The sequence below is a fragment of the Streptomyces sp. A1277 genome (assembly GCF_004795015.1).
Lineage (GTDB): Bacteria > Actinomycetota > Actinomycetes > Streptomycetales > Streptomycetaceae > Streptomyces.
Window position 1 is genome coordinate 57,672 of sequence record NZ_SSBI01000011.1, and the last position, 55,632, is coordinate 113,303.

Consider the following 55,632-nt stretch of genomic DNA (forward strand, 5'->3'; position numbering starts at 1 on the left):
ACGAGGGCGCGGCCCGCTCGGACACCGCGATGGTCGTCCACGTCAACAAGGGCCACAAGTCCGCGAGTGTGGTCTCCATCCCGCGCGACACCCTCGTCACCCGCCCCGACTGCACCGGCGACGAGAGCGGCAGGCCCGTCGCCGGACAGCAGCGGGCGATGTTCAACACGGCGTACGAGGTCGGCGGCCCGGCCTGCGCGGTCAAGACCGTCGAGTCGATGTCCGGGATCCGCATGGACCACTACACCGAGGTGGACTTCACCGGCTTCAAGAAGCTGGTCGACAAGCTCGGCGGCGTCGAGATCACCACCAAGCAGGCGATCAACGACCCCAAGAGCCATCTGAACCTCGAACCGGGCACCCACACCCTGGACGGCGAGCAGTCCCTCGGCCTGGTCCGCACCCGCAAGAGCGTCGGCGACGGCAGCGACCTCGGCCGCATCCAGCTCCAGCAGGCATTCATCAAGGCGCTGATGCAGCAGGTCAAGAGCGTGGGCGTATTCAACGGCACCAAGCTCTACGGCATCGCCGACACCGCCACCAAGGCCATCACCACCGACTCCGACCTCGGCTCGGTCACCGAGCTCGCGAGCTTCGCCAAGGGCCTCAAGGGGCTCGGCGCGAACGACGTCCACATGGTGACCCTGCCCGTCCAGTACGACCCCGCGGACCCCAACCGCGTCGTCCCGCTGGAGAAGGCCGGCCAGCAGGTGTGGGACGCGCTGCGCCGGGACCGGCCGATCCCCGCCTCCGCCACCGAGCAGTCGGCCGGCGACAAGGGCGACGCGGGGAAGATCGTGCGGTGATCAGATCCGCCCGGGAATACCCGGCCGTCCACCCCGGTTTTGGGAGATACGGCCGGTCCTGGCAGACTGGTACGTCGGCCCCGGTTCACGGACGCGCAATCCGCGCGTACGACCCGGTGCCCTCCCGAACCTAGGAGAAACCCTTGAAGCGCGACATCCACCCCCAGTACGTCGAGACGCAGGTCAGCTGCACCTGTGGCGCGTCGTTCACCACCCGGTCCACGCTGGACAGCGGCACCATCCGTGCCGAGGTCTGCTCCGAGTGCCACCCGTTCTACACGGGCAAGCAGAAGATCCTCGACACCGGTGGCCGCGTGGCCCGCTTCGAGGCCCGCTTCGGCAAGGCCGCCACTGCCAGCAAGTAGCGAGCCGTCCGCGCCGGTCCGCGGCGCCCTCTTCCCGGGGGCGCCGTGGCCGGCGTTTTTTCCGGCCGGGGCACGGAACCCTCCGCACCCCGCCCGGCAGGCAACCGCCGGCCGGCAGGCACGACCAGCGAAGGAACCAGGAGCCCGAAGATGTTCGAGGCGGTCGAGGAACTGATCGGCGAGCACGCCGATCTCGAGAAGCAGCTCGCGGACCCCGCGGTCCACGCGGACCAGGCAAACGCGCGCAAGCTCAACAAGCGCTACGCCGAGCTGACCCCGATCGTCGCCACGTACCGCTCCTGGAAGCAGTCCGGTGACGACATCGAGACCGCCCGCGAGCTGGCCGCCGACGACCCGGACTTCGCCGCCGAGGTCAAGGAGCTGGAGAAGGAGCGCGAGGACCTCACCGAGAAGCTCCGCCTCCTGCTCGTACCCCGGGACCCCAGCGACGACAAGGACGTGCTCCTGGAGATCAAGGCCGGGGCGGGCGGCGACGAGTCCGCGCTGTTCGCCGGCGATCTGCTGCGCATGTACCTGCGCTACGCCGAGCGCGTCGGCTGGAAGACCGAGATCATCGACTCCACCGAGTCCGAGCTCGGCGGCTACAAGGACGTCCAGGTCGCCGTGAAGACCAAGGGCGGCAACGGGGCCACCGAACCCGGCCAGGGCGTATGGGCCCGGATGAAGTACGAGGGCGGCGTGCACCGCGTGCAGCGCGTGCCCTCCACCGAGTCCCAGGGCCGCATCCACACCTCCGCCGCCGGCGTCCTCGTGACGCCCGAGGCCGAGGAGGTCGACGTCGAGATCCACGCCAACGACCTGCGCATCGACGTCTACCGCTCCTCGGGCCCCGGCGGCCAGTCCGTCAACACGACCGACTCCGCCGTCCGCATCACGCACCTGCCCACCGGCGTCGTCGCCTCCTGCCAGAACGAGAAGAGCCAGCTCCAGAACAAGGAGCAGGCCATGCGCATCCTGCGCTCCCGGCTGCTGGCCGCCGCCCAGGAGGCCGCCGAGCAGGAAGCCTCGGACGTACGTCGCAGCCAGGTGCGCACGGTCGACCGATCCGAGAAGATCCGTACCTACAACTTCCCGGAAAACCGCATCTCGGACCACCGCGTCGGCTTCAAGGCGTACAACTTGGACCAGGTGCTCGACGGAGACCTGGACGCGGTGATCCAGGCATGCGTCGACGCCGACTCCGCGGCCAAGCTCGCCGCCGCCTGACCCCACCGCCCCGCTCGTGACCCCGTACGGAGAACCGCGATGAACCTGCTGCTCGCCGAGGTGGCCCAGGCCACCCAGCGGCTGGCCGACGCCGGTGTTCCCTCACCGAGATTCGATGCCGAGGAACTCGCCGCGTTCGTGCACGGCGTCAAGCGGGGCGAGCTGCACAACGTGCCGGACGCCGACTTCGACGCCCGCTACTGGGAGACGATCGCCCGCCGCGAGGCCCGCGAACCCCTCCAGCACATCACCGGGCGCGCCTTCTTCCGCTACCTGGAGCTCCAGGTCGGACCCGGCGTCTTCGTGCCCCGGCCGGAGACCGAAGCGGTCGTCGGCTGGGCCATAGACGCGGTGCGCGCGATGGACGTCGTCGAGCCGCTGATCGTCGACCTGTGCACCGGTTCGGGCGCCATCGCCCTCGCCATGGCCCAGGAGGTGCCGCGTTCCCGCGTGCACGCCGTGGAGCTGTCCGAGGACGCCCTGAAGTGGACCCGGAAGAACGCCGAGAACTCCAGGGTCACCGTGCACCGCGGCGACGCGCTCACCGCCCTGCCCGAACTCGACGGCCAGGTCGACCTGGTCATCTCCAACCCGCCGTACATCCCGCTCACCGAGTGGGAGTACGTGGCGCCCGAGGCCCGCGACCACGACCCCGAGATGGCGCTCTTCTCCGGCGAGGACGGCCTCGACACCATCCGCGGCATCGAGCGCACCGCCCACCGCCTGCTCCGCCCCGGCGGCCTCGTCGTCATCGAGCACGCCGACACCCAGGGCGGCCAGGTGCCCTGGATCTTCACCGAGGAGCGGGGCTGGGCGGACGCGGCCGACCACCCCGACCTCAACCGGCGCCCCCGGTTCGCCACGGCCCGCAAGGCGATGCCGTGACCGGGGCCCGTCACCCGTACGACCCGTACCAGCCCTACCCGTACATGCTTGAGGAGGCCGGCTGATGGCACGGCGATACGACTGCAACGACGCGACCGACCGTACGACGGGTCTGCGCGAGGCCGCGTCAGCCGTCCGCCGCGGCGAACTCGTCGTGCTGCCCACCGACACCGTGTACGGGATCGGCGCGGACGCCTTCAGTTCACAGAGCGTCGGCGACCTGCTGGAGGCCAAGGGGCGCGGCCGCAACATGCCCTCGCCGGTCCTCATCGGCTCGCCCAACACCCTGCACGGCCTGGTCACCGACTTCTCCGAGCAGGCGTGGGAGTTGGTCGACGCGTTCTGGCCCGGCGCCCTGACCCTCGTCGCCAAGCACCAGCCCTCGCTCCAGTGGGACCTCGGCGACACCCGGGGCACCGTCGCCGTCCGGATGCCGCTGCACCCGGTCGCCATCGAACTGCTCACGGAGGTCGGCCCGATGGCCGTCTCCAGCGCCAACCTCACCGGCCACCCCTCGCCGGAGACCTGCGACGCCGCCCAGGAGATGCTCGGCGACTCCGTCTCCGTCTACCTCGACGGCGGGCCGACCCCGGGCATCGTGCCGTCCTCCATCGTGGACGTCACCGGCAAGGTGCCCGTCCTGCTGCGTGCCGGCGCGCTCTCGGCGGAGGACCTGCGCAAGGTGGTACCCGACCTCGAGGTGGCCAATTGACCGCCCCCGAGGGGCGTGGCATAGCGGGGCGGGCCGGCACTTTCCGCATCCTCCACGTCAGCACCGGCAACGTCTGCCGCTCGCCGATCACCGAGCGGCTGACCCGCCATGCCCTGGTGGACCGCCTCGGCGACCCCCTCCAGGGCGGGCTGATCGTGGAGAGCGCGGGCACCTGGGGCCACGAGGGCGCCCCGATGGAGGCCAACGCCGAGGTGGTGCTCGCCGACTTCGGGGCCGACGCCACCGGCTTCACCGGCCGTGAACTGCTCGACGAGCACGTGATCCGCGCCGACCTGGTCCTCACCGCCACCCGCGACCACCGGGCCCAGGTCATCTCCATGGGCCACTCGGCCGGGCTGCGCACCTTCACGCTCAAGGAGTTCACCCGGCTCGTCCGGGCCATAGACCCGGCGACCCTGCCCGACGCCCGCGAGGAGGGCGTCGTGGAGCGCGCCCGCGCCCTGGTGAGGGCCGCCGCCGCGCTGCGCGGCTGGCTGCTGGCGCCGACCGCGGAGGCCGACGAGGTGTACGACCCGTACGGCGCCCCGATCACGTTCTTCCGGTCCATCGGCGACGAGATCAGCCAGGCGCTGGACCCGGTCGTCACCGCGCTGACCGGCGTCTCCGCACCCCGCTGACCCCGCGGCGCTCCACCCGCCCCGCCCCGGGTGGCATCGCCCCCTTGTCCGTGATGACGGCGGTCCGTGCAACCATCACGGGGACATCTGTGTCCCTCACCATGGGACCGACGTAGTTAAGGTGTGGGCTGAGATGGCCGGCGACATTTGTGGGGCAGCCCGTGCGTGACTATTTGCTGACACTCTGTGTCACGGCCGCTGTGACCTACCTGCTCACCGGTCCGGTGCGCAAGTTCGCCATCGCGGTCGGGGCGATGCCCGCGATCCGCGCGCGCGACGTCCACCGCGAACCGACCCCGCGTCTCGGCGGCATCGCCATGTTCGGCGGGCTGTGCGCGGGGCTGATCGTCGCCAACCACCTCGCCAACCTCGACGGCGTCTTCGAGCTGTCCAGCGAACCGCGGGCGCTGCTCTCCGGGGCGGCGCTGATCTGGCTGATCGGCGTGCTGGACGACAAGTTCGAGATCGACGCCCTGATCAAGCTCGGCGGGCAGATGCTCGCCGCGGCCGTCATGGTCCTCCAGGGCCTGACGATCCTGTGGCTGCCGATCCCGGGCATCGGCACCGTGGCCCTCACCCCGTGGCAGGGCACGCTGCTCACCGTGGCGCTGGTCGTGATCACGATCAACGCCGTCAACTTCGTGGACGGCCTGGACGGGCTCGCGGCGGGCATGGTCCTCATCGCCGCCACCGCGTTCTTCCTGTACACCTACCGGCTCTGGTACGGGCACACCATCGAGGCCGCCGCCCCGGCGACGCTCTTCGCCGCGATCCTGATGGGCATGTGCCTCGGCTTCCTGCCGCACAACATGCACCCGGCCCGGATCTTCATGGGCGACTCGGGATCGATGCTGATCGGCCTCGTCCTGGCGGCCGGCGCGATCTCGGTGACGGGGCAGGTCGACCCGGACAACATGATGATCTTCGAGGGCAGTGAGCGCCAGGCGACCCACGCGATGCTCCCGGTCTTCATCCCGTTGCTGCTGCCGCTGACCATCATCGCGATCCCGGCGGCCGACCTGGTCCTCGCGATCGTGCGGCGCACCTGGAACGGCCAGTCGCCCTTCGCGGCGGACCGCGGCCACCTGCACCACCGGCTGCTGAACATCGGCCACTCGCACAGCCGGTCGGTCCTGATCATGTACTTCTGGTCGGCCCTGATCGCCTTCGGCGCGGTGGGTTACTCGGTGCACTCGGCGTCCATGTGGGTCGTCCTGGTGGTCGTGGGCCTGAGCGCGCTCGGCCTGATCCTGCTCCTGATGCCGCGCTTCACCCCGCGCGCCCCGCGCTGGGCGGAAAGCTTCGTACCGCCGCGCTACCGGCGCAGACGGCGCCGCCTGCAGGAGACCCCCGGGGCGGAGCCGTCCGGGGCCGTGGAGGGCCAACAGGGGCCCGTGGACGGCCAGATGGACCGGGAAGGGGCGGACGGGGCGCAGGAGGGCCCGCAGGGCGGCGCGGAGGACCGCGAGGCCGCCGGGTCGGCCCCGGTCGCCGCAGGCGTCTCGGGCGTCAACGGAGCGACCGCCATCGGCCACCGATCGCGTTTCGCGGACCGCCGCGAGGCCGGTTCCACCCGTCGGTGAATCGGTCAGCGCCTCCCATTAGCAGACAAATCGAAAGCGTGCATCGCTCACACGTGCTCGTTAGCCCTCACGTGTGACAGCAAGCACACTTTCTTGGTAAAGACCTCATCAAATAGTTTGTGATACCGTTCACGAAGCCCGGTGACGGGGCCGAAGGACCTGATGTAGCACGGTCCATCGGCCCGAGGCATCGACTCTGACCGGGCCTACGCTCGTCCATGACGACACACTGCCCACCCCCTGCAAGCGGAGCTGCCGCCATGCCGTCCAACGACGTCCGGACTCTCCTCCAGACCGCCGTGCCCACCGCTGTCGCCGGCGCCGTAGCCGCCGCGATCAGCGCTGGTGTCGCCGGCGGCAAGGGAGCCCTGGGCGCGGTCGTTGCGACGATCGTGGTCATCCTCTTCATGGGGATCGGACTGGTGGTCCTGCAACGGACGGCCAAGTCCCTGCCTCACCTGTTCCAGGCGATGGGGCTGATGCTGTACACGGCCCAGCTGCTCCTGCTGTTCATCTTTGTCGCCGCATTCAAGAACACGACGATGTTCAACCCGAAGGCATTCGCGATCACCCTGGTCGCGACGACCCTCGTGTGGATCGGCGCACAGGCGCGTGCGCACATGAAGGCCAAGATCCTTTACGTGGAACCCGAGTCCGACAAGGGCGAGAAGCCCGGGAAGCCGGGGTCCGGAGCGTGAAGGGTAGGGGCGGAATAAGTGCGGGGTCAGGACCCTGCTATCGTCCGGTTCCAACTGCGGCACTGCGGGCGCGTGCATGTGAGCTGACGCCTGCTCGATCGCGAGGCTCACATGCCTGACTGCCGCTCACACATCCGAAACACCAGTCCAGTGCCGAACCGCGGCTGTGCGCCGCGCCGACACAACGAGGTTGCCGTACCTATGCGCCACGCTGAAGGAGCCCGCGGTGAGTGCTGACCCGACACAGGTGCTCGCCTTCGAGACCGATTGCCACATCTTCGACGGTTGTGGTTTCCCGGCACCCGGCCTGCACTCGTTCCTGTTCGAGCCCCTGTGGGGCGACGGGGACAGCAACTTGTACTTCAACAAGCCGATGCTGCTGGCCCTGCTCGGCTCGATCATCATCGTCGGCTTCTTCTGGGCCGCCTTCCGCAAGCCGAAGTTGGTGCCCGGCAAGCTTCAGATGACGGCCGAGGCCGGATACGACTTCATCCGCCGTGGCATCGTCTACGAGACGATCGGCAAGCGCGAGGGTGAGAAGTACGTCCCGCTCGTCGTCTCGCTGTTCTTCTTCGTCTGGATGATGAACCTCTGGTCGATCATCCCGGTCGCCCAGTTCCCCGTGACGTCGATCATCGCGTACCCCGCGGTGCTCGCGGCCATCGTCTACATCCTGTGGGTCAGCCTGACCTTCAAGCGCCACGGTTTCGTCGGGGCGTGGAAGAACATCACCGGTTACGACAAGTCGCTCGGCCCGGTCCTGCCGCTGGCGATGCTGATCGAGTTCTTCTCGAACCTGCTGGTGCGGCCCTTCACCCACGCGGTGCGACTGTTCGCGAACATGTTCGCCGGCCACACGCTGCTGCTGCTGTTCACGATCGCCAGCTGGTACCTGCTCAACGGCATCGGGTTCGCCTATGCCGGCGTGTCCTTCGTGATGACCATCGTGATGACCGCCTTCGAGCTCTTCATCCAGGCGCTGCAGGCGTACGTATTCGTGCTCCTGACCTGCACCTACATCCAGGGCGCGCTCGCCAAGCACCACTGAGCATCCCGCGCTCCGACCCTGAAGTCGTCCGGTGGCCAACCCCCACCGGTCCGTGAAAGAGAAGGAAGAACTGGCATGTCCCAGACCCTTGCTGCCGTCACCGGCTCCCTCGGCTCCATCGGTTACGGCCTCGCCGCCATCGGCCCCGGCGTCGGCGTCGGCATCATCTTCGGTAACGGCACCCAGGCGCTCGCCCGTCAGCCCGAAGCTGCCGGCCTGATCCGCGCCAACCAGATCCTCGGCTTCGCCTTCTGTGAGGCGCTCGCCCTCATCGGTCTGGTCATGCCGTTCGTCTACGGCCCGTGATCTTCGGATCCACGACCAGCCACCTAGACGAAAGGCACTGATGTGAGCCAGTTGCTTACGGTCGCAGCGGAGGAGATGGAAAACCCTCTCATCCCGCCGATCCCCGAGCTCGTCATCGGCCTCATCGCCTTCCTCATCGTCTTCGGCTTCCTCGCCAAGAAGCTCCTCCCGAACATCAACAAGGTTCTGGAAGAGCGCCGCGAGGCCATCGAAGGCGGTATCGAGAAGGCCGATGCGGCCCAGACCGAGGCCCAGAGCGTTCTTGAGCAGTACAAGGCTCAGCTCGCCGAGGCCCGCCACGAAGCCGCTCGTATGCGCCAGGAGGCGCAGGAGCAGGGCGCCGTGATCCTGCAGGAAATGCGCGAGGAGGGCCAGCGCCAGCGCGACGAGATCGTCGCCGCCGGCCACGCCCAGATCGAGGCCGACCGCAAGGCCGCCGCCGCAGCGCTGCGCCAGGACGTGGGCAAGCTCGCCACCGACCTGGCCGGCAAGCTCGTCGGCGAGTCCCTGGAGGACCACGCCCGGCAGAGCGGCACCGTCGACCGTTTCCTCGACGAGCTCGAGGCGAAGGCCGAGGCCGTCCGATGAACGGCGCGAGCCGCGAGGCACTGGCTGCCGCACGCGAGCGGCTCGACGCGCTGACCGACAGCACGTCGGTCGACGCGGCGAAGCTCGCCGAGGACCTGGCCGGCGTCACGGCGCTGCTGCACCGCGAGGTGTCGCTGCGCCGGGTCCTGACCGACCCGGCGCAGCCCGGCGAGGCCAGGGCCGAGCTGGCAGCCCGGCTGCTCGGCGGCCAGGTGGGCGGCGAAGCCGTCGATCTGGTCTCCGGCATGGTCCGCTCGCGCTGGTCGCAGTCGCGTGACCTGGTCGACTCGGTCGAGGAGCTGGCGAACACCGCCGACCTCACCGCCGCCCAGCGAGGCGGCGACCTGGACGACGTGGAGGACGAGCTCTTCCGGTTCGGCCGCATCGTCGCCTCGGACACCGGTCTGCGCGCCGCGCTCACCAGCCGGACCGCGACCTCCGCAGCCAAGGGCGAGCTGCTGCGCAGCCTGCTCGGCGGAAAGGCGCGGCCCACCACCGAGCGCGTCATCGTGCGGCTTGTCACCCAGCCGCGTGGACGTAGCCTGGAAGCGGGACTCGAGTCCCTCTCCAAGCTCGCCGCGGAGCGCCGGGAGCGCATGGTCGCGATCGTCACCTCGGCGGTGCCGCTCAGCGACCGGCAGAAGCAGCGCCTCGGCGCGGCCCTGGCGAAGATCTACGGCCGGCAGATGCACCTGAACCTCGACGTGGACCCCGCGGTCCTCGGCGGGATCACGGTGCGGGTCGGTGACGAGGTCATCAACGGCACCGTCGCGGAGCGCCTCGACGAGGCGACCCGCCGCATGGCCGGCTGACACAAGCGCAGCGCAACAGAACAGAGCAAGACCAGCGGCCCGGTTGGGCCGTGCAGAAATTGCAGAAGATTCCTGGGGGTCGGCCCCCAGACCCCCTTAAGAAACTTCGGGCCCAACAAGGAGAGCAGGGAACCCAGATGGCGGAGCTCACGATCCGGCCGGAGGAGATCCGGGACGCACTGGAGAACTTTGTCCAGTCGTACCAGCCGGACGCGGCCTCGCGCGAGGAGGTCGGTACGGTCAGCGTTGCCGGCGACGGCATCGCGAAGGTGGAGGGCCTGCCCTCCGCCATGGCGAACGAGCTGCTGAAGTTCGAGGACGGCACCCTCGGTCTCGCCCTCAACCTCGAGGAGCGCGAGATCGGTGCGATCGTCCTCGGCGAGTTCAGCGGAATCGAGGAGGGCCAGCCGGTGCGGCGCACCGGTGAGGTGCTCTCCGTCGGCGTCGGCGAGGGCTACCTCGGCCGCGTCGTCGACCCGCTCGGCACCCCGATCGACGGTCTCGGCGAGATCGCGACCGACGGCCGCCGCGCCCTCGAGCTGCAGGCCCCTGGCGTCATGGTCCGCAAGTCGGTGCACGAGCCGATGCAGACCGGCTACAAGGCCGTCGACGCGATGGTGCCGATCGGCCGCGGCCAGCGTCAGCTGATCATCGGCGACCGTCAGACGGGTAAGACCGCTCTGGCCGTCGACACGATCATCAACCAGCGCGACAACTGGCGCTCGGGCGACGTGAACAAGCAGGTGCGCTGCATCTACGTCGCCATCGGTCAGAAGGGCTCCACCATCGCCTCCGTGCGCGGTGCCCTCGAAGAGGCCGGCGCGCTCGAGTACACGACCATCGTCGCCGCCCCGGCGTCCGACCCGGCCGGCTTCAAGTACCTGGCGCCGTACACCGGCTCGGCCATCGGCCAGCACTGGATGTACCAGGGCAAGCACGTCCTGATCATCTTCGACGACCTCTCGAAGCAGGCCGACGCCTACCGCGCCGTGTCGCTGCTGCTGCGCCGTCCGCCGGGCCGCGAGGCATACCCGGGCGACGTCTTCTACCTCCACTCGCGTCTGCTGGAGCGCTGCGCCAAGCTCTCCGACGACATGGGTGCCGGTTCGATGACGGGCCTCCCGATCGTCGAGACCAAGGCGAACGACGTGTCGGCGTTCATTCCGACCAACGTCATCTCCATCACCGACGGCCAGTGCTTCCTGGAGTCCGACCTGTTCAACGCCGGCCAGCGCCCGGCCCTGAACGTCGGTATCTCGGTCTCCCGCGTCGGTGGCTCCGCCCAGCACAAGGCCATGCGCCAGGTGTCCGGCCGGCTCCGCGTGGACCTCGCCCAGTACCGCGAGCTGGAGGCGTTCGCCGCCTTCGGTTCCGACCTGGACGCGGCCTCGAAGGCTTCGCTGGAGCGCGGTAAGCGCATGGTCGAGCTGCTGAAGCAGCCGCAGTACGCCCCGTTCCCGGTCGAGGAGCAGGTCGTCTCCGTCTGGGCCGGCACCAACGGCAAGATGGACGACGTCCCGGTCGAGGACATCCGCCGCTTCGAGTCGGAGCTGCTGGAGTACCTGCGCCGCGAGCGCAAGGACCTCCTGACCAGCATCCGCGAGGGCGCCAAGATGTCCGACGACACGCTGCAGGCGATCGCCGACGCCGTCGCCGCCTTCAAGCAGCAGTTCGAGACCTCGGACGGCAAGCTCCTGGGCGAGGGCTGATCGATGGGCGCTCAGCTTCGCGTTTACAAGCGCCGCATCCGCTCCGTCACCGCCACGAAGAAGATCACCAAGGCGATGGAGATGATCGCCGCCTCGCGCATCGTCAAGGCGCAGCGCCAGGTGGCGGCGTCGACGCCGTACGCGACCGAGCTCACCCGTGCGGTGACCGCGGTGGCGACCGGCTCCACCACCAAGCACCCGCTGACCACCGAGGCCGAGGCTCCGGCCCGGGCCGCGATCCTGCTCGTCACGAGCGACCGCGGTCTGGCCGGCGGTTACTCCTCCAACGCCATCAAGGCCGCGGAGAAGCTGACCGAGCGGCTGCGCGGTGAGGGCAAGGAGGTCGACACGTATGTGATCGGCCGCAAGGGTGTCGCCTACTACGGCTTCCGCGAGCGCAAGATCGCGGACTCGTGGACCGGCTTCACCGACAGCCCGACGTACGCGGATGCCAAGCGGGCGGCTGCTCCGCTGATCGAGGCGGTCACCCAGGAGACCGCCGAGGGCGGCGTCGACGAGCTGCACATCGTCTTCACGGAGTTCGTGTCGATGATGACGCAGAACCCGGTCGACGACCGGATGCTGCCGCTCAGTCTCGGTGCCACGGAGCAGGAGGACGGCAAGGGCGAGATCCTGCCGCTCTTCGACTTCGAGCCGTCGGCGGAGGACGTCCTCGACGCCCTGCTTCCGCGGTACGTCGAGAGCCGCATCTACAACGCGCTGCTGCAGGCCGCTGCTTCCGAGCACGCCGCCCGCCGCCGCGCGATGAAGTCGGCCACCGACAACGCCGGTGAGCTCATCAAGACGCTCTCCCGGCTTGCCAACGCGGCCCGCCAGGCCGAAATCACCCAGGAAATCAGCGAGATCGTCGGTGGTGCCAGTGCGCTGGCCGACGCGACCGCGGGGAGTGACAAGTAATGACGACCACAGTTGAGACGGCCGTTGCCACGGGCCGCGTCGCCCGGGTCATCGGCCCGGTCGTCGACGTGGAGTTCCCCGTCGACGCGATGCCGGAGATCTACAACGCGCTGACCGTTCAGGTGGCCGACCCGGCCGAGGACGGCAAGCTCAAGAAGCTGACGCTCGAGGTCGCCCAGCACCTCGGTGACGGCGTGATCCGCGCGATCTCGATGCAGCCCACCGACGGCCTGGTCCGCCAGGCCCCGGTGACCGACACGGGCACGGGCATCACGGTGCCCGTCGGCGATGTCACCAAGGGCAAGGTGTTCAACACCCTCGGCGAGATCCTGAACAAGCCGGAGGCCGAGTCCGAGGTCACCGAGCGCTGGCCGATCCACCGCAAGGCGCCCAACTTCGACCAGCTCGAGTCCAAGACCGAGATGTTCGAGACCGGCGTCAAGGTCATCGACCTCCTCACCCCGTACGTCAAGGGCGGAAAGATCGGTCTGTTCGGTGGTGCCGGTGTCGGCAAGACCGTGCTGATCCAGGAGATGATCTACCGCGTCGCCAACAACCACGACGGTGTGTCGGTGTTCGCGGGCGTCGGTGAGCGCACCCGTGAGGGCAACGACCTCATCGAGGAGATGGCCGAGTCCGGCGTCATCGACAAGACGGCGCTCGTCTTCGGCCAGATGGACGAGCCGCCGGGGACCCGTCTCCGCGTCGCCCTGGCCGGTCTGACCATGGCGGAGTACTTCCGCGATGTGCAGAAGCAGGACGTGCTCTTCTTCATCGACAACATCTTCCGGTACACCCAGGCCGGTTCCGAGGTGTCCACCCTGCTCGGCCGTATGCCGTCCGCGGTGGGTTACCAGCCGAACCTGGCCGACGAGATGGGTCTGCTCCAGGAGCGCATCACGTCGACCCGCGGTCACTCGATCACCTCGATGCAGGCGATCTACGTCCCCGCGGACGACCTGACCGACCCGGCGCCGGCCACCACCTTCGCCCACCTCGACGCGACGACGGTTCTCTCCCGTCCGATCTCGGAGAAGGGCATCTACCCGGCCGTGGACCCGCTGGACTCCACGTCCCGCATCCTCGACCCGCGGTACATCGCGGCGGACCACTACGCGGCCGCCATGCGTGTCAAGGGGATCCTGCAGAAGTACAAGGACCTCCAGGACATCATCGCGATCCTCGGCATCGACGAGCTGGGCGAGGAGGACAAGCTCGTTGTCCACCGTGCCCGTCGCGTCGAGCGCTTCCTGTCGCAGAACACCCACGTCGCCAAGCAGTTCACCGGCGTGGACGGTTCGGACGTTCCGCTCGACGAGTCGATCGCCGCGTTCAACTCGATCTGCGACGGTGAGTACGACCACTTCCCCGAGCAGGCGTTCTTCATGTGCGGTGGCATCGAGGACCTGAAGGCCAACGCCAAGGAGCTCGGCGTCTCCTGAGCCCCCGGCTCACCGAGGGGGGCGGGTGCGTCCCGTCCCCCTCACCACGCCCCGTAGAATTGACCCAACACCCGGCACGACCGCCGGGTGGTGACCCGAGGAGCCACCCTTGGCTGCTGAGCTGCACGTCGAGCTGGTCGCCGCGGACCGCAGTGTCTGGTCCGGCGAGGCCACCCTGGTCGTCGCGCGCACCACGTCCGGCGACATCGGCGTCATGCCCGGTCACCAGCCGCTTCTGGGTGTGCTGGAATCGGGCCCGGTGACGATCCGTACGAGCGACGGCGCGACCGTCGTCGCCGCGGTGCACGGCGGTTTCATCTCCTTCGCGGACGACAAGCTCTCGCTTCTCGCCGAGATCGCGGAGCTGGCCGACGAGATCGACGTCCAGCGCGCGGAGCGTGCGCTGGAGCGTGCGAAGTCGGACACGGACGCCGCTTCCGAGCGGCGCGCCGAAGTACGACTGCGTGCGGTGGCGGCACACTAGCCACCTCATGACATGGCGTTACCCTCAGCCGCGGCCCGTTCTGGAGACCTCCAGACCGTGTCGCGGCTGAGGCGATGCAGATGCAGGTGAAGTTCCGGGCGGTATCCGTTTACTCGACGACGCGAGGAGGTCGGTGGAGATGTTCCTCGCGCTGTGGGTGGGCGGGCTGGTCGTCGCGCTGGTCGCGGTGGGGCTCTTCGTCTTCGGTCTGCGCCGGCGGCTGATTCAGCGCTCCGGCGGGACCTTCGACTGCAGCCTGAGATGGGATGTGCCCGTCGAGCCCGATCTCTCGGGCAAGGGCTGGGTGTACGGCGTCGCCCGGTACAGCGGCGACAAGGTGAACTGGTTCCGGGTCTTCAGCTACTCGCCGCGTCCGCGCCGGGTGCTTGAGCGGTCCGCGATCGAGGTCGTGGCCCGCCGCCTGCCGGAGGGCGAGGAGGAGATGGCTCTCCTGTCCGACGCCATCGTGCTCGGCTGTCTCCACCGGGAGACCCGCCTGGAGCTGGCGATGAGCGAGGACGCGCTGACCGGCTTCCTGGCCTGGCTGGAGGCGGCACCGCCCGGCCAGCGGGTGAACGTGGCCTAGGCGGCGTCGGTGTCTCCGTGGTGGCGGGAGCGGCCGGCCGGCTGGAGTCGCCGGCCTCGGCAGACGAGCACAGCCGCGAGCGGGGCCGGCTGCCGGGCGAGCTCCTCGACCGGCACGCCGACCGCTTCCCCGCCCTGACCAGGGCCATGGCGGACTTGGCGTTCGAGACCGGCGGCACCGACGCGCTCGACTTCGGCCCGGACCGCATCCTGGGCGGCGTACAGGCGCTCATCGACCGGGCGGCGGACCGGGGCTGACGGCGCCGGGAACGCGAGGGCGCCGGGAACGCGAGGACGCCGGGGACGCGAGGGCGCCCGTGCGCGAGGGTGTCGGGAACGCGAGGGTGCCGGGGACGCGAGGGCGCCCGTGCGCGAGGGTGCCGGGAACGCGAGGACGCCGGGAACGCGAGGGCGCCCGTGCGCGAGGGCGCCGGGAACGCGAGGGCGCCCGTGCGCGAGGGTGTCGGGAACGCGAGGGTGCCGGGGACGCGAAAACCGGGGAGACAGGGGGCGGACCTGTCTCCCCGGCGCTTTCGGGGGTTAAGCGATGTGCCGTGCCGTGGTGCTAGTTGAGGCCGTTGTGCATCGCGTTCACGAGTTCACCGTTGCTGGTGTCCCCACTGAACTCCCAGAAGAACGCGCCTCCCAGGCCCTGGTTCTTCGCCCAGGTCATCTTCGAGCCGATGGTGGCCGGGGTGTCGTAGCTCCACCAGTTGGTGCCGCAGTGCGCGTACGCCGTGCCGGCGATGGTGCCGGTGGTCGGGCAGCTGGTCTTCAGGACCTTGTAGTCCTCGATGCCGGCCTCGTAGGTGCCCGGGGCGGCGCCGGTGGCGGTGCCGCCGGGCGCGTCCTGGGTGACGCCGGTCCACCCGCGGCCGTAGAAGCCGATGCCGAGCAGCAGCTTGGAGGCGGGGACGCCCTTGGCCTTCAGCTTGGCGATCGCGTCGGCGGAGTTGAAGCCGTCCTGCGGGATGCCGTTGTACGAGGTCAGCGGGGAGTGCGGGGCCGTCGGGCCCTTCGCGTCCCAGGCGCCGAAGAAGTCGTACGTCATCACGTTGTACCAGTCGAGCGACTGCGCGGCGCCGGCGTAGTCCGCCAGGTCGAGCTTGCCGCCGGTGGAGCCGTCGGCCGAGATGGCGGCGGTGACCAGGTTCTTGCTGCCGAACTTCGAGCGCAGCGCCGAGGTGAGCTTCTTCAGCGAGTCCGGGCCGCTGGTGTCACAGGTCAGGCCGCAGGCGTTGGGGTACTCCCAGTCGATGTCGATGCCGTCGAAGACATCGGCCCACCGCGGGTCCTCGACCAGGTCGTAGCAGGACTGGGCGAACGCGGCCGGGTTCTGGGCCGCCTGGCCGAAGCCGCCGGACCAGGTCCAGCCGCCGAAGGACCACAGGACCTTGATGTTCGGGTACTTCGCCTTGAGCTTGCGCAGCTGGTTGAAGCTGCCCCGCAGCGGCTGGTCCCAGGTGTCGGCCACGCCGTCCACGGACTTGTCCGCGGTGTACGCCATGTCGTAGTCGGCGTAGGAGTCGCCGATGGTGCACTTGCCGCCCTGGACGTTGCCGAAGGCGTAGTTGATGTGCGTGATCTTCGCGGCCGAACCGGAGGTGTCCAGGTTCTTGACGTGGTAGTTCCGGCCGTAGACGCCCCAGTCGGTGAAGTAACCGAGGTTCACCTTGCCGCCGGTGTTGCCGTTGCCGTCTCCGTCGCCGTCACCGTTGCCGCCACCCGTGGTGTGGACCTTGACCGCGCCGCTGACCGGGCCGGTCTGGTCGGCGGTGTCGCGCGCCTGCACGGTGTACGAGTAGTCGGTGCCCGCGGTCAGGCCGGAGTTGGTGTACGTGGTGCCGGTGACCGTGGCGACGACCACGCCGTCCCGCAGGACGTCGTAGTTCTTGATGCCGTGGTCATCGGTGGCCGCGGACCAGCTGAGCTTCGCCGAGGTGTCGGTGATGTTGCTCGCGGTGGGGGTGCCCGGCGCCGAGGGGGCGTTGTCGCCGGGGACGCTGCCGCCGTCGCAGGAGGCGCCGTTCAGCGTGCAGTGGGTGGCGGCGCCGCTGCCGGAGCCGGTGCCGTTGAAGCCGAAGGAGACGCTGGCGCCCGGGGCGATCGAGCCGTTCCAGCCGACGTTCTTGGCGGTCCAGTGGTCACCCGTGTGGGTGACGGTGGCGTCCCAGGCGGAGCCGACTCCGGTGCCGCTGGGGAAGTCCCACTCGATGGTCCAGGAGCTGAGGGCGGTGGTACCGGTGTTCTTCACCGTCCACTGGCCCTCGAAGCCGCTGCCCCAGTCGGACTTCTTGAGGTACGTGGCCGTGGCGGAGGTCGCCGCCTCGGCGGGGGAGGCCATGCCGACCATGGCGGCAAGGGGAAGGAGCAGTGCGGTGAGGCCCGCGACGGCTCTGGTTTTGGAGGCTTGACCGGACCCGAGTCTGAATCGGGTACGGCGGGGGGTCTCAGTGCTCAACGGTGCTCCTCGGGTGAGGTCCGGACATACGGGGTGGTCCGTGAACTGCTAACCCTGCGCCGCCCAGAGCCCGCGTTGTCATGGCAGGCTCACCGCAGTGTGCTCGGTGAGATTAGGAAGGTCTGGACCAATCGTCAAGAGGTCTGGACCAAAGATCGCCGTCCTGGTCGGAATAAACCCTCAAACGCCCAACTCCTGGGCCAGCACCGCCGCCTGAACCCGGCTCCGCAACTCCAGCTTCCCCAGCAACCGGCTGACGTGCGTCTTCGCCGTCGCCTCGGCCATGGACAGGCGCCCCGCGATCTCCGCGTTCGACAGCCCCTCGCCCAAGCACCCCAGCACCTCGCGCTCGCGCCGGGTGAGCGTCTCCAGCACCGCCCCGTCGGGCGCGTCCGCCTGCCGTACGGGCGGGGATCCGGCGAACTCCGCGATCAGCCGGCGCGTCACCGCCGGGGCGATCAGCCCCTCGCCGCGCGCCACCGTGCGCACCGCGTCGAGCAGCCCGCGCGCCTCGGTGTCCTTCAGCAGGAAGCCCGACGCCCCGGCCCGCAGCGCGCCGAACACATACGCGTCCAGGTCGAAGGTGGTCAGCACCAGCACGTCCGCCAGCCGCTCGTCCACCACCTGCCGGGTCGCCGACACCCCGTCGAGGCGCGGCATCTGGATGTCCATCAGCACCAGGTCGGGGCGCAGCTCGCGGGCCAGCCGCACCGCCTCCTCGCCGTCACCGGCCTCCCCGACGACCTCGATGTCCGGCGCACTGCCCAGGATGAGCACGAGCCCCGCCCGCACCGCCGCCTGGTCCTCCGCCACCACCACCCGGACCGTCATGACCTCACCCTGCCTTCCGTACCGTCCGGGACGGGCAGCTGTGCCCGTACCCGCCACAACTCCGTACCGTCCCCGCCCGTAACCGGGCTCGCGTCGAACTTCCCGCCCAACAGCGCCACTCGCTCCCGCATCCCCACCAGACCGGCTCCCGACCCCGGCGCGCGCGGTCCCCTCCGGTCCCCGAGCACGCTGCTCACCTCCACCGTCAGCAGCCGCTCCGCCTGCCCGAGGTGCACCGTGACCGGGCCCGGCGCCGCGTGCTTGAGCGCATTGGTCAAGGATTCCTGCACGATGCGGTACGCGGCCAGCTCGACCGGCGCCGGCGGCGGCTCCCGGTCCGCCCGGGTGTCCTCCAGGACGCAGGTCAGCCCGCTGGACGCCGCGCCCGCCCGGTTCTGCTCGATCAGCGCGTCCAGCGAGGCCAGTGTCGGGGAGCCGGCGGGCTCAGAGTCGGCCGATCCGGCGCGCAACAGCCCGATCAGACGGCGCATTTCGGCCAGACCCTCGACGCTGTTCTCACGGATCACCCCGAGGGCGTTGCGCGAGGTCTCCGGCTCGTCGATGGAGAGCGCGGCGGTGGAGTGGATGGCGATGGCGGACAGGTGGTTGGCGACCAAGTCGTGCAGCTCGCGCGCCATCCGGGCCCGCTCGGCGGTGACCGCCTGGGCGCGGTCCATCTCGGCGAGCAGAGCGGTCTGGTCGGCGCGCAGCCGGGCGGTCTCGGCGGCGTCGCGGTGGTTGCGCACGCTGACCCCGGTGAGGGCGGGGGCGAACACGACCAGGGCGGTGAGGATGCCGACGAGCAGCGCCTGGGCGTCGCGGAACCAGGCCAGGAAGCCGATCGTGACCCCGACGGTGATCAGGAACGTGGTCACCGGGATGCGGCGGGCGGCGGCCGGGGCGCCGTACAGGACGGCCGCGTACATGATGTCCGTGAACATCAGCACGGTCGCCAGGTTCCCGGGTGTGAACTGGTCGGCGACCAGCGCGAGGGTGCCGATGACCAGCGCGGTCCGCGGGGCGCTGCGGCGCAGCAGTTCGAGCCCCGCCATCATCGTGAGCGGGACGAGGGCGGTCCAGGTCGCGTCGAGCGGGCGGCCGTTCTGCATGCGCAGCCCGAGCAGCGACAGGACCGCTCCGCCGAGGAGTCCGACGGCCGCGATCAGGACGTCGTGGCGGTGGGGGCGGGCCAGTGGGGGCACCCGTCCATCCAACACGTCCGGCGCACGCGGGCACGTCGGCGCCAGGGGCGATCCGCGCGTACATCGAAGGATGCAGTCGGGTTTCGTCACCGGGGGCGATGATCCGGGCCCGGGCGGCGGCCAGGCTGGAGGGGAGTGAAAGGGAGCGGACCGTGATCGTCACACTGATCGTCGCCTGCGAGATCGCCTTCTGGGTGCTGCTGGCCGCCGGCCTGGCCCTGCGCTACGGGGCGCGCAGGCCGCGCCTGGGCGCCGCCGTGCTGCTGTGCGAGCCGGTGCTTGAGCTCGTCCTGCTCGCGGTCACCGCCGTCGACCTGAAGAACGGCGCGGCCCCCGACTGGAAGCACGGGCTCGCCGCCGTCTACATCGGCTTCACGGTGGGCCTCGGGCACTCGGCCATCAAGTGGGCCGACGCCCGGGTGGCCCACCGTTTCGCCGGCGGCCCGCCCCCGGTGAAACCGCCGAAGTACGGGGCGGCGCGGGCGGCGCGCGAGTGGAAGGTCGCGGCCCGCTGGACGGTCGCCGCGGTGACGGCACTGGCCCTGCTCCAGGCGGCGGTCCGGTACGTCGGGGGAGCCGGGGACGTGACATCGCTGCGGTCCTGGCAGCGCACGATGCTCCTGGTGATCGGGATCAACCTGGTGATCGCGGCGAGCTACACGGTGTTCCCGAAGCGGGAGCCCCACAAGGACCCGCCCGCGACGTGAGCCCTCGCGGGCGGGGTGGGCTCAGCGCTCGCCGCCGGGGACCCACAGCACGTCGCCGACCTCCTTGTTCGCCACCCGGGCGAGGATGAACAGCAGGTCGGAGAGGCGGTTGAGGTAGGTGGCGGTGAGCGCGTTCATGACGTCGCCGTGCACCTCCATCGCGGCCCAGGTGGAGCGCTCGGCCCGGCGGACCACGGTGCACGCCTGGTGCAGCAGCGCCGCGCCCGGCGTACCGCCCGGAAGGATGAAGCTTCGGAGCTTCTCCACCTGCTCCAGGTAGTGGTCGCAGTCCTCCTCCAGCTTGTCGACGTAGCTCTGCTCGACCCGCAGCGGCGGGTACTCCGGGTTCTCGGCCACCGGCGTCGAGAGGTCCGCGCCCACGTCGAACAGGTCGTTCTGCACGCGGACGAGGACCTTCACGATGTCGTCGGACAGCTGCCCGAGGGCGATCGCGGTGCCGATGACCGCGTTGGCCTCGTTGGCGTCGGCGTAGGCGGAGATCCGCAGATCGGTCTTGGCGGTCCGGCTCATGTCACCGAGGGCGGTGGTGCCCTTGTCGCCGGTACGGGTGTAGATGCGCGTCAGATTGACCATGCGGCCAGCCTAGTGCCGCTCCTTCCAGGCGAACCTTGGCTGCCGCAGCACACTAGTTAGGCGCCGGCTTTCTTAAAAATTGCAATGACTCCAAATATTCAGGAACCCCAGAGCGATCTACGATGGGTCCATGGCTGAGGGACTCAGGGAGCGCAAGAAGCGGCAGACCAGGCAGTACCTCTCGGACGTGGCCACCGGCCTGTTCCTGGAGCGGGGCTTCGACGCCGTCACGATCGCCGAGATCGCACAGGCGGCCGACGTCTCGGTCAACACGGTCTACAACTACTTCCCCGCCAAGGAGGACCTCTTCCTCGACCGCGGCGCGGGCGTGGTCGAGCGCCTCTCGCGTTACGTCAGGGGGCGGGACGCGGGCGAGTCCGCGGCCGACGCCGTCCTGCGGGAACTGCGCATCCAGGCCGAGAACGTCTCGCCCACCGTCGGGCTGATGGAGGGGTACGCCCGCTTCATGCGGGTCATCGAGGGCGCCGACGGCCTCAAGGCCCGCCTGTGGCTCATCCAGCAGGAGGCCCAGCAGCACCTGGAGGCGACCCTCCTGGAGGTGTCCGGCGCCGCGCCCGGGGACCGGACGCCGGTCCTGGTGGCCGGTCAGCTCTCCTGGGTCCACAGCACGCTCATGGCCTACGTCGGCGGCGAGATGGTCGCCGGGCGCAAGGCCGCCGAAGTCTCCCGGGACGCCCTCGTCCTGCTGGACGACATCGAGGACCTGCTGGGCGAAAAGGTGCTCAACTACGCCCGCCGCACCGCCGAATGACACCTCCCGGTGTGATGTCCGTCATTTGAGACGTGACGCGCATCTCTTCGCCGCCCCAGCGCCCGCCACGGGTACTAACCTCCGCCGGAGGGCATGGACCAGAACCATTGACAAGACACAGGGGTGCCAACGTGGCCAGGAAGCTCGCCGTCATCGGAGCCGGACTCATGGGGTCCGGCATCGCGCAGGTCTCCGCCCAGGCGGGCTGGGACGTCGTCCTGCGTGACGTCACCGACGAGGCACTGACCCGCGGCCGCGACGGCATCAAGACCTCCTACGACAAGTTCGTCGCCAAGGGCAAGCTGGACGCGGCCGACGCCGAGGCCGCACTCGGCCGGATCACCACGACCACCGACCTGGACGCCGTCGCCGACGCGGACATCGTCGTGGAGGCCGTCTTCGAGAAGCTGGAGGTGAAGCACGAGATCTTCCGGACCCTCGACAAGATCGTCCGGGACGACGCCGTGCTCGCCTCCAACACCTCCGCCATCCCGATCACCAAGATCGCGGCCGTGACGGAGCGCCCGGAGCGTGTCGTCGGCGTCCACTTCTTCTCGCCGGTCCCGATGATGCAGCTCTGCGAACTCGTACGCGGCTACAAGACCAGCGACGAAACCCTCGCCACCGCGCGGGAGTTCGCCGAGTCCGTCGGCAAGACCTGCATCGTCGTCAACCGCGACGTGGCCGGCTTCGTCACCACCCGGCTGATCTCGGCGCTCGTGGTCGAGGCCGCCAAGCTCTACGAGTCGGGCGTCGCCACCGCCGAGGACATCGACACCGCCTGCAAGCTCGGTTTCGGCCACGCCATGGGCCCCCTCGCGACCGCCGACCTCACCGGCGTCGACATCCTGCTGCACGCCACGAGCAACATTTACACCGAGTCCCAGGACGAGAAGTTCGCCGCCCCGGAGCTGATGCGCCGGATGGTCGATGCAGGTGACATCGGGCGCAAGAGCGGGCAGGGCTTCTACACCTACTGATCATTTTCGGTCCGGTTCGCCTGATCTGCCGTCAATCAGGCCGGGTGCCCGTCGGGGTACGCCGGCCGCGGCCGACTCGGCCACCGGGTTCCGCGGCCGTCCCACATCACTCCTCGGAGTGAATTCGGTATCGGTTCGCTTACAGACGGCAACTACCCTGTCGCTGCCGCAGTCAGTTGGGGCAGAGACAGTTTCGGACAGACGGACCGGGCCACGGAGCATTCCAGGGGAGCGCATATGCACATCAGGGGCGACCACGCCGAGCTGGTCGTCGGGGGCCGCCTCGACGTCCGAAGCGCGGCGGACGCCCGTACGGTCCTGCACTCGGCCCTCGACGACGGCGTCGGAGATCTGGTGCTCGACCTGACCGAGCTGGATTCGTGGGACGCCACCGGACTCGGCGTCATCATGGGCGCACACCGCAGGGCCGGACGCGCCGGACGGCGCCTCGTGCTGCGCGGCGTACCCCCGCAGATGCAACGCCTCCTGGTGGCCACCCGGCTGCACCGCATCCTCGCCATCGAGGGCGGGATCGCCGCGGAGTCGCTGCCGCGCGTCTGAGCCCGCCCGGCCGGGGACGCCCCGTGGCCCCGGACGGACCCTCGGTGACCGTACGGGCCGAAGGCGCACAATCCTCACGAGACCGTGACCTGTGGGGCGGCGAGCCACCCCGGCCGTTCGTAGATACTGTGCGCAGGTTTAGGGTTCGGCCGTCTGCCGATTGACGGACCCACCCGGCGGACACCGGACCGTGAGCGGACGTGCGTGGCCGGGAGGGGCAACCGTGCTCGACGCGTCTTGGGGGCTTTGGCGATGGACCCGATACACCGGGGGCCGGAAGAGTTCGGCCACGACAGCGACGGCTTCGCCGAGGAGGCCGGCCGGCGCCGCCCCTCCCGCGATCCGCTGACTCCCGATTTCGGTCAGCAAACGCCACACCAGGCCCGCGTCGTCACGCTCGTCGCCGGCGACCTGCTCCTCACCGTCAACCCCGTCGACGGCAGCGAGGTCGAGCTGTGCCCGCCCGGCGAGCAGCCCGCCGCCCCCGTCCGCCGCACCCCCGCCGAGCGCGCGGACCGCGCCCGCGCCGCCGCGCCCCCCGTGCCGCCCGGCCCGCCCCTCCTCCAGCTGCCCCTGCTGCGGCGCGAGGACGAGCGCGAACGGCTGAGCCGGCTGCTCGCCCGCGGCCGCTCGGTCCGGCTCACCGGCCCCGCGGGCTCCGGCCGCACCGCCCTGCTCGACGCCGTCGCCGCCGACTGCGCCGAACTCGCGCCCGACGGGGTCGTCCGCCTCAACGGCCACAAGCGCACCGTCACCGACCTGCTGTACGGACTCTTCGACGCCGTCCACGACGCCCCCCTGCACCGGCCCGACCGCCCCCTGCTCCTGGAGAAGCTGCGCTCCACCGGAGCCGTCGTCGTCCTGGACGACCTGGAGTTCGGCGGCGCGGCCCTGGACGAACTGCGCGACGCCACCCCCGAGTGCGCCTACCTGCTCGCCGCCACGCCCGACGTGCCCGCGCCCGGCGCCGACTCCCACCTCGAAGAGGTCTTCCTCACCGGCCTCGACCGCGCCACCTCCATCGACCTGCTGGAACGGGTCGTCGAGCGGCCGCTCACCGAGGAGGAGGCCAACTGGGCCGGAGACCTCTGGTTCGAGTCCGAGGGCCTGCCCCTGCGCTTCGTCCAGGCCGGCGCCCTGCTGCGCCAGCGCGACCAGCTGCGCACCGACCCCACCGCGTACGACGAGTACGGCTACCTGGAGAACCGGCCCGCCGACGCGCCCCCGGCCCCCGAGGACGCCGCAGACGGGGACGCCGCGACACCGCTGCCCAGCCTCGGCGAGGGCGCGGCGCCCGCCGCCCTGCTCGCCTCCCGGCTGAGCGGCGCCGCCCGCGACACGCTCCGCTTCGCGGTGGCGCTCGGCGGCGAGGTGCCGCACCAGGCCCACCTGCCGGCGCTCGTCGGGGACACCCACGCGGACGCCGCGCTGGGCGAGCTGGCCGGCTGCGGCCTGCTCTCCCCGGCCGGCTCCCGCTACCGGCTGGCCGCCGGCGTGCTCGCCCAGCTGACGGCCGCCGGATACGACGACGACGCCGCCGACCGGGCCCGCACGGCCGCCCAGCACTACGCCTGGTGGGCCGGCCACCCCTCGGTCACCCCGGCCCGGGCCGCCGCCGAGGCCGACGCGATCGTCGCGGCCATGACCCAGCTGGTGCCGGGCGAGGAGGCGGGGCAGACCAGCGCCGCCGTGCTCCTGGCCCGCAGCGCCGCCCCCGCCTTCGCGGCCGGGCTGCACTGGGGCGCCTGGGAGCGGGCCCTGCGGATCGGCCAGGAGGCCGGCCGGCTCGCCGGGGAGGTCGCGGAAGAGGCTTACTTCCACCACGAGTTGGGCGTCCTCGCGCTCTGCACCGGAAATCCCGACCGGGCCAGGGCCGAGCTGGAGACCTCCATCAGCATGCGCGGGGCGCTCGCCGACAAGAGCGGCGCGGTGGCCGGCCGGCGGGCGCTCGCCCTGGTGGAGGACCGCACCGGGGGCCCGGCCGCGAGTGTTCCGCCCCTGGGCGACGAGACACCGTCCGGGCCGTTCGAGGCGTCCCCGCCGCCGGGTGTGCCCGCCGCCCTGCCGGTGTCGATGCAGCGCGCGTTCGACGACACGGCGGTGGTGCCCAGGCAGGAGGCACCCCCGGCCGGCAAGGCCCCCGAGCGGGGCGGCCCGCTGGCGCTCCTGGGCGGGGCCCGGCGCAACCTGGTCGCGGCGGGCGCGGGCGTGCTGCTGGCCGGGGTCCTCGGCACGGTGGTGACGCTCGGGCTGACGTCGAGCAGTGACCCGCAGGGTGACCCCGGCGCCTCGACCGAGCAGTCGGTGACCGGGGACGACGGCATCACGGACGACGGCACCACGGCCGACGAGCCGGCGGACGGGACGACCCCGCCGGTGAGGGAGTCGGGCTCCGCGTCCACGTCGGCGACGCCCGGGCCCTCGGACAGCGGGTCGGCGCCGGCGGGCGCGGTGTCGCCTTCGGCGACGTCTTCGGCGGTGGAGACGCCGTCGTCTCCGGATGCGCCGTCGTCGCCTTCGGCGACGGAGTCGTCCGGGGTGCCGTCCGGGACGACGAAGCCGACGCCCACGAAGTCGGCCACGGCGTCGAGCAGTCCGGGGCCCTCGGAGTCGGAGTCGGGGTCCCCGAGCCCCACGGAGACGGAGGAGGAGCCGACGCCGCCGGAGTCGCCCGACTCGGCGAGCGGGCCCTCCGGCGGGCTGAGCGAGAGTCCGTCGGTGCTCTAGCCGGTGCGGGTGCGTTCCGGCTGAGGTCTTGTCCTCAATCGCCGGACGGGCTTGATGGGCTCAGAACAACCGCAGCTTGTCGTCCTCGATGCCTCGCATCGCGTCGTAGTCGAGGACCACGCAGCCGATGCCTCGGTCCGTGGCCAGGACGCGGGCCTGGGGCTTGATCTCCTGGGCGGCGAAGACGCCCTTCACGGGGGCCAGGTGCGGGTCGCGGTTCAGCAGCTCCAGGTAGCGGGTCAGCTGCTCCACGCCGTCGATGTCGCCGCGCCGCTTCAGCTCGACGGCCACCGTCTGCCCGTCCGCGTCGCGGCACAGGATGTCGACCGGGCCGATGGCCGTGAAGTACTCGCGGCGGATCAGGGTGTAGCCCTCGCCCAGGATCTCGATCCGGTCGGCCAGCAGTTCCTGGAGGTGCGCTTCCACACCGTCCTTGATCAGCCCCGGATCGACGCCCAGCTCGTGGGACGAGTCATGGAGGATTTCCTCCATGGTGATGATCAGTTTTTCGCCCGCCTTGTTCACCACGGTCCAGACGCCCTCGGCGTCACCGCCGCCCTCCTTCAGGGTGCAGGGGGGCGACATCCAGTTGAGCGGTTTGTACGCCCTGTCGTCGGCGTGAATCGACACGCTCCCGTCCGCCTTCACCAGGATGAGACGGGGAGCGGAGGGCAGGTGGGCCGTGAGCCGGCCCGCGTAGTCCACGGAGCAGCGGGCGATGACGAGACGCATGGTCGGCAACGCTACTCGACGTCGGGGGCTCGACGCGATTCACGAGGGCGTCGCCCCAGCCCCTTCCGGACCTGACGCTTTCTGTCTTGCCCCTCTTTGAACCCCTTCGTTATTGGCCGGTTGTGTTCCCAATCTCCTGGTGCGGCCCGGACTGCGCCCTTACCGTGGATGCAGGAGGTCGTCGTGTGTGCACGCTGCGTCGCCGCCCTCCTTCCCTGCCCGTAAGGCTCCGGCACTCCGGCCGGGGTCGCGAGAGGAGAACCCATGTCGCTCGACGTCTCACCGGCGCTGTTGGAACAGGCCGAGCGAGGCGAGGTCGACGAAGCCGACTTCGTCGACTGCGTCCGGACCTCCCTGCCCTACGCATGGGAGATGATCAGCTCGTTGGTGGCTCAGCTGAAGGTCGACGGCGGGGAGTTCGCCGACAACCAGACGCCGCCGCCCAACGAGCAGGCACGTGGTCAGCTGCTGCGTGCGCTCGCGAGTGATGCGATACGTGGCGCGCTGCAGCGGCACTTCGGGGTGCGTCTCGCATTCCAGAACTGCCACCGCGTCGCGGTGTTCCCGCTGGACGCCTCGGTCGACGACCGACTGGCCAAGTTCACCTCGGTGAGGGGCCAGTTGCTCAACCAGTCGCCCGAACTTCGGGACTGCTGAATCCTTTCGCTGCCGTTCCGGGCCGCGGGAGGTGCAACTGGTCCGGGGCGGCAGCTCCCGTACGTACGCCGCTGTACACCGTCACGCGGGTGCGCGGGGGTCATTCGAGGAGGGGCAGCACCTCGGTGCCCAGCCGCGCTACGTTCTCCTCCGTGGCGACGAGATCTCCGGAACCCTCCACCAGGAGCGCGAAGCGGGTGATGCCCGTGCGCTCGGCGGTGGCCGCGAGGCGCTCGGCGGCGAGCCCCGGTGTGCCCACCGGATGAAGGCCGCACAGCAGCTCCGCGTAGCCCACCGGGTCCCGCATCACGCGGTGCCGCCCGTCGACCGTCACATGGGCGCCCAGCCCCTGGCGCAGCCAGCCCGGCATCGCCTTCACCAGCGTCTCGACGGCGTCCTCGGTGCGGTCGGCGATCTGGGCCACCCCCGCCGACACGTGGCCCGCCCCGCGCACCCGCTCCGGTGCGTGGCCGGCCGCCAGCGCGAGGGACCGCCACAGCGCGACCATCTCCGCCTTCTCCTCGTCCCCGCAGTGCATGCCGAGCAGCATCGGCAGGCCGTTCTCGGCGGCGAGTTCCACGCTGCCGCGCGAGGTGCACGCGACGATCACCTCGGGGCCGCCGGAGCTCTCCGCGCCCTGGCCGCCGAGCAGTTCGTCGGCCCGGGGGACGACCGCCACCTCGCGGAAGCCGTACCGTTCGCCCCGGCCCGCCACGCGCGGCTCGCGCAGCCAGTCGAGCAGGAGCCCCAGGGACTCCGGGAAGCCCTTCTCGTACGCCTCCAGGCCGCCGCCGAACACCTCCAGGTCCACCCACGGACCGCCCCGGCCCACCCCGAGGCTGAACCGGCCGCCGCTGGTGAGGTGGAGCAGCGCGGCCTGCTCGCCGAGCGCGACCGGGTGCTGGGTGGGCAGCACGCTCACCGCCGTACCGACGCGGATGCGGCGGGTGCGGCCGAGCAGCTGCGCGGCCAGTGTGACGGCGGACGGGCACACCCCGTACGGCACGAAATGATGTTCGGCCAGCCAGACCGAGTCCAGGCCGGATTCCTCCGCGACCTCGGCGGACCGGATCGCGCGGTGCAGCGCTTCCCCCGGCCCCTGGCCCGGAAACTGGGCTGCCAGTACGAACGTTCCCACACGCATCGCCAATTGCCTCCTTGCGGCCGACGCGGCTCTCCCCTACCGGCAACAACGTCTGACACGTGCCAAAGGCACGGTCCCGGGCCGGGTTGTTGCGATTTTCCGGTAACCCGCACCTCCCGGGGCCTCGTCCCGAGCGGTGCGGGACCAGTACCCCGCCCGAATGGCCCTACGCTGGACGGGAAAACCGCCCAGCCCGCCCCGTGTGAGGTGTCACGTGTCCCCGCGCCGCAACCGCCCCCGAGGCGGCGAGAGCCCCGACGACAGCGCGCGCGTGGGAGGGGACCGGTACGGCGGGGGAGGGCGCTCGGAGGAGTGGCGGGGCGAGGAGTGGTCCGTGCGCCCGGTCAGCGGGGCGAGCGCGATGGGCAAGCGCTACCGCTGCCCCGGCTGCGACCAGGAGATCCCCTCCGGCGTCCCGCACCTGGTGGCCTGGTCCGAGTACGGCGGGGTCGACGACCGCAGACACTGGCACAAGGCGTGCTGGAACGCGAAGGACCGCCGCACCACACGGGTGCAGCGGTCCAGGAACGCGCCCAGGTACTGAGGGGCGGCCGGCTCAGACGTCGCGCCGGCTCATCGCCAGGTACGCGCCGCCCATGGCCACCGCGGTCACGCCGAGCATGATCCACAGCGGGTCCCAGCCGGACGGGCCGCCGGACGAGGTGACCGAGTTGTCGTAGAAGATGCTCAGCTGGTTCGGGATCGAGTACTCCAGCAGCTTCTCCTGGAGCGTGCGCAGCGAGTCGGAGAACATGAAGATGGCCAGCACCAGCGGCAGCAGCACCAGGCCGATCATGATGGTGATCGCCCCGGCCGAGTGCCGGATGAGCGCGCCGACCGCCAGCGCGAGCAGCCCCAGCGTCGCGACGTAGAGACCGACGCCGACCGTGGCGCGCGTCCACTCCTCGCCGGTGGGCGACGCGGCGTCCAGTACGGAGGTCTGGATCAGGGCGACGAGCGACGTCATCACCGTGGTGAGGACGAAGCTGAGCAGGAAGAAGACGAGGGCCTTGGCGCCGAGCACCCGGCCCCGGCTCGGGCAGGCCGTCAGCGTCGTACGGATCATGCCGGTGCCGTACTCTGAGGCGATCGTCATCACGCCGAGCGTGATCACGCAGATCGTGCCCAGCAGCACGCCGAAGAAGCCGAGGCTCAGCACCGGGGTCCCGCTCATGTCCGAGTCGGACGCGGAGACCGCCAGGGCCGCGAGCACCCCGATGACCAGCAGCAGCGCGGTCATGACGCCGAGCGTCCACATGGTCGAGCGCACGGACCGGATCTTGGTCCACTCGGAGGCGATGGCGTCGCCGAGCGTCGCGGGGCGCACCGGGATCGGCGAGGTGTAGAAGCCCTGGGGCTGCTGGTACGCCTGCTGCGGCGCGGCCTGCTGGTACGGCGCCTGCGGCGCCGGCGGCGTGGACGGCGTGGTCATCGGGGGTCCTCGCTGGTGTCGCGCTCGGTCAGGTCTGCGGGGGCCCCGGCGGGCGCCGCCGGGGCGGGAGCGGTGGCCGCAGGCGCGGGGGCCCGGGACGGCGGCGTGGGCGCCTGCGCGGGGGCGGTGGGCGCCGGGGCGGCCGCGTACGGGTTCTGTCCGGGCGGCGGCGGGGCGTACCAGCCCTGCTGCGGGACATCGGGCACGGGCTGCTGCGGCGGCGGGGCGTACCCCGGCTGCTGCCCGTACCCGGCGTACGGCGGCTGCTGCTGGAGGTGGGCCTTCTGGTCCACCGTCGAACGGTAGTCCACGGCGCCCTGCGTCATCCGCATGTACGCCTCCTCCAGCGATGCCTGGTGCGGCGAGAGCTCCCACAGCCGGACGTCCGACTCATGGGCGAGGTCGCTGATCCGGGGGAGTGCCAGGCCGGTGACCCGCAGCGCCCCGTCCGGCTCGGGCATGACCTGGCCGCCCGCCTCGGTCAGGGTGCCGGTGAGCTTCTCGCGCTGCTCGGGCGTCTCGTCCGGGACGCGCACCCGCGCGAAGTCGGCCGAGTTGGCCGAGATGAAGTCCGTGACGCTCATGTCGGCCATCAGCTGGCCGCGGCCGATCACGATCAGGTGGTCGGCGGTGAGGGCCATCTCGCTCATGAGGTGGCTGGAGACGAAGACCGTGCGGCCCTCGGACGCCAGCATCTTCATCAGGTTGCGGACCCAGAGGATGCCCTCGGGGTCGAGGCCGTTGACCGGTTCGTCGAAGAGCAGCACCTGCGGGTCGCCCAGCAGCGCGGCCGCGATGCCCAGCCGCTGCCCCATGCCGAGCGAGAAGCCCTTGGAGCGCTTGCGGGCCACGTCCTGGAGGCCGACCACGCCCAGCACCTCGTCCACCCGGGCCTCCGGGATGCCGGCCAGCTGGGCCAGCGAGAGGAGGTGGTTGCGGGCGCTGCGGCCGCCGTGCACGGCCTTGGCGTCGAGCAGGGCGCCCACCTGTCGGGGCGCGTTCGGCAGGCTGCGGAAGTCGTGGCCGCCGATGGTCACGCGGCCCGCCGTCGGCCGGTCGAGGCCGAGGATCATGCGCATGGTCGTGGACTTGCCCGACCCGTTGGGACCGAGGAATCCGGTGACGGCACCCGGCCGCACCTGGAAGGAAAGGTTGTACACGGCCGTCTTCGCGCCATAGCGCTTGGTCAGGCCGACTGCCTCGATCATGCTCCAGCCCCATCGACTTATCTGTCGTCGGGGCACAGGCCGTCCGGCCGTACGCCCCCCGTATGAGTGAGGAGGATATCCAGGCGTTGACGGTTCCGGCCAAGTCGTTACGGGGCGAGTCCCGCCCGGGGGCGGCGGGCCGGAGCCCGCCGCCCCCGGTCAGGAGCCCCGCATCTCAGGCGTCCCGCTTGTTCAGGCGCCCCGCTTCTCAGGCGTCCCGCTTCTTCAGAACGAGGAAGCCGCCGATCACCGAGGCCGCCACCCAGGCGACCATGATCAGCAGCCCCGCCCACGGCCCGTACGGCGACGGGTCGCTGTTCATCGCGTCCGGCACCACCTGCATGATCTTGGAGCCCGCCTGGTCCGGGAAGTACCGGGCGACCTTCTTGGCGCCCGGCACGGCCGACAGGATCTGCGAGACCAGGAAGAAGAACGGCATCAGGATGCCGAGCGACAGCATGGAACTGCGCAGCATCGCCGCCACGCCCATGGAGAAGACCGCGATCAGACCCATGTAGAGGCCGCCGCCGACGACCGCCCGCAGCACGTTGTCCGCGCCGATGTCCGTGCGGTGGCCGCCCAGCAGCGCCTGGCCGAGGAAGAAGGTGGCGAAACTGGTGGCGAGACCCACCACCAGCGCCAGCACCCCGGCCACCAGCACCTTGCTGAACAGGAAGGTCGCGCGCTGCGGCACGGCCGCCAGCGAGGTGCGGATCATGCCGGAGCTGTACTCCGTACCGACCACGAGCACCCCGAAGACCACCATCGCCAGCTGGCCGAGAATCATCCCGGAGAAGCTGATGAGGGTGGGGTCGAAGGTGGCCCGCTCGGCGGGGGCGAGCTCGTCGAACTGGGCGTTCATCACCGCGCACAGGGCCGCGCCCATCGCGACGGTGACCACGAACGCCGAGATGAGCGTCCAGGTGGTGGAGGAGACCGTCCGGATCTTGGTCCATTCGGAAGTCAGGACCGCGGGGACCGAAGCCATCGTCGTCACGCCCCCTTTCCGCTGTCGGGGCGCTGGTTCCACTGGCCCCACTGGTCGCCGCCCCACTGCTGTCCCTCCGGCGGTGGCGCGCCGCCCGGTCCCGAGTGCGCGTGGTACTCCACCGAGCCCGCCGTCATCTGCATGAACGCTTCCTCCAGAGACGCCCGCTGGGCGCTCAGTTCGTGCAGCACGATCGTGTGCCGGGCGGCCAGCTCGCCCAGGTCCTCGGTGGTGGCGCCGTCCACCTCCAGCGTGCCGTCGCCCGCCTCGACCGCGACGACGCCCTCCTCGTGCAGGGCATCGCGCAGCCGCTCCTGCTGCGGCGAGCGCAGCCGGACGTAGCTGCGGGAGTTCTCGTGGATGAAGTCGGCCATCGAGGTGTCGGCGAGCAGCCTGCCCTGGCCGATCACGATCAGGTGGTCGGCGGTCAGCGCCATCTCGCTCATCAGGTGGGAGGAGACGAAGATCGTCCGGCCCTGGCCCGCGAGCGTCTTCATCAGGTTCCGGATCCAGTGGATGCCCTCGGGGTCGAGCCCGTTGACCGGCTCGTCGAACATCAGGATCTCGGGATCGCCCAGCAGCGCCGACGCGATGCCGAGCCGCTGGCCCATGCCGAGCGAGAAGCCCTTGGACTTCTTCTTCGCCACCGCGGTCAGCCCGACGGTGTCCAGCACCTCCGCCACCCGGCTCTCCGGGATGCGGTTGCTCTGGGCCAGGCACAGCAGGTTGTGGTACGCGCTGCGCCCGCCGTGCATCGACTTGGCGTCCAGCAGCGCGCCGATGTACTTGAGCGGTTCGGAGAGGTCGCGGTAGTGCTTGCCGTCGATGCGCACGGAACCGCTGGTGGGGTTGTCGAGATCGAGCATCATCCGCATCGTGGTGGACTTGCCCGCCCCGTTGGGTCCCAGAAAACCCGTCACCATTCCCGGTCTGATCACGCACGACAACTGGTCGACGGCGACCTTGTTCCCGAAACGCTTGGTGAGTCCGTCAAGCTCGATCATGCGTTCACGCTAGAACGAGCGCGTGCCCGGCGCCACCACAAAGGCGGAACCGGGCACACGGGAATCGGTGCGGGGACTGCTCGCCGGCGTCAGCGGGTCTGCTGGGCCGGAACGCCGCGGGAGGCGGGCTCCTCGTCGGCGGGGGTGCCGGCGGCCGCCACGGCGGCACCGGTCAGCGTTGCCAGCATCTCGCGGACGTTGGTCAGCTGCGCGTTGATCGAGTCGCGGCGGTTGGTGAGGGCCGCGAGCTCGCGCTCCGACTCGCTGCGGATGCGGTCGGCCTTCGCGTTCGCGTCCGCCACGATGTCCTCGGACTGGCGCTGCGCGGTCTCCACCGTCTGACGGGCCCGGCGCTCGGCGTCCGTGCGGAGCTTCTCGGCCTCCAGGCGGAGCTGCTCGGCGCGGTGCTCGATCTCGGCCAGACGCTTCTCGGCCTTGGCCTGACGGGACGCGAGGTCGCGCTCCGACTGGTCGCGGCGCTTGGCGAGGTTCGTCTCGAAGTCCGCGGCGGCCTGGGCGGCCTTGGCACGGGTCTCCTCGAAGAGGGCGTCGGCCTCCTCCCGCTTCTGCGCCGCGTCCTTCTGTGCGTCGGTGCGCAGCGCGGTGGCCTCACCCTTGGCCTTGTCGACGATGCGGACGCCGTCGTCCTCGGCCTTGGCCTTGCGCTCGGCGGCGAAGGTCTCTGCGTCGTTGCGCACCTGCTGGGCGGCGGACTCGGCGAGCTCGCGGTGCTGCTCGGCGGCGCGACGGGCCTCCTCGCGCAAATCCTTCGCCTCCTCCTCGGCGAGGCGGAGGATCTTCTCCACGCGCGCGCCGAGACCCGCGTACGACGGCTCCGCGTCGGTCACCTGGGCCTGGGCGTTCTGCGTTTCGAGGTGAAGCTCCTCGATGCGCTTTTCCAGCGATGTGATGCGTCCGAGAGCACTATCACGGTCGGCGACGAGCTTAATAATGCGGTCATCCACCTGACCGCGGTCGTAACCACGCCGCACGAGTTCGAAGCCGAAGGGGGAGGAAGGGTCACTCATGGGGTTCCTGTCGAAGTGAGACCGGTGAGGTGATAGAGGGAATCCTAGGGGCCGGGACGGCGTGTCATCGAGCAGATGCCCGTTTGATCTGGAGAATGACACCCCTTTTGAGTGGCTGACCCCCGTAACCCTTGCCACTCGGAGGGCTGAAGGTCCATGCGGAACCACGGCCGACGGCCCGCTGACTACCCATCGGACTGCTTGCCACCCGATCGAGTGCCCGCCGCGGCCCCCGCCTTGACGCCACCGGGCGGTGCGGCGCCCGCACCCTTGCCGCCCGCCGCCGGGGTCTCGAAGGACTCCAACGCCTCCAGCACGTCCTGGACACGGGAGATCTCGGTGTTGATGTCCGCGCGCCGGCGCACCAGCACATCGAGCTCGCGCCGGCCCTCGTCCACCGTCCGCTTGGCCTCCGCCTCGGCGTCCGCCCGCAGCTTCTCGGCCTCGCGCACCAGGCTGGCCTTCTTCTGCTCGGCCTCCTTCAGCAGCGACTCGGCCCGCTTCACGGCGGCGATCCGGACCTTGCTCGCCTCCGCGTTCGCGTCCGCCAGCAGCTCCTTGGCCTTGGCCGCGGCCTCCTCGCGCTGCTCGGTCGCCGCCTTCATCAGGTTGTCGACGCGCTCGCCGGCCGTCTTCATCTGCTCGGACGTCTCGCGCCGTGCCCGGTCGTGCAGCTCCGTGATCTCGCTCTCCAGACGGGCCCTCAGCTCCTCGGCCCGCTCCCGGATCTGGGTCGCGTCCCGGCGCGCGCCGACCAGCAGCTCGTCCGCGTCCGCCCGGGCCCGCTCCACGAGCCCATTGCCCTCGACGGTCGCCTCGGAAGTGATCCGCACGGCCTCCTTGCGCGCCGCGCCGACCATCGTGTCGGCCTGCTCCTCGGCCTCCGTGGCGGCGCGCAGCGCCTCCTCCTGGGCCTTGTTGACGAGCTGGTCCGCCTGCTCGGCCGCGTCGGCCCGGCGCTTGGACGCCGCCTCGCGCGCCTCGTCCAGCAGCCGGTCCGCCTCCTGGCGCGCCTCGGCCCGCATCTGCTCGGCCGCCGCCTCCGCTTCGGTGCGCAGCCGCTCCGACTCCTCGCGGGTGCGCGCCGCGTGCTCCTGCGCCGAACCCACGGCGGCCGCCGCCTCCGCGCGCATCCGCTCCGCGTCGCCCGCCGCCTCGTCGCCGACCCGGGCCGCCTGCCGCTCCGCCTCGGTGCGCAGCCGCTCCGCCTCCGCGGTCGCCTCGGTCACCAGCAGGTCGGCCCGGGCCGCGGCCTCGGTCCGCATCCGGTTGGCGTCCTCGCGGGCCTCCGCCCGGCTGCGCGCCGCGTCCTGCTCGGCGGACGCGAGCGCGTCGGACGCCTCCGTACGCATCCGCTGGCTGTACTCGGCGGTGTCGGCGCGCAGCCGTTCGGACTCCGCGATCGCCTCGGAGACCGTACGCTCGGCCATCGCCTTCGCGGCGTCCGTCTCCTCCCGCGCCACCTCGCGGATACGGGAGGCGTCCTCGCTCGCCCGCTCCCGCTCCGCGTGCGCGTCGGCCCGGAGCCGGTCGGCCTCCTCCTGCGCCTCGCTCTTCGTCCGCTCCGCGACGTGCTCCGCGGTGGACCGCAGCCCGGCGATCTCCGCCTCGGCCTGCTCCTGGAGCCCGCTGACCGCGTCCCGCACCTGCTGGGCGGTCTGCTCGGCCGCCGCGACCAGCTCGGCCGCCCGGGTCTCCGCCTCGCCGGTCAGGCGCTGCGCCTCGGCCTGCGCCTCCTCGACCCGCTTGCGCGCCGAGGCGAGCAGCTCCTCGCTCTGCTCGCGGGCCCGCTCGCGCTCCTGGTTCGCCTCGGTGCGGGCCGCGTCGAGGGTCTCCTCCGCCTCGCGCCGGCGCCGGTTGGCCTCCTCCTGGGCGGCGGCCAGCGCCTCGGCGGCCTCCGTACCGACCCGCTCGGCGGCGGCCGCGGCCTCCGACCGCACCCGGTCGGCGGTCTCCTGCGCCTCGGTCTTCAGCCGCTCCGCCTCGGCGGCGGCCTCGCTGCGCAGCCGTACGGCGACCGACTCGGCCTCCGCACGGGACTGCGAGGCGTCCGCCGCGGCCTCGTCGCGCAGCCGCTGGGCCTCGGCCTCGGCCTGCTCCTGGAGGGTGCGCAGCCGTTCCGCGGCCTCCGCGCGCAGCCGCTCGGACTCCTCGTTGGTCTCGCGCCGGATGCGGTCCGCCTCGGCACGCGCCTCGCCGAGCGCCTGCTCGGCGGCGGCGACCCGGGTCTCGGCCTCGGTGCGCAGCCGGGTCAGCTCCTCGGCCGCCTCCGCCTGCCGGGCGGCGACCGCGCGCTCGGTCTCCTCGCGCAGCTCGGACGCCGCCTGCTCGGCCGCGTCCGCCGTCGACTGCGCCTGCTCCTCGGACTCCGTACGCAGCTGCTCGGCCTCGGCACGGGCCCGGTCCAGGGCCTCCTCGGCCTGCTTGCGCAGGGCGGCCGCGCGCTCGGCGGCCTCACCGCGGACCCGCTCGCTCTCGGTGGTCGCGGCGCCGCGCAGCTCCTCCGCGTCGGCCTTCGCCTTCGCCAGCAGCTCCTCGGCGGTCTTCGCGCCCTCCTCGATCTGCTGAAGGGCCTCGCGGCGGGCCTCGCCCCGAATCCGCTCGCCCTCCGCGACCGCCTCGGCCCGCAGCTGCTCGGCCTCGCCGCGCAGCCGGCGCGCCTCCTCCTGGAGCTCGACCGTCTTGGCCCGGTACTCCTTGGTGTCGTCCTTGGCCGCGCCCTTGAGCTGGTCGGCCTGCTCGGCGGCCTCGCCGCGCAGCCGGTCCGCCTCGGCCTCCGCCTCGCGGCGGATGCGCTCGGCCTCCTCGCCCGCGGCCCGGGTGGTCGACTGCGCGTCCTCGGACGCCTTGGTCAGCACCTCCTCGGCGGACCTGGCCGCCTTGGCGAGCTGGGCCGCGGCGTCCTCGGCGGCGGCGGTGCGGGCGGCCTCGGCCGCCTCGGCGCGCAGCCGCTCGGCCTCGGCGCGGGCGTCCGCGAGGGCCTGCTCGGCCTCCGCCTTGAGGGTTTCCGCCTCCTTGGTGGCCTCGCCGACCAGCCGGGCGATCTCCGTCTTCGCGGTACGGGTGCGCTGCTCGTTCTGCGACTCGGCGCCTGCCAGCCGCTTGACCGCGGCCTCCTTGGCCTCGGCGAGGACCTTCTCGGCCTCCAGCCTGGCTTCGCGCAGCTGGGTCCCGGCCTCCTGCATGCGCTGCTCGGCGGCCCGGTTCAGCTCGGCGGTCTGCTGCCGCGTCTGCTCGGTCTCGGCGGTCGTCGTCAGCCGCAGCTGCTCGGCGTGGCTGGTCGCCTCCTGGGCCTGGCCGGCCGCCACGCTGAGCATCCGCTCGGCGTCCTTGCGGGCCCGCAGCAGGATCGACTCCGCCTCGGCGCGGGCGGATTCGGCCTCCGCGCCGACGCGCTGACGCGTCTCATCGGACAGCCGGGCGGCCTCGGCCCGGGCGGCGGACAGCGCCTGCTCGGCCTCGGCCCGGGACTCCTCCATCAGGCGGCGGGCCTGCGACTCGGTCCTGGCCCGCAGCTGCTCGGCCCACGCCACGTTCTCGTTGACGTGGGACTCGACGGTCTGGCGGCGCTCGGCCAGCTCCCGGTCCAGCTGCTGGCGCCGCTGCACCGCCTCGTTGTGCAGCTCGGCCTGGAGCCGGGCCTGGTGCTCCGCGTGCTCCTGGAGGATGCGCTGCGTCTGCGCGCGGGCGTCGCGCAGCTCGCGCTCGGCGTCGGTGCGCAGCTGCTCGGCCTGGATCTGGGCGTTGCGGAGCATCTGCTCCGCCTGGTAGCCGATGTCCGCGCTGTCGTAGGCGGGACGGGTCGCCAGACTGCGCCGCGCCTCGTGCAGCTTGGCGCGCAAGACCTCGACCTGGTAGCCGAGGTCCTCGGCGTGCTGGACGGCCTTCTCCCGGTCGGTCTTCAGCCGCTCCATCTCGGCTTCGAACCGCGAGAGATGGTCGTCTTCAGCCCGGTGGCTCTCCTGGCGTTCGTAGCCCCGCACTGCGCGGTCCCATCCTTCCCCGAGCTCTCAACTCTTTCCCCAGGCTCTCAACTTCGTTCGAGCAGGGGATGCTACTGAGCAGGGGAGACCCCAACCCTGGTCGCACACTCCGAACGAGTACCGTCCGCCGGTGAACGGCCCCCCGGGGAATGGTGACAGATCAACGGCTGAGGACGCGGCGCGGCCCCGACCCGGCCCCGGCCCGGAACAGCCCACTCTACCGGGCCGGGTATCCCTCGGGTCAGTGCTCCGTCTTCGCCGTGACCAGTTCGGTGAGGACCCCGTGGCAGTCCTTGGGGTGCAGGAAGGTGATCCGGGACCCCATCGACCCCGTCCTGGGCTCGTCGTACAGCACCCTGACGCCCTTCTCGCGGATGTCCGCGGAGTCCGCGTCCACGTCCGCCGTACCGAAGGCGATGTGGTGGACGCCCTCCCCGTTCTTGGCCAGCCATTTGCCCACGGCGGAGTCCTCGCGGGTCGGTTCGAGGAGCTGGAGGTAGGAGGCGCCGCCGTCGGACGTATCGTTGATCTTGAGCATGGCCTCCCGCACGCCCTGCTCCTCGTTGATCTCCGAGTGGAAGACCTCGAACCCGTAGGTCGAGCGGTAGAACTCGACGGTCTTGTCGAGGTCGAAACAGGCGATCCCGATGTGGTCGATTCGCGTCAGCATGGCACCAGTGCAGCGCGCGGCGGGTGGTTACGCAACGTGCGCGCGATCACACTCGTGGCCGGATGACGGGGGCGGTACCGCTCAGTACATTCATGTAAACCCTCGTTCACTCCTATTCCAAGGGGCTGTGCCTCATGTCAGGAACGACCGGCACCACTTCCGTGATCGTCGCGGGCGCCCGGACGCCCATGGGCCGGCTCCTCGGCTCCCTCAAGAGCTTCTCCGCGGCCGACCTCGGCGGCTTCGCCATCAAGGCGGCGCTGGACCGGGCCGGCATCGGAGGCGACCAGGTCGACTACGTGATCATGGGCCAGGTGCTCCAGGCCGGCGCCGGCCAGATCCCGGCCCGCCAGGCCGCGGTCAAGGCCGGCATCCCGATGAACGTCCCCGCGCTCACCGTCAACAAGGTGTGCCTCTCCGGGCTCGACGCCATCGCCCTGGCCGACCAGCTGATCCGCGCCGGCGAGTTCGACGTCGTCGTGGCCGGCGGCCAGGAGTCCATGACGAACGCCCCGCACCTGCTCCCGAAGTCCCGCGAGGGCCACAAGTACGGCGCGATCGAGATGCTCGACTCCATGGCGTACGACGGTCTGACCGACGCCTACGAGAACATCCCGATGGGCGAGTCCACCGAGAAGCACAACACCCGCCTCGGCCTGGACCGCGCCGCCCAGGACGAGATCGGCGCCCTCTCCCACCAGCGCGCGGCCGCGGCCCAGAAGAACGGCCTGTTCGAGGCCGAGATCACCCCGGTCGAGATCCCGCAGCGCAAGGGCGACCCGGTCCTCTTCTCCAAGGACGAGGGCATCCGCCCCGAGACGACCGTCGAGTCCCTCGGCAAGCTGCGCCCGGCCTTCGCCAAGGACGGCACGATCACGGCGGGCACCTCCTCGCAGATCTCCGACGGCGCCGCCGCGGTCGTCGTCATGAGCAAGGCCAAGGCCCAGGAGCTGGGCCTGGAGTGGATCGCCGAGATCGGCGCCCACGGCAACGTGGCGGGCCCGGACAACTCGCTGCAGTCGCAGCCGTCGGGCGCGATCCGGCACGCGGTGCGGAAGGAGGGCATCGGCGTCGAGGACCTCGACCTCATCGAGATCAACGAGGCGTTCGCGGCCGTCGCCGTCCAGTCCATGAAGGACCTCGGCGTCACCTCGGAGAAGGTCAACGTCAACGGCGGCGCCATCGCGCTCGGCCACCCCATCGGGATGTCCGGCGCCCGCGTGGTCCTGCACCTGGCGCTGGAGCTGAAGCGGCGCGGCGGCGGCACCGGCGCGGCGGCCCTGTGCGGCGGCGGCGGCCAGGGCGACGCCCTGATCCTGCGCGTTCCGGGCAAGTAGTACGCGGTACACGGACGACACGCAGCGAGGAAACGGAGCGGTGATGGTGGATGTCCCCACCCTGGTGGAGCAGGCGCGTGCGGGCAGGCCGCGGGCCGTGGCGCGGCTCGTCTCGCTGGTGGAGGGGGCCTCGCCGCAGCTGCGCGAGGTGATGGCGGCCCTGGCACCGCTGGCGGGCAACGCCTACGTCGTCGGCCTGACCGGTTCGCCGGGCGTCGGCAAGTCGACGTCGACGTCGGCGCTCGTCTCCGCCTACCGGCGGCAGGGCAAGCGGGTCGCCGTCCTCGCCGTCGACCCGTCCTCGCCGTTCTCCGGCGGCGCGCTGCTCGGCGACCGGGTGCGGATGTCGGACCACGCGTCCGACCCGGGCGTCTACATCCGCTCCATGGCGACCCGCGGCCACCTCGGCGGCCTCGCCTGGGCGGCGCCGCAGGCGATCCGGGTGCTGGACGCGGCGGGCTTCGACGTGGTCCTGGTGGAGACCGTGGGCGTCGGCCAGTCCGAGGTGGAGATCGCCTCCCAGGCCGACACCTCGGTCGTCCTGCTCGCCCCCGGCATGGGCGACGGCATCCAGGCGGCCAAGGCCGGAATCCTGGAGATCGGCGACGTGTACGTGGTGAACAAGGCCGACCGGGACGGGGCGGACGCCACCGCCCGCGAGCTCAACCACATGCTGGGTCTCGGGGAGTCCCGGGGCCCCGGCGACTGGCGGCCGCCGATCGTGAAGACGGTCGCCGCCCGGGGCGAGGGCGTCGACGAGGTGGTCGAGGCCCTGGAGAAGCACCGGGCGTGGATGGAGGAGCGCGGGGTCCTGGGCGAGCGGCGCGCGGCCCGCGCCGCCCGCGAGGTCGAGACGATCACGGTCACCCGGCTCCGCGAGCGCATCGGCAGCCTGCACGGCGACCGCCGCCTCGGCGCGCTGGCCGAGCGCATCGTCGCCGGCCGGCTCGACCCGTACGCGGCGGCCGACGAGCTGGTGGCGGAGCTGACCGGCGAGAGCTGACGGGTCCTCGGCGGGGCCCGGGGCCTTCTTCGGGCGCGGCGTGCGGGCCGCGCCCGAAGAAGGCCCTTTTGCGTTGTCGCGGCGTCAGCGGGCTGCGGCCGGAGGAAGCCCTTTTGTATTGACGCGGCGTCAGCGGGCTGCGGCCGGAGAGGGCCTGGCCCTTGCGTGCTGACGCAGCGTCAGTGCCCCGCGGAGACCGCGGTGTTCGCGTACGTACCCCCTTCCTTCCGGCCGTGGCAGGATGATCGGCGGTCACGTGTCATGAGCACCAGGGGGGAAGTGGCGCATGCTCGGTCCGCTCCGCGAGGACTCGCCCAGGACGATCGGCCCGTACACGATCCGGGCCCGGCTGGGCGCGGGCGGCATGGGCGAGGTCTTCCTCGGCGACCGCGGCGACGGCACCGGGCCCGCCGCCGTCAAGACCGTCCGCCGCGACGTGGCCCAGGACCCCGGCTTCCGCAGCCGCTTCCGCCGCGAGATCACCGTCGCCCGGTCCGTCACAGGGCCCCACCTCGCCCCGCTGCTCGACGGGGACGCCGACGCCGAGGTGCCCTGGCTGGCCACCGCGTACGTGGCGGGGCCGACGCTCTCCGCCGCCGTGCGCGGGGCGGGCGCGATGGGCGAGGCCGAGGTGCGGATGCTGGGCGCCGGGATCGCCCGCGCCCTGGCGGCCGTGCACGCGGCGGGGATCGTCCACCGCGACGTGAAGCCGGGCAACGTCATGCTCGCCGCAGACGGCCCCCGCCTCATCGACTTCGGCATCGCCCGGGACGCCGGCGCCACCCCGCTCACCACCACCAGCCGGATGGTCGGCAGCCCCGCCTTCATGTCCCCGGAACACGTGGCGGGCAGCGGACGCGTCGTGCCCGCGTCCGACGTCTTCTGCCTGGCCTCGGTGCTCTGCTTCGCCGCCACCGGGCGCGACCCGTTCGGCGACGGGCCCGTGGCCGCCGTCCTCTACCGCGTCAAGTACGTCGAGGCCGACCTCGCCGACGTGCCGGACGCCCTGCGCGCGGTCCTGGAGACCTGCCTGACCGCCGACCCGGCCGCCCGCCCCACCGCCGCCGACCTCGCCGAACGCCTCGCGCCCGGCGCCGCCGCCGACTGGCCCGCCCCGGTCGCCGGGCAGATCGCGGAGTACGGACGCGAACTGGCCCGGGCCGCCGCGCCGGCCGGGCCGCTGCTCCCCGGCTACACGCCCACCCAGGCGGTGACGGAGAGCCCGGCGGCGGCGCACCAACTGCCCACCCGGGGTACAGATTTCGCCCCGGGCATCCACATCGCCCCCACGCAGGGCCCCGGCCTCCCGGCACCCGCCGGCCGCCGCCCGAGGCGGGCCCTGGGCGCCGCCCTCGCCGCACTGATCGTGCTGGGCGCGGCCACCGGCGGATACCTGGCCTGGCGTGACCGAGGCAGCGGCCCCGCCGGGGCATCACCCGGGTCCGCCGCCACCATCGTGGCGGGCGTGGACGAGAACGGCGGCCCGGACGCGTCCGGCAGCGTCCCGTACGGGCGTGACGTGCGGCCCCAGGGGTGGACGAAGGCGTGGAAGGGGAAGTTCTCCGGCAGCCCAGTCGGCTGTTCCGCGGGGCGCGATGTGGTGGTGTGCCGGATGGTGGACGGGACGTACGAGGCGTTGTCCGCGGCCGACGGCCACCGGATGTGGACGCTGGACACCGGGCAGTCCTCCCGTTCGGCGGGCTGGGGGCCGCGCGGGCAGTTCTTCATGCCGGCGGGTGCCACGCGCCCCACCGTGTACGACGACATCGTCCTGCTGGCCGCGGGCTCCCGGCTCCAATCGGTGGATGCCCGGACGGGCAAGGTCCGCTGGGAGTCCAGGTCGGGAGGGGCACACGGTCTGGACAGCGCCCCGGTCGTTGCCGGCGGTCTGGTCTTCGCCGCCACCACGTCCGCGCCCGAAGGGGCGGAGCTCGCCGCGTACGACCTCGCGACGGGCGCCGAAAAATGGCGCGAACCGCTCGCACCAGAGGGCATATCCAATGCCCAGAAGGGCAATTTCTGGCCGGTCGCCACCGATGGCGAGGTGCTGTACGCGGTCGGTGCGGACGCGCCGAGGGCGTTCCGGCCGAAGGACGGCGAACTGCTGGGCACCGCTGGCGGGGAGGCCGTGCAGGGCGCCGGGTCTCCCACGAACTCGGGGTGCGGGCACCTTCGGCTGTGGGGGGCATCCGCGTTCTGCGCGGCGAGCGTCACCAACGACGACGATCCCTCGGGCTTCGGCGAGGACATGGTCCTGCTGAGGTTTGCGGCGGGGAGCCTCAAGGAGCAGGGCAGGGTGCCGTTGGAGTCCGGGCTGGCGGCCGGGGCCGCCCTGACCGCGCTCGACGACCGGGTGATCGTACTCCGCAGGGGCGACGGGTACGTGGAGAGCGTGCCCGACGAGATCGTCGTCGTGGGGCGGGGCAACGGCCAGGCCCTGAGCCGTTTCCCGCTCGACGGGGAGCAGGAGCCGGGGATGAGCAATCCGGTCTCGAACCCCCTGATCGTTGCCGACACGGTCGTCTGGGCGGACAGCACGACGCTGTACACGGTCCCGATCCACCCCGACGGAACCCTGGGGTCCCTGGTCCGGACCGAGCTTCCGGGCGCTCCGGGGCCGAGCGGGACGCCCACGTACGACTCCGTCACCAACGGCATCGATCTGGAAAGCGAACTGCTCGACCCCCAGGTGCTGCCGGTCGGCGGGGTCGTGCACGTCGTCTACGACGACGGCACCACGGTCTCCGTGCCGCTGCCCCAGTAACCCCCGCACGGACCGAGGAGTTCGCACAGTGATCGAGCCGCTGCCGGCCGGTAGGGCCCGGCTGATCGGACCCTACCAACTGCTCGGGCTGCTGGGCGCGGGCGGCATGGGTGAGGTGTACCTGGCCAGGCCCGCCGGAGGTACGGAGGTCACCGGCGAACTGGTCGCGCTCAAGACCATCCGGCCCGACCTGGATCTGGACGACGGCTTCCGGGTCCGCTTCCGTCGCGAGATCGCCGCCGCCGAGGCCGTGCGCAGCCCGCACACCGCCGCTCTCGTGGGCGGCGACGCGAACGGCCGGCTGCCGTGGCTGGCGACCGAGTACGTGCCGGGCCCCTCGCTCGCCGAGGCGGTGGCCCGTACCGGCCCGCTCCCCGAACCTGTGGTCCGGGCCGTGGGCGCCGGTCTCGCCCTGGCCCTCGCGGACATGCACGCCGTGCGCGTCCTGCACCGCGACCTCAAGCCGGGCAACGTGCTCCTGGGTCCGGACGGGCCCAAGGTCATCGACTTCGGGATCGCCCAGGGCTTCGACGCCACCCAGCTCACCCGTACCGGAGTCGTCGTCGGCAGCCCCGGCTACATCTCGCCCGAGCACGTCAACGGCTCGCGCTCCCTCGTGCCCGCGTCGGACGTGTTCTGCCTGGGCGCGGTGCTGGCGTTCGCGGCGACGGGCCGGGGGCCGTTCGACGACTCCGACATGGCCGCAGTCATCTACCGGATCTCCCGGGGCGAGGCCGAACTCTCCCGCGTACCGCCCGGCCTGCGCACCGTGATCGAGTCCTGCCTGCGCGGCGACCCCGGGGCCCGGCCCACGCCCCGGCAGCTGGCGGACCTGCTGCTGCCGGACCGCCCGACCCCCGGCGCCTTCCCCTGGACCGACGCGGTAAGCGGTCAGCTGGCCGCCCACGCGTCGGCGGCCGAGGCATGCGCCCGGGCGGCCGCACCGTCGGCGGCCGCCCCCGCGCTCCCGCCCTCTCCCCCGGCCTTTGCCCCTACGCCGGTCGTGCCCGTGGCCGTCCCGGGCGAGCGAGCCGGCAACAGGGGGCCGCGGATCGGGGTGGCGGTGGCGGCGGCGGTGGTGTGCGTCGTCCTGGGCGCGGTGCTGCTTCCGGACCTCTTCGCAGGGGACGGCGGGGAGGATGGCAAGGCGGGCGGTACGCAACCGACCGCTTCCGCATCCGACGCCGCACGCACGGAGTCCGGACCCGTCGTCTTTCCCGGCGCGGATCCGGGACGCACCGGGGACTTCGGGGCGGCGGCAGCGGACGTCTCCACGAAGCCGAAGGGCTGGAAGGCATGGAAGGCCGAGGTCGAGGACGGTCCGGTGGAGTGCGCGCTCGCGGGTACGTCCCTGGTGTGCGGCGGTCCGCGCCGTGTCACCGTGCTGGACGCGGCGAACGGTGAGCGGCGCTGGCGCACTCCGGAGGGCGAGGGCGCGACGGCCCCCGTGTCGGTGGGCGCCGTCCTCGGCACCACCGTCTACGCCTTCGAGGGCAACGCCCTGGTGGCGCGCGACCTGTCCGACGGCAAGGAGCAATGGCGCGAACGGCTTCCGGAAGGCTCCCGGTTGGCCGACTCCGTGCAGGTCGGCGACGTCCTCTACTACGCCGCGAAGCCGGCCGGTTCCGGCACCGGCCGGCTGATCGCCCAGCGACTGACCGGCAAGCGCGCGCAGGTTTGGGACATGGCGTGGCAGGAGCCGGCGGACGAGGCCGAACTGCTTTTCGCCGATGGCCGTCTCGTCGCGGTCGGCGAGGCCGTCACCGTCCTGAAGGCGGCGGACGGCTCACGGCAGCCGGGCGTCCCGGCGGGCGACCTCAACTGCCGCACACCGGTCCTCAAGGGAAGGCAACTGCTCTGTTCGGGCTCCGACGGCCTGACGATCGTGGACGTGGAAGCCCCGGACAAGCGCCGCACCGCCGCCCGCGGCGCGGACATCGCCTACCGTCCCGCGGTCTCGCGGGACGGCATTGTCGTGGCGAGCAGCAAGAACCAGGTGTCCGCGTTCGGCCTGGCCGACGGACAGCTGCGGTGGGTGACGTGTGACTGCGGCGACGGGCTGGAGACGGAGGGCGCGCCGTTCGTCGTCGGTGACAACGCCGTTGTCGTGGAGGGGCACGGGCCCGGCGCCATTCCCCTGGCCGCCGAGGGAGAACCCCGGCCCACGGGCTCCGGGTTGATCAAGAGCTGGCCCGGCAGGCCCGGAGACCCGCTCGACCCGGCATCCGTCTCGGTCATCGCCTCGGGCGACGCGCTGTTCATGAGCTTCGAGAACGGGACGGTCCTCTCTGCCTACGCCCCCTGACGCTCCGGCCCGGGCGAGAGCTCAGTCGTCGTCCCGGTCGTCCCCGTCGTCATGGCCGCCGTCCGGCCGGTCCGCCGTGACGCCTCCCGTCCTCGCGTCCACGACCAGCTCGCGCGCCGCCCCGTCCTTGCCGCGCACGTCCACCTCCCAGTGCGCCGCCCCGCCGCGCCTGCCCTCCAGCTCCACCGAGGTCACCGTGCCCTGGGCCGACTTCAGCGCCGCGGCCACCGCCTCGTCCAGCGTGACGGAGGTCTTCCCGGGCGCGCGCCGGTCGCCGTCGCCGTCGTGGTCGATGTGCTTGCCGAGCACCTTGCCGTTGCCCGCGTCCACCGTCACGTCGTGCCACGCCCGGTCGGAGCCGTACACATCCAGCTCCCAGACGAGCCCGCCGTCCTCGTCGTCGAGCTCGGCCTCGGTCACCGTGCCCGGGACGGCCCGCAGACCGGCGGCGACCGCTTCGCCCACCGCGACCCGGGCGGTGGCGCTGCTCGCGGTGCTGCCGCGGCCGGCGCCGTCGTGGCCGTCGTCGTCGGTGAGGGCGACCGCCGTGGCGGCTGTGCCGCCGGCGAGCACGGCCGCGGTGACGGCGGCGATGACGATCTTGCGCTTCATGAGGGTTCCTCCCGCATCGGATGTCGCTGGTCGGACGATGTCGCCGGCCGGATTCCTCCGGTGCGACGCAGTCCACACTGCCGGGGCGATGCTGAACGCAGCCTGAAGCCACCTGAAGCCGTCTTCAGCTTCGGTTTGCGACGCTGTGCACATGCGCCTGTTGATCGTGGAGGACGAGAAGCGGCTGGCGATCTCCCTGGCCCGGGGGCTCACCGCCGAGGGATTCGCCGTGGACGTCGTGCACGACGGGGCCGAGGGCCTGCACCGCGCCCTGGACGGTGCGTACGACCTCGTGGTCCTCGACATCATGCTGCCCGGGATGAACGGCTACCGGGTCTGCGCCGCCCTGCGCGCCGCCGGCCGCGAGGTGCCCGTCCTGATGCTGACCGCGAAGGACGGCGAGTACGACGAGGCGGAGGGCCTGGACACGGGCGCCGACGACTACCTGACCAAGCCGTTCAGCTACGTGGTGCTGGTCGCCCGGGTCCGCGCCCTGCTGCGCCGCCGGGGCGGCTCCGCCTCGCCGGTGCTCACCGTCGGCGCCCTGCGCATGGACACCGCCGCCCGCCGCGTGCACCTCGGCGACGCCGAGACCACCCTGACCGCCAAGGAGTTCGCCGTCCTCGAACAGCTCGCGCTGCGGGCCGGGCAGGTGGTGAGCAAGGCGGAGATCCTGGAGCACGTCTGGGACTTCGCCTACGACGGCGACCCCAACATCGTCGAGGTGTACGTGAGCACCCTGCGCCGCAAGCTCGGCGCCGCCGCCATCCGCACGGTGCGCGGCGCCGGTTACCGGCTGGAGGCGCTGTGAGATCCGTACGGGCCAGGGCCGCGCTCGGCGCCACCGTGGTCGTCGCCCTCGCGCTCGGCGTCGCCGGACTCGCCGTCCTGCTCGTCCTGCGCGCCAACCTCACCGACCAGGCGGGCCTCCAGGCCGAGGTCGCCGCCCGCGAGGTCGCCGGGCAGCTGGCCCTCGACGTGCCGTACGACGAGCTGGAGACGGGCGACGAGGAGGAGCACCCGGTCCAGGTGACCGACGAGGACGGGCGCGTGGTGGCCGTCTCCGAGGACCTGGAGGCGATCTCCGGCACCGGAACCGACCGGGTCACCCCACAGCGCCTGCCGGCCCCGTCTGCGGCCGGGGGCGACGAGGACGACGACCGCGACGACGAGGACGACGACCCGGGCCGGGGCGAAGTCTCCACGGACGAGCCCGGCTTCGGCAACGGCACCGCCACCGTGGACGGCGACCGCGCCGACTACCGGTTCGCCTCGGTCGAGGTGACGGACTCCGCCGGCCGCACCCTGACCGTCCACGCGGGCGCCCCGCTCGCCGCCGAGCAGCGCGCCGTGAACAGCGTGCGCGCCGCGATGCTGGCCGGGCTGCCCGTCGTGCTCCTCGTCGTCGCCGCGGTGACCTGGCTGGTGACCCGGCGGGCGCTGCGTCCGGTCGAGGGGATCCGCCGCGAGATGGCGGCGATCACCGCCTCCGAGGACCTGGGCAGACGCGTCCCGGAGCCGGACTCCCGTGACGAGGTCGCCCGCCTGGCCCGTACGACCAACGAGACGCTCACCGCGCTTGAGGCGTCCGTCGACCGGCAGCGGCGCTTCGTCGCGGACGCCTCGCACGAACTGCGCAGCCCGATCGCCTCGCTGCGCACCCAGCTGGAGGTGGCCGCCGCCCACCCCGGACTGCTGGACCTGCCGGGCGCGGTCGCCGACACCGTACGCCTCCAGGCGCTCGCCGCCGACCTGCTGCTGCTGGCCCGGCTCGACGCGGGGGAGGGGCCGGGCAGGACCCGGCTGGACCTCGGGGCGCTGATCCGCCAGGAGGTGTCCCAGCGCACCGGCGACCGCGTCCCCGTCACGGTGTCCGTGCCGGAGTCCGGCGGCCTGGAGGTGACGGGTTCGCGCGGGCAGCTGGCCCGGGTGGCCGGCAACCTCCTGGACAACGCCCAGCGCCACGCGGACCGTTCGGTGGGCGTCGCCGTGCGCCGGGAGCACGGCGGTGTGGCCGTCGCGGTCACCGACGACGGGCCGGGGGTGCCGGAGGCGGAGCGCGAGCGCGTCTTCGCGCGCTTCGTACGCCTCGACGACGCCCGCACCCGCGACGAGGGCGGCGCCGGCCTGGGCCTCGCCATCGCCCGCGACGTGGCCACCCGCCACCACGGCCGGCTGACCGTGACCGACGCCCCGGAGGGCGGCGCCCGCTTCGAACTGTGGCTGCCGGGTGCCGATTAGCCCCGCTGGGTCCGCAGGTGCTCGGCGACCGGGGCCAGGGCGGCGTGCAGTTCGGCCAGGGCCTCGGGGGTGAGCAGGTCCATGAAGTGCCTGCGGACCGAGGCGACGTGGTGGGGTGCCACCTTCCGCATCGTCTGCGCGCCCTCCTCGGTGAGGACCGCGTACAGGCCGCGGCGGTCCGACTCGCAGTTCTCCCGGCGGACCAGGCCCGCGCTCTCCATGCGGGTGATCTGGTGCGAGAGCCGGCTCTTGGACTGGAGGGTGGCGCCCGCGAGGTCGCTCATCCGCATCCGCCGGTCCTCCGACTCCGAGAGGTTCACGAGGATCTCGTAGTCGTTGTTGGTCAGGCCGAACGGCTGGAGGTCCTTCTCCAGCTGGTGCATCAGCAGCCTGCTGACGTCCAGGTGGGTGCGCCAGGCGCACTGCTCGGCGTCGCTCAGCCAGCGGGTGGCCGTCTCGGTCTCCATGTATGGATTCTACCTAAGAAGTTGAAAGCCGGACGAAGTGTGGTGGTGTGACACCCGGCACGGCACGGGCCGGGACGGGGCGCAGACGTTCGACGTCACACTCCGCAGACTACCGTTCACAACCCGAAGCGACGCTGGAGGTCCCCCAGCTGACCCGGCGCGCGAGGGGCGGACCCGTGTTGACCGCCACCGCCCGGCACCCCCGGCTGCTGCGGCGTCGCCCCCGTCGGCTGCTCGGCCATCAGCGCCTCGGACGACTGGAGCAGCACCGTACCCGCGCCCACGAACTCGAACTGGTGCTCCTCGCCCGAGGCCCCGCCGATCCCGGTGAGCCCGCGCAGCCCGCCCAACACGCCGGTCATGTAGCCGTGGTCGTAGTGGTGGCAGGGCGAGGGGCAGTCCGCCCAGCCCACCAGCGCCTGCGGGTCCACCCGCAGCGGCGGCTCCATGAAGACCACCGGGCCGTTGGAGGCGGCGACGAACTTCCCCGTGCCGATCAGCGTCAGGAACCCCGGCACGATCGACTGCTTCAGCGCCAGCGAGGGCTGGTAGGCCAGCAGGTTGCCGGAGCGGATCGTCAGGTTCCCGTCCTCCAGGTCGTAGGAGTTCACGTCGAACGCCCGGTCCGCGAGCAGCATCTTGCCGCTGCCCTCGGCCACCACCCAGTCGCTCGCGTGCAGCGGCGAGTGGAAGCTCGACCGGACCAGCCGCTCGAACCGGCCGTGCCCGATGCCGTTGAAGTCGATCCGCCCGTAGTAGGCGATCATCTTGCCCTTCTGCAGGAACCACTGGCTCCCCTTGAGCTCCACGCAGAAGGTGTAGGAGTTGACGTTGTCGTCCGACGGCAGCGTCATCGGGTCGAAGACCACGGGCCCGCTCACAGCTTCTCCTCCGACGCCTGTACGTACACCGCACCACTGCCGCTCAGCTCCAGCTGGAACCCCTCGCCCGAGCCGCGCCCCACCATCTCGCGCCAGCCGAGCGCGGTGGAGAGCTTGTTGCGCACCTCGCCGTGGTGGGCGACGTACGCCTGCGGGTCCACGTGCACGTCCCGGCCCGGGGCGATCGGCAGCTCGATGACCCCGCCGTGCGCCATCACCGCCACCGCGCCGTGCCCCTTGAGCGTCGTGGTGAACAGGCCCTGCCCGGTCACCTGGCCGCGCACCATGCCCATCACCCCGCCCTGCGAGCCCATGAACATCGTGCCCTGCTGGAGCGTCCCGTCGAAGGCGAGCAGCCGGTCCGCCTCCACGTACAGGGTGTCCCCGGAGAGGTTGATCACCTGGATGTGGTGGCCGCCGTGGCCGAACATCACCGTGCCGTTGCCCTCCACCGTCATCAGCGGGGTCGCCTCGTTCGCCATCCGGCGGCCGATCATCGACATCATCCCGCCCTGGCCGCCCTGGATGTTCGGCGTGAACGCCACCTCGCCGCGGTAGGCGAGCATCGCCCCGCGCTGGCTGAACATCTTCTGGCCGGGGACCACCGTCGCCTCGACCATCTTCGAGTTGATCTCACGGAACGGCATCAGACGTCCCCCCCGATCGTGTTCCGCTCGCTGGGCTGCACGTAGACCAGTCCCTCGCCCTCGAAACGGATCTGGAACGACTCGCCCGAGCCCTCGCCCATCAGCGTCCGGAAGTTCACCCCGGACTGGAAGTGCTGCTGGAGGTTGCCCTGATGGGCGATGTAGGCGCCCGGGTCGACGAACAGCGGGTACTGGGCGGAGACCCGCAGCACCACGGCCGAGCCGTCCGACATGATCGCCGCCTGGCCCGTCCCCTCCACGGTGGTGGTGAACAGGCCGTTGCCCGTCGCACCGCCGCGCAGCCCGGTGAACGTGGTGCCGGTGCGCAGCCCCGCGTCGGTGCAGAGCAGATTGCTCGCCTCGACGTACAGCTTGTCGCCGTGCAGCGAGACGAGGTTGATCTCGCTCGCGCGGTCGGCGAAGTAGCAGGTGCCCTGCCCGGTCACCTGCATCACGGCCATGGATTCGCCGGTCAGCCTGCGGGTCACCATCCCGCGCAGCCCGTCACCGCCGCCCGTCATCTTCTTGAACGACATCTGGCCCTCGTACGCGACCATGGAGCCGTTCTTCGCCTTGACGGCATCGCCGGTCAGATCGACGGCGAGCGTCTTGCTTCCCTGGAGTCGGAACATTGCCACCCGGCGAAAATAGCGGCATCCACCGCCACCGGAACAGGGGCGGCGACCCGATGGACCGCCCCGGACCGCCCCTGATACGCATCCGGTACGGGACCCGGACGCAATCGGGACGTACTTCTTACGGGCTCCCCCCTCGGCCCCCGCCCCCGCCGCCGGACGGCCGGAGCCGCGATGTCACAATGGTGCCGCTTGTGCGTGCGTTCACAAGCCGTCACGACCCTCCCACCGAAGGTGCCCCCGTGGACATCAAGACCGCTACCGCCCTGCACCGGCTGCGCCTCATCTCGATTCCCGAGGCGCTGTCCTTCCCGGCGCTGATCCTCTTCGGCTCGGTCCTGAGCCGGATCTCCGACATCGACTTCCTGATGATGCCGCTCGGCATGCTGCACGGCGTGCTCTTCGTCATCTACGTCGTCCTGCTGCTGGACGTGTGGGCGAAGACCAAGTGGCCGCTCAAGCGCGTCGCGTTCTTCTTCCTGCTCTGCGTGCTGCCCTTCGGCGGCCTGTACGGCGACAAGGTGCTCAAGCGCTACGAGGCCGACAGCGTCATCGCCGCCCGGGCCCGCCGGGAAGGCACGGTCAGCGCATGATCGTCGCCGGCCGGGTCTCCCTCGTCCTGAAGGCGGACATCCGCCCCGGCGTCACCGACGGACTGACCTCCAAGGTCGAGACGGTCGAGCGGTACCTCGCCGACTGACTCCCCCCGTACGCATGTACGTACTTGCGTCACGAGCCCCTGCCCCCGAGGCGGGGGCTCGCGTCATTCCGGAACCGCCAGCGCGATCCCCAGCGGCGTCCGCTCGTACAGCACCTGGTGCCCGTAGCGGCGCGAGGTCAGCAGCCCGGCCGCCCGCAGCACCGACAGGTGCTCCGACACCGAGGACGGCGCCAGGCCCAGCCGGTGGGCGAGCGCGCTCGTGCCGGCCGGCTCGTCCAGCGCGCACAGGACGTCGGCCCGCGCCCGGCCGACGAGCCGCGCCAGCGCCTCCGGGGTGCTCGCGCCCGGCTCCGTCCACAGGCCCCCGATGCCGCGCACCGGGTAGATGACGGCCGGCTGCCAGGGGTCCTGGAAGCCGCCGACCGTGGCCGGCCAGACGAAGACGGACGGCATCAGGACCAGCCCCTGCCCACCGAGCACCCGGGAGTGCCGGCTCTTCGTGTCGTTGATGGTGAGCGTGGACTCCGACCAGGTCAGCTGCGGGCTCAGCTCGCCGAGCAGCCGTTCGAACCCGACCGCCGCCAGCCGCCGCGAGTGGTACGTCACATCGGCCTCCAGCAGGGCGCGCAGCCGGGGCCAGTGCGGTTCGATCAGCACCCGCCAGGCCAGCTCCAGCAGGTCCGCCAGCGCGCGCAGGCTCCGGGCCGGATCGGCCAGCAGCGCCTGCCCCGCGGCGGAGGCCCGTGCCCACGGCCGGTCTCTGAGCGACGCCTCGATGTCCTGCCGGGCCAGCTCCGGACCGACCGCCCGCACCGCCGCGATCTCCTCCTCGAAGGAGGCGAGCGGCCCCATCGGCGGCAGGGAGAAGAAGTCCGGGCAGTGGCCGCCGTCCGGCATCAGCAGCCACAGCGGCTCCAGCGGCAGCCCGGCCGCCTCCTCCCGGATGCGGCGCAGCCACGGCAGGTGGTAGCCCTGCTGCCAGGGCCGGGCCAGCACCCGTACCGCCGACTGGGTCTCCCACAGCGGCGAGAGCGCGAAGCGGCAGCGCAGCAGATCGCTCTCGTCGAAATGCAGATGGGAGGACATGAGCGACCTCGTGAAGATTCGGCTGGGACCGAAAGTCTACGGTCCGGCCGCCCCGGTCCCGCAGGCTGCGTCCATGCCGAGAGACACCACCGATCCCCGGGCGGGCCATCCCCGCGACACCCCCGAACCCGCCACCGCCGGATCGGTGCCCCTCCCGGCCCCCCTCCCGGAGCGCGCCGGTCCTCCTGACCCGAGCGGACCGCCCGCGCTCCGGGAGCCCGCGCCCGCGGACACCCGCGGCTACCGGTCCGTCTTCGTCGTACGCGAGTTCCGGGCGGTCTTCGCCGCGCACCTCCTCTCGCTGCTCGGCGTCGTCGTCAGCGAGCTCGCGCTCACCGTCCTCGTCTACGACCTCACCTCCTCACCCCTGCTCAGCGCCCTCACCTTCGCGCTCGGCCTGCTCCCGTACCTCGTCGGCGGCACCCTCTTCGCGGGGATCGCCGACCGCTACCCCGCCCGCCGGGTCCTGGTCACCTGCGACCTGATCTGCGCGGGCTGCGTCGCCGTGATGGTGCTGCCGGGCACGCCCGTCGCCGGACTCCTGGCGCTGCGCTGCCTGGTCGCCGCCGTCTCGCCGGTCTTCACCGGTACGCGGATGGCCGCGCTCACCGACATCCTCGGCGAGGGCGAGCTGTTCGTCCTGGGGCGCTCGCTGCTGCGGATCGTCTCGCAGAGCGCGCTGCTCGCCGGGTTCGGCGTCGGCGGGCTGCTGCTGGCCGTGGTCTCCCCGCGCGGCGCGATCACGATCACCGTCCTCACCTTCCTCTGCTCGGCCGCCCTGCTCCGCCTCGGCACCCGCGACCGGCCCGCCCGCACCGCCGCGCGGGGCGGCACCACCCTGCTGCGTGAGTCGCTGTCCGGCGCCCGGCTGGTCTTCGGCCACCGCCGCATCCGGGCCCTGATGCTGCTGTTCTGGCTGCCCCCGGTGTTCGTCGTCGCCCCCGAGGCCCTTGCCGCGCCCTACGCGGACGAGATCGGTGTGGGCCCGGCCGCGCTCGGGCTGCTGATGTGCGCCATGCCGGTCGGCAACATCGCCTCCGAGCTGTACGCGGGCACCGCGCTGAGCTCCCGGGCGCGCGAACGGATCGTGCTGCCGCTCGCCGCCGCCGGGCTGCTGCCGCTCGCGGTGTACGGGCTGACGCCGGGCGTGGCGGTGGCGGCGGTCGCCCTGGTGGCGTCCGGTGCGTCCGCCGCGTACGTCATCGGCCTCGACCAGTGGTTCGTCGCCGCCGTCCCCGAGGAGCTGCGCGGCCGGGCCATGACCCTGCTCACCGCCGGGCTGATGACGCTCCAGGGCGTCGGGATGGCGCTCGCGGGGCTCGCCGCCGAGTTCTTCCCCGTGCACCGGGTGGTCGCCGGGGCGGCCGTCCTCGGCACCCTGTGCCTGCTCCCGCTGATCGCCGAGGTCCGCCGAACCGCACCCGCGATCCGCGACCGGACCGAAGTTCGAGACGGGGAGGACCGCCAAGTTCCCCATGGGTAAGGTCGTGGCCGTGCCGAAGCCGCTCAGTCTCCCCTTCGATCCCATCGCCCGCGCCGACGAGCTCTGGCAGCAGCGCTGGGGCCCGGTCCCGTCCATGGGGGCGATCACCTCGATCATGCGGGCGCAGCAGATCCTGCTCGCCGAGGTGGACGCCGTCGTCAAGCCGTACGGGCTGACGTTCGCGCGGTACGAGGCGCTGGTGCTGCTCACCTTCTCCAAGGCCGGCGAGCTGCCGATGTCCAAGATCGGCGAGCGGCTGATGGTCCACCCGACCTCCGTGACGAACACGGTGGACCGGCTGGTGCGCTCCGGCCTGGTCGACAAGCGCCCGAACCCGAACGACGGCCGCGGCACGCTCGCCTCGATCACCGACAAGGGCCGCGAAGTGGTCGAGTCGGCCACCCGCGACCTGGTCGCGATGGAGTTCGGCCTCGGGGTGTACGACGCCGAGGAGTGCGCCGAGATCTTCGCGCTGCTGCGGCCGCTGCGCATCGCGGCGCAGGACTTCGAGGAGATCTGAGAGACACGGTTCCGGGGCCCCGGCCCGCTGCAAGATCGCCCCGGACGTCCGGTTACGCTCGATGGCATGAAACGCAGTGTGCTGACCCGATACCGGGTGATGGCTTACGTCACCGCCGTCATGTTGCTGATCCTCTGCGTGTGCATGATCTTCAAATACGGCTTCGACAAGGGCGAGGGCCTGACGCTCGTCGTCTCCCAGATCCACGGCGTGCTGTACATCATCTACCTGATCTTCGCCTTCGACCTGGGTTCCAAGGCGAAGTGGCCGATGGGCAAGCTGCTCTGGGTGCTCATCGCGGGCACCATCCCGACGGCCGCGTTCTTCGTCGAGCGCAAGGTCGTCCGCGAGGTCGAGCCGCTGCTCGCGGACGCGACGCCCGCGGCCCCCGCGAACGCCTGAGCCCCGCCGAACCGCCCCGCGCGAAGCGCCGGGCGGTTTGCCATCGACATTTACTAGGACGTCCTAGTAAATTGGTGGCATGGACGCTGACGCGATCGAGG

At 71.6% G+C, this 55,632-nt stretch carries 55 protein-coding genes and 1 pseudogene (2 of these 56 running past the window's edge); 37 read left to right on the forward strand and 19 right to left on the reverse strand.

Annotated features, from left to right (window positions below; genetic code table 11):
- From E6R18_RS09900 to E6R18_RS09985, 18 genes are all read left to right on the forward strand, one after another.
- Positions 1–806, forward strand: the 3' portion of a protein-coding gene (locus E6R18_RS09900) for an LCP family protein (RefSeq protein ID WP_136316490.1). Its footprint begins 295 nt before the window's first position; only the last 806 of its 1,101 coding nucleotides appear in the window; the start codon falls outside the window, past its left edge; its stop codon occupies positions 804–806.
- A 143-nt stretch (positions 807–949) separates the two neighbouring features.
- Positions 950–1,171, forward strand: coding sequence for a 50S ribosomal protein L31 (rpmE, locus tag E6R18_RS09905; RefSeq protein ID WP_136316491.1), 222 nt, complete (start codon positions 950–952; stop codon positions 1,169–1,171).
- Between the two features lie 150 nt (positions 1,172–1,321).
- Complete coding sequence (prfA, locus tag E6R18_RS09910) at positions 1,322–2,398, forward strand: peptide chain release factor 1 (RefSeq protein WP_136316492.1); 1,077 nt, start codon at positions 1,322–1,324, stop codon at positions 2,396–2,398.
- A gap of 39 nt (positions 2,399–2,437) precedes the next feature.
- Entirely contained in the window at positions 2,438–3,283 is an 846-nt protein-coding gene (prmC, locus tag E6R18_RS09915; protein WP_136316493.1) for a peptide chain release factor N(5)-glutamine methyltransferase, read from the forward strand.
- A gap of 64 nt (positions 3,284–3,347) precedes the next feature.
- Entirely contained in the window at positions 3,348–3,995 is a 648-nt protein-coding gene (locus E6R18_RS09920) for an L-threonylcarbamoyladenylate synthase (RefSeq protein ID WP_136203282.1), read from the forward strand.
- A complete protein-coding gene (locus E6R18_RS09925; protein ID WP_136316494.1) occupies positions 3,992–4,633 on the forward strand; it encodes a protein-tyrosine-phosphatase in 642 nt (213 codons plus the stop codon). The genes E6R18_RS09920 and E6R18_RS09925 overlap by 4 nt, the downstream gene beginning before the upstream one ends.
- 149 nt (positions 4,634–4,782) lie before the next feature.
- Positions 4,783–6,216, forward strand: a complete 1,434-nt coding sequence (locus E6R18_RS09930) for an MraY family glycosyltransferase (RefSeq protein WP_136316495.1) — start codon at positions 4,783–4,785, stop codon at positions 6,214–6,216.
- 260 nt (positions 6,217–6,476) lie between these two features.
- Positions 6,477–6,914: a hypothetical protein gene (locus E6R18_RS09935; protein ID WP_136316496.1), complete on the forward strand. Its 438-nt coding sequence runs from the start codon at positions 6,477–6,479 to the stop codon at positions 6,912–6,914.
- 226 nt (positions 6,915–7,140) lie between these two features.
- On the forward strand, positions 7,141–7,962 hold the full coding sequence (atpB, locus tag E6R18_RS09940; RefSeq protein ID WP_136316497.1) for a F0F1 ATP synthase subunit A: 822 nt from the start codon (positions 7,141–7,143) through the stop codon (positions 7,960–7,962).
- 75 nt (positions 7,963–8,037) lie between these two features.
- Positions 8,038–8,268 (forward strand): ATP synthase F0 subunit C, encoded by a 231-nt coding sequence (gene atpE, locus E6R18_RS09945; protein WP_030768902.1) that lies wholly within the window; start codon positions 8,038–8,040, stop codon positions 8,266–8,268.
- Positions 8,269–8,310: 42 nt separating this feature from the next.
- Positions 8,311–8,856 carry a F0F1 ATP synthase subunit B gene (locus E6R18_RS09950; RefSeq protein ID WP_136316498.1) on the forward strand — a complete coding sequence of 182 codons (546 nt, stop codon included), beginning with the start codon at positions 8,311–8,313 and terminating at the stop codon, positions 8,854–8,856.
- A complete protein-coding gene (locus tag E6R18_RS09955; RefSeq protein ID WP_136316499.1) occupies positions 8,853–9,668 on the forward strand; it encodes a F0F1 ATP synthase subunit delta in 816 nt (271 codons plus the stop codon). The genes E6R18_RS09950 and E6R18_RS09955 overlap by 4 nt, the downstream gene beginning before the upstream one ends.
- A gap of 137 nt (positions 9,669–9,805) precedes the next feature.
- Complete coding sequence (gene atpA, locus E6R18_RS09960; RefSeq protein WP_136316500.1) at positions 9,806–11,377, forward strand: F0F1 ATP synthase subunit alpha; 1,572 nt, start codon at positions 9,806–9,808, stop codon at positions 11,375–11,377.
- 3 nt (positions 11,378–11,380) lie between these two features.
- Complete coding sequence (locus E6R18_RS09965; protein ID WP_136316501.1) at positions 11,381–12,295, forward strand: F0F1 ATP synthase subunit gamma; 915 nt, start codon at positions 11,381–11,383, stop codon at positions 12,293–12,295.
- Positions 12,295–13,737: a F0F1 ATP synthase subunit beta gene (gene atpD, locus E6R18_RS09970; protein WP_136316502.1), complete on the forward strand. Its 1,443-nt coding sequence runs from the start codon at positions 12,295–12,297 to the stop codon at positions 13,735–13,737. Before E6R18_RS09965 ends, atpD begins: the two co-directional genes overlap by 1 nt.
- A 109-nt stretch (positions 13,738–13,846) precedes the next feature.
- Complete coding sequence (locus tag E6R18_RS09975) at positions 13,847–14,221, forward strand: F0F1 ATP synthase subunit epsilon (protein WP_136203291.1); 375 nt, start codon at positions 13,847–13,849, stop codon at positions 14,219–14,221.
- A 139-nt stretch (positions 14,222–14,360) separates the two neighbouring features.
- On the forward strand, positions 14,361–14,807 hold the full coding sequence (locus E6R18_RS09980) for a DUF2550 domain-containing protein (protein ID WP_136316565.1): 447 nt from the start codon (positions 14,361–14,363) through the stop codon (positions 14,805–14,807).
- A 17-nt stretch (positions 14,808–14,824) separates the two neighbouring features.
- The gene (locus E6R18_RS09985) at positions 14,825–15,064 is read left to right on the forward strand and encodes a hypothetical protein (RefSeq protein WP_206308253.1); all 240 of its coding nucleotides are present in this window, start codon (positions 14,825–14,827) and stop codon (positions 15,062–15,064) included.
- A 307-nt stretch (positions 15,065–15,371) separates the two neighbouring features.
- On the opposite strand, the gene E6R18_RS09990 is transcribed toward E6R18_RS09985, so the two are convergent.
- The 3 genes from E6R18_RS09990 to E6R18_RS10000 all read right to left on the reverse strand — a co-directional run bounded on the left by E6R18_RS09990 (position 15,372) and on the right by E6R18_RS10000 (position 19,300).
- Complete coding sequence (locus E6R18_RS09990) at positions 15,372–17,267, reverse strand: glycoside hydrolase family 18 chitinase (protein ID WP_136316503.1); 1,896 nt, start codon at positions 17,265–17,267, stop codon at positions 15,372–15,374.
- Between the two features lie 180 nt (positions 17,268–17,447).
- Complete coding sequence (locus E6R18_RS09995; RefSeq protein ID WP_136316504.1) at positions 17,448–18,098, reverse strand: response regulator transcription factor; 651 nt, start codon at positions 18,096–18,098, stop codon at positions 17,448–17,450.
- Positions 18,095–19,300, reverse strand: a complete 1,206-nt coding sequence (locus E6R18_RS10000) for a histidine kinase (RefSeq protein ID WP_136316505.1) — start codon at positions 19,298–19,300, stop codon at positions 18,095–18,097. Before E6R18_RS10000 ends, E6R18_RS09995 begins: the two co-directional genes overlap by 4 nt.
- A gap of 152 nt (positions 19,301–19,452) precedes the next feature.
- On the opposite strand from E6R18_RS10000, the gene E6R18_RS10005 reads away from it, so the two are divergent.
- A complete protein-coding gene (locus E6R18_RS10005; protein WP_136316506.1) occupies positions 19,453–20,007 on the forward strand; it encodes a hypothetical protein in 555 nt (184 codons plus the stop codon).
- A gap of 21 nt (positions 20,008–20,028) precedes the next feature.
- Here the strand turns inward: E6R18_RS10005 and E6R18_RS10010 are convergent, their stop codons facing one another.
- Positions 20,029–20,601, reverse strand: coding sequence for a cob(I)yrinic acid a,c-diamide adenosyltransferase (locus tag E6R18_RS10010; protein WP_136316507.1), 573 nt, complete (start codon positions 20,599–20,601; stop codon positions 20,029–20,031).
- Between the two features lie 130 nt (positions 20,602–20,731).
- Here E6R18_RS10010 and E6R18_RS10015 point away from each other — a divergent pair, with 130 nt between their 5' ends.
- The 4 genes from E6R18_RS10015 (at position 20,732) to E6R18_RS10030 (ending at position 25,641) form a co-directional block, all read left to right on the forward strand.
- Positions 20,732–21,373 (forward strand): TetR/AcrR family transcriptional regulator, encoded by a 642-nt coding sequence (locus E6R18_RS10015; RefSeq protein WP_136316508.1) that lies wholly within the window; start codon positions 20,732–20,734, stop codon positions 21,371–21,373.
- A gap of 131 nt (positions 21,374–21,504) precedes the next feature.
- The gene (locus E6R18_RS10020) at positions 21,505–22,353 is read left to right on the forward strand and encodes a 3-hydroxyacyl-CoA dehydrogenase family protein (RefSeq protein WP_136316509.1); all 849 of its coding nucleotides are present in this window, start codon (positions 21,505–21,507) and stop codon (positions 22,351–22,353) included.
- Positions 22,354–22,590: 237 nt separating this feature from the next.
- Positions 22,591–22,914, forward strand: coding sequence for an STAS domain-containing protein (locus tag E6R18_RS10025; RefSeq protein ID WP_018102617.1), 324 nt, complete (start codon positions 22,591–22,593; stop codon positions 22,912–22,914).
- A gap of 252 nt (positions 22,915–23,166) precedes the next feature.
- Positions 23,167–25,641: an ATP-binding protein gene (locus E6R18_RS10030; protein WP_136316510.1), complete on the forward strand. Its 2,475-nt coding sequence runs from the start codon at positions 23,167–23,169 to the stop codon at positions 25,639–25,641.
- A gap of 60 nt (positions 25,642–25,701) precedes the next feature.
- Here E6R18_RS10030 and nucS read toward each other — a convergent pair whose 3' ends face one another.
- Positions 25,702–26,373, reverse strand: a complete 672-nt coding sequence (gene nucS, locus E6R18_RS10035; protein ID WP_136316511.1) for an endonuclease NucS — start codon at positions 26,371–26,373, stop codon at positions 25,702–25,704.
- 264 nt (positions 26,374–26,637) lie between these two features.
- Here nucS and E6R18_RS10040 point away from each other — a divergent pair, with 264 nt between their 5' ends.
- The gene (locus E6R18_RS10040; RefSeq protein ID WP_018102614.1) at positions 26,638–27,030 is read left to right on the forward strand and encodes an SCO5389 family protein; all 393 of its coding nucleotides are present in this window, start codon (positions 26,638–26,640) and stop codon (positions 27,028–27,030) included.
- A 100-nt stretch (positions 27,031–27,130) separates the two neighbouring features.
- On the opposite strand, the gene E6R18_RS10045 is transcribed toward E6R18_RS10040, so the two are convergent.
- The gene (locus E6R18_RS10045; RefSeq protein ID WP_136316512.1) at positions 27,131–28,174 is read right to left on the reverse strand and encodes an LLM class flavin-dependent oxidoreductase; all 1,044 of its coding nucleotides are present in this window, start codon (positions 28,172–28,174) and stop codon (positions 27,131–27,133) included.
- 214 nt (positions 28,175–28,388) lie between these two features.
- Here E6R18_RS10045 and E6R18_RS10050 point away from each other — a divergent pair, with 214 nt between their 5' ends.
- Positions 28,389–28,718, forward strand: a complete 330-nt coding sequence (locus E6R18_RS10050) for an ATP/GTP-binding protein (RefSeq protein WP_136316513.1) — start codon at positions 28,389–28,391, stop codon at positions 28,716–28,718.
- Between the two features lie 12 nt (positions 28,719–28,730).
- Here E6R18_RS10050 and E6R18_RS10055 read toward each other — a convergent pair whose 3' ends face one another.
- The 7 genes from E6R18_RS10055 to mce all read right to left on the reverse strand — a co-directional run bounded on the left by E6R18_RS10055 (position 28,731) and on the right by mce (position 38,487).
- Complete coding sequence (locus E6R18_RS10055) at positions 28,731–29,606, reverse strand: ABC transporter permease subunit (protein WP_136316514.1); 876 nt, start codon at positions 29,604–29,606, stop codon at positions 28,731–28,733.
- On the reverse strand, positions 29,603–30,814 hold the full coding sequence (locus tag E6R18_RS10060; protein ID WP_136316515.1) for an ABC transporter ATP-binding protein: 1,212 nt from the start codon (positions 30,812–30,814) through the stop codon (positions 29,603–29,605). The genes E6R18_RS10055 and E6R18_RS10060 overlap by 4 nt, the downstream gene beginning before the upstream one ends.
- A gap of 208 nt (positions 30,815–31,022) precedes the next feature.
- A complete protein-coding gene (locus E6R18_RS10065; RefSeq protein ID WP_136316516.1) occupies positions 31,023–31,802 on the reverse strand; it encodes an ABC transporter permease subunit in 780 nt (259 codons plus the stop codon).
- 5 nt (positions 31,803–31,807) lie between these two features.
- Positions 31,808–32,806, reverse strand: a complete 999-nt coding sequence (locus E6R18_RS10070; RefSeq protein WP_136316517.1) for an ATP-binding cassette domain-containing protein — start codon at positions 32,804–32,806, stop codon at positions 31,808–31,810.
- An 89-nt stretch (positions 32,807–32,895) separates the two neighbouring features.
- Positions 32,896–33,834, reverse strand: coding sequence for a cellulose-binding protein (locus E6R18_RS10075; protein WP_136316518.1), 939 nt, complete (start codon positions 33,832–33,834; stop codon positions 32,896–32,898).
- Between the two features lie 185 nt (positions 33,835–34,019).
- Positions 34,020–37,817: a polarized growth protein Scy gene (scy, locus tag E6R18_RS10080; RefSeq protein ID WP_136316519.1), complete on the reverse strand. Its 3,798-nt coding sequence runs from the start codon at positions 37,815–37,817 to the stop codon at positions 34,020–34,022.
- A gap of 241 nt (positions 37,818–38,058) precedes the next feature.
- Positions 38,059–38,487 (reverse strand): methylmalonyl-CoA epimerase, encoded by a 429-nt coding sequence (mce, locus tag E6R18_RS10085; protein WP_136316520.1) that lies wholly within the window; start codon positions 38,485–38,487, stop codon positions 38,059–38,061.
- A gap of 134 nt (positions 38,488–38,621) precedes the next feature.
- Here mce and E6R18_RS10090 point away from each other — a divergent pair, with 134 nt between their 5' ends.
- The 4 genes from E6R18_RS10090 (at position 38,622) to E6R18_RS10105 (ending at position 45,896) form a co-directional block, all read left to right on the forward strand.
- A complete protein-coding gene (locus E6R18_RS10090) occupies positions 38,622–39,824 on the forward strand; it encodes an acetyl-CoA C-acetyltransferase (protein ID WP_136316521.1) in 1,203 nt (400 codons plus the stop codon).
- A gap of 43 nt (positions 39,825–39,867) precedes the next feature.
- Positions 39,868–40,827 (forward strand): methylmalonyl Co-A mutase-associated GTPase MeaB, encoded by a 960-nt coding sequence (gene meaB / locus E6R18_RS10095; protein ID WP_136316522.1) that lies wholly within the window; start codon positions 39,868–39,870, stop codon positions 40,825–40,827.
- A gap of 286 nt (positions 40,828–41,113) precedes the next feature.
- Positions 41,114–43,591: a PQQ-binding-like beta-propeller repeat protein gene (locus tag E6R18_RS10100; protein ID WP_136316523.1), complete on the forward strand. Its 2,478-nt coding sequence runs from the start codon at positions 41,114–41,116 to the stop codon at positions 43,589–43,591.
- Between the two features lie 28 nt (positions 43,592–43,619).
- Positions 43,620–45,896, forward strand: a complete 2,277-nt coding sequence (locus E6R18_RS10105) for a serine/threonine-protein kinase (protein ID WP_136316524.1) — start codon at positions 43,620–43,622, stop codon at positions 45,894–45,896.
- Positions 45,897–45,917: 21 nt separating this feature from the next.
- Here the strand turns inward: E6R18_RS10105 and E6R18_RS10110 are convergent, their stop codons facing one another.
- Entirely contained in the window at positions 45,918–46,508 is a 591-nt protein-coding gene (locus E6R18_RS10110) for a PepSY domain-containing protein (RefSeq protein WP_136316525.1), read from the reverse strand.
- Positions 46,509–46,659: 151 nt separating this feature from the next.
- Here E6R18_RS10110 and E6R18_RS10115 point away from each other — a divergent pair, with 151 nt between their 5' ends.
- Positions 46,660–47,319, forward strand: a complete 660-nt coding sequence (locus E6R18_RS10115; RefSeq protein WP_136316526.1) for a response regulator transcription factor — start codon at positions 46,660–46,662, stop codon at positions 47,317–47,319.
- The gene (locus E6R18_RS10120) at positions 47,316–48,749 is read left to right on the forward strand and encodes a HAMP domain-containing sensor histidine kinase (protein ID WP_136316527.1); all 1,434 of its coding nucleotides are present in this window, start codon (positions 47,316–47,318) and stop codon (positions 48,747–48,749) included. The genes E6R18_RS10115 and E6R18_RS10120 overlap by 4 nt, the downstream gene beginning before the upstream one ends.
- On the opposite strand, the gene E6R18_RS10125 is transcribed toward E6R18_RS10120, so the two are convergent.
- The 4 genes from E6R18_RS10125 to E6R18_RS10140 all read right to left on the reverse strand — a co-directional run bounded on the left by E6R18_RS10125 (position 48,746) and on the right by E6R18_RS10140 (position 51,376).
- Positions 48,746–49,216, reverse strand: a complete 471-nt coding sequence (locus E6R18_RS10125) for a MarR family transcriptional regulator (RefSeq protein ID WP_136316528.1) — start codon at positions 49,214–49,216, stop codon at positions 48,746–48,748. The two genes, E6R18_RS10120 and E6R18_RS10125, sit on opposite strands and share 4 nt — an antisense overlap.
- A 116-nt stretch (positions 49,217–49,332) precedes the next feature.
- Positions 49,333–50,097 (reverse strand): AIM24 family protein, encoded by a 765-nt coding sequence (locus E6R18_RS10130; RefSeq protein ID WP_136316529.1) that lies wholly within the window; start codon positions 50,095–50,097, stop codon positions 49,333–49,335.
- Positions 50,094–50,744 (reverse strand): AIM24 family protein, encoded by a 651-nt coding sequence (locus E6R18_RS10135; protein WP_136316530.1) that lies wholly within the window; start codon positions 50,742–50,744, stop codon positions 50,094–50,096. Before E6R18_RS10135 ends, E6R18_RS10130 begins: the two co-directional genes overlap by 4 nt.
- Positions 50,744–51,376 (reverse strand): AIM24 family protein, encoded by a 633-nt coding sequence (locus E6R18_RS10140; protein ID WP_136316566.1) that lies wholly within the window; start codon positions 51,374–51,376, stop codon positions 50,744–50,746. Before E6R18_RS10140 ends, E6R18_RS10135 begins: the two co-directional genes overlap by 1 nt.
- Positions 51,377–51,621: 245 nt before the next feature.
- Here E6R18_RS10140 and E6R18_RS10145 point away from each other — a divergent pair, with 245 nt between their 5' ends.
- Together E6R18_RS10145 and E6R18_RS10150 are read left to right on the forward strand one after the other, a co-directional pair.
- Positions 51,622–51,972: a DUF3817 domain-containing protein gene (locus tag E6R18_RS10145; protein WP_136316531.1), complete on the forward strand. Its 351-nt coding sequence runs from the start codon at positions 51,622–51,624 to the stop codon at positions 51,970–51,972.
- 5 nt (positions 51,973–51,977) lie between these two features.
- A pseudogene (locus E6R18_RS10150) lies at positions 51,978–52,079 on the forward strand (thiamine-binding protein); the annotation flags it as partial.
- A 63-nt stretch (positions 52,080–52,142) separates the two neighbouring features.
- Here E6R18_RS10150 and E6R18_RS10155 read toward each other — a convergent pair.
- Positions 52,143–53,126 (reverse strand): DUF5937 family protein, encoded by a 984-nt coding sequence (locus tag E6R18_RS10155; RefSeq protein WP_136316532.1) that lies wholly within the window; start codon positions 53,124–53,126, stop codon positions 52,143–52,145.
- A 73-nt stretch (positions 53,127–53,199) separates the two neighbouring features.
- On the opposite strand from E6R18_RS10155, the gene E6R18_RS10160 reads away from it, so the two are divergent.
- From E6R18_RS10160 to E6R18_RS10175, 4 genes are all read left to right on the forward strand, one after another.
- A complete protein-coding gene (locus E6R18_RS10160) occupies positions 53,200–54,609 on the forward strand; it encodes an MFS transporter (protein ID WP_136316533.1) in 1,410 nt (469 codons plus the stop codon).
- Positions 54,610–54,619: 10 nt separating this feature from the next.
- Entirely contained in the window at positions 54,620–55,129 is a 510-nt protein-coding gene (locus E6R18_RS10165; RefSeq protein ID WP_026171455.1) for a MarR family transcriptional regulator, read from the forward strand.
- A 66-nt stretch (positions 55,130–55,195) separates the two neighbouring features.
- Positions 55,196–55,531 carry a DUF3817 domain-containing protein gene (locus E6R18_RS10170; protein ID WP_136316534.1) on the forward strand — a complete coding sequence of 112 codons (336 nt, stop codon included), beginning with the start codon at positions 55,196–55,198 and terminating at the stop codon, positions 55,529–55,531.
- Positions 55,532–55,610: 79 nt separating this feature from the next.
- On the forward strand, positions 55,611–55,632 hold the beginning of the coding sequence (locus E6R18_RS10175; protein ID WP_136316535.1) for a methylmalonyl-CoA mutase family protein. Its footprint extends 1,679 nt past the window's final position; only the first 22 of its 1,701 coding nucleotides appear in the window; the start codon lies at positions 55,611–55,613; its stop codon lies beyond the right edge, outside the window.

What these genes read in the sequence shown, in the direction of transcription:
- nucS (WP_136316511.1), bottom strand. Translation starts at nt 26,373, where the DNA reads ATGCGTCTCGTCATCGCCCGCTGCTCCGTGGACTACGCGGGCCGGCTC.
- E6R18_RS10170 (WP_136316534.1), top strand. Translation starts at nt 55,196, where the DNA reads ATGAAACGCAGTGTGCTGACCCGATACCGGGTGATGGCTTACGTCACC.
- E6R18_RS10135 (WP_136316530.1), bottom strand. Translation starts at nt 50,744, where the DNA reads ATGCCGTTCCGTGAGATCAACTCGAAGATGGTCGAGGCGACGGTGGTC.
- E6R18_RS10025 (WP_018102617.1), top strand. Translation starts at nt 22,591, where the DNA reads ATGCACATCAGGGGCGACCACGCCGAGCTGGTCGTCGGGGGCCGCCTC.
- E6R18_RS10040 (WP_018102614.1), top strand. Translation starts at nt 26,638, where the DNA reads ATGTCGCTCGACGTCTCACCGGCGCTGTTGGAACAGGCCGAGCGAGGC.
- E6R18_RS10055 (WP_136316514.1), bottom strand. Translation starts at nt 29,606, where the DNA reads ATGACCACGCCGTCCACGCCGCCGGCGCCGCAGGCGCCGTACCAGCAG.
- E6R18_RS10155 (WP_136316532.1), bottom strand. Translation starts at nt 53,126, where the DNA reads ATGTCCTCCCATCTGCATTTCGACGAGAGCGATCTGCTGCGCTGCCGC.
- mce (WP_136316520.1), bottom strand. Translation starts at nt 38,487, where the DNA reads ATGCTGACGCGAATCGACCACATCGGGATCGCCTGTTTCGACCTCGAC.
- E6R18_RS10045 (WP_136316512.1), bottom strand. Translation starts at nt 28,174, where the DNA reads ATGCGTGTGGGAACGTTCGTACTGGCAGCCCAGTTTCCGGGCCAGGGG.
- prmC (WP_136316493.1), top strand. Translation starts at nt 2,438, where the DNA reads ATGAACCTGCTGCTCGCCGAGGTGGCCCAGGCCACCCAGCGGCTGGCC.
- meaB (WP_136316522.1), top strand. Translation starts at nt 39,868, where the DNA reads ATGGTGGATGTCCCCACCCTGGTGGAGCAGGCGCGTGCGGGCAGGCCG.
- E6R18_RS10110 (WP_136316525.1), bottom strand. Translation starts at nt 46,508, where the DNA reads ATGAAGCGCAAGATCGTCATCGCCGCCGTCACCGCGGCCGTGCTCGCC.
- E6R18_RS09995 (WP_136316504.1), bottom strand. Translation starts at nt 18,098, where the DNA reads ATGACGGTCCGGGTGGTGGTGGCGGAGGACCAGGCGGCGGTGCGGGCG.
- E6R18_RS10115 (WP_136316526.1), top strand. Translation starts at nt 46,660, where the DNA reads ATGCGCCTGTTGATCGTGGAGGACGAGAAGCGGCTGGCGATCTCCCTG.
- E6R18_RS10065 (WP_136316516.1), bottom strand. Translation starts at nt 31,802, where the DNA reads ATGGCTTCGGTCCCCGCGGTCCTGACTTCCGAATGGACCAAGATCCGG.
- E6R18_RS10015 (WP_136316508.1), top strand. Translation starts at nt 20,732, where the DNA reads ATGGCTGAGGGACTCAGGGAGCGCAAGAAGCGGCAGACCAGGCAGTAC.
- E6R18_RS10070 (WP_136316517.1), bottom strand. Translation starts at nt 32,806, where the DNA reads ATGATCGAGCTTGACGGACTCACCAAGCGTTTCGGGAACAAGGTCGCC.
- prfA (WP_136316492.1), top strand. Translation starts at nt 1,322, where the DNA reads ATGTTCGAGGCGGTCGAGGAACTGATCGGCGAGCACGCCGATCTCGAG.
- E6R18_RS09920 (WP_136203282.1), top strand. Translation starts at nt 3,348, where the DNA reads ATGGCACGGCGATACGACTGCAACGACGCGACCGACCGTACGACGGGT.
- E6R18_RS10125 (WP_136316528.1), bottom strand. Translation starts at nt 49,216, where the DNA reads ATGGAGACCGAGACGGCCACCCGCTGGCTGAGCGACGCCGAGCAGTGC.
- E6R18_RS10030 (WP_136316510.1), top strand. Translation starts at nt 23,167, where the DNA reads ATGGACCCGATACACCGGGGGCCGGAAGAGTTCGGCCACGACAGCGAC.
- E6R18_RS10090 (WP_136316521.1), top strand. Translation starts at nt 38,622, where the DNA reads ATGTCAGGAACGACCGGCACCACTTCCGTGATCGTCGCGGGCGCCCGG.
- E6R18_RS10075 (WP_136316518.1), bottom strand. Translation starts at nt 33,834, where the DNA reads ATGAGTGACCCTTCCTCCCCCTTCGGCTTCGAACTCGTGCGGCGTGGT.
- atpD (WP_136316502.1), top strand. Translation starts at nt 12,295, where the DNA reads ATGACGACCACAGTTGAGACGGCCGTTGCCACGGGCCGCGTCGCCCGG.
- E6R18_RS10160 (WP_136316533.1), top strand. Translation starts at nt 53,200, where the DNA reads ATGCCGAGAGACACCACCGATCCCCGGGCGGGCCATCCCCGCGACACC.
- atpE (WP_030768902.1), top strand. Translation starts at nt 8,038, where the DNA reads ATGTCCCAGACCCTTGCTGCCGTCACCGGCTCCCTCGGCTCCATCGGT.
- E6R18_RS09955 (WP_136316499.1), top strand. Translation starts at nt 8,853, where the DNA reads ATGAACGGCGCGAGCCGCGAGGCACTGGCTGCCGCACGCGAGCGGCTC.
- E6R18_RS09965 (WP_136316501.1), top strand. Translation starts at nt 11,381, where the DNA reads ATGGGCGCTCAGCTTCGCGTTTACAAGCGCCGCATCCGCTCCGTCACC.
- E6R18_RS09980 (WP_136316565.1), top strand. Translation starts at nt 14,361, where the DNA reads ATGTTCCTCGCGCTGTGGGTGGGCGGGCTGGTCGTCGCGCTGGTCGCG.
- E6R18_RS10010 (WP_136316507.1), bottom strand. Translation starts at nt 20,601, where the DNA reads ATGGTCAATCTGACGCGCATCTACACCCGTACCGGCGACAAGGGCACC.
- E6R18_RS10140 (WP_136316566.1), bottom strand. Translation starts at nt 51,376, where the DNA reads ATGTTCCGACTCCAGGGAAGCAAGACGCTCGCCGTCGATCTGACCGGC.
- E6R18_RS10060 (WP_136316515.1), bottom strand. Translation starts at nt 30,814, where the DNA reads ATGATCGAGGCAGTCGGCCTGACCAAGCGCTATGGCGCGAAGACGGCC.
- E6R18_RS09935 (WP_136316496.1), top strand. Translation starts at nt 6,477, where the DNA reads ATGCCGTCCAACGACGTCCGGACTCTCCTCCAGACCGCCGTGCCCACC.
- atpA (WP_136316500.1), top strand. Translation starts at nt 9,806, where the DNA reads ATGGCGGAGCTCACGATCCGGCCGGAGGAGATCCGGGACGCACTGGAG.
- E6R18_RS10100 (WP_136316523.1), top strand. Translation starts at nt 41,114, where the DNA reads ATGCTCGGTCCGCTCCGCGAGGACTCGCCCAGGACGATCGGCCCGTAC.